Here is a 57,671-nt window from a genome sequence, read left to right as displayed (position 1 = left end):
CCGCCGGGGCCCGCGATGACGAGCTCGGCCTCCAGCGCGGCGAGCACCGGCAGGGCGTCACCGGTCGGGGCGGCGGTGGCGATGTTGCCGCCGAGTGTTCCGGCGTTACGGATCTGGGGCGGGCCCGCGGCGCGTGCGGACGCGGCGAGGGCGGGGATGAGGGCGGCGAAGTCGGGCCGCCCCATGCGTGCGTGGGTGAGTCCGGCGCCGAGCAGGGCGTGGCCGTCCTGGTAGTGCCAGCCGCGGAGCTCACTGATCCGGCCGAGGCCGACCAGCCCCGAGGGGCGCAGGAGCCCCTTGTTGACGGCCGACATCAGGTCTGTACCGCCTGCCACAGGAACGGCGGCGGGCATGGCGCCCAGCGCCGCCACGGCCTCGTCGAGCGAGGCCGGCAGTGTCACGGACTGCGTCGCCTGCGGTGCGTGCGTGGTCAACCCAGCTGCCCCTTCCCGGTGTCCCGGCTGTCCGGCTTGTTTCGCCGTACGGTACGTGCTCAAAGCCCGGACGTGGCAACTCTGGCACATCTTCCGACCGGCCCGACGCGAGGGTCCGCGAAGGGCGTATCCGTCCCCGACCAGGGGGATGGTCCTGATTCGCCCCGGTTCGACGCAGAGTGCGAATTGCCACTCTTCGGCGAGCCTTGTGCGGCTTGTTCCGTTCCGGCTTTTCCGGTCCGGCGGGGGTGCGTTCCGGTCCGGTGGGGCGCGCTCCGGCTGCTCCGTGCTGACGGAACGCGCTCCGGTGTTCCGTTCCGGCGAGGGTGCGTTACGGGGAACGAGCGCCGGCCGTCACGCTCCCGGAGAGGGTGACGGCCGGACCCGGAGCGAGACGGGTCACACGTTCGGGGGCAGTCCCTCAAGAGGGCGTCCGAGGACGCCCGGGCGCTGCTGCCGGGGCAACGGGCCGCCCGGCGGCCGGTAGTCGACGCCGAGCGCGTCAAGTCGGGCGTAGTGCGTGGTCATTCGGCGTTCGAAGTCGGCGAAGTCCCGTTCGGCGGAGGCGGGCAGGGGCGACCAGGCGACCTCCGCGAACGCCGCGAGGCGCGGGAAGACCTGGTAGTCGACGCGGGCCCGGTTCTGCATGACCTCGGTCCAGACATTGGCCTGGGTGCCGAGGATGTGACGGGCCGCCTCCTCGGAAAGGCCCGCAGGTACGGGTTCGAAGCGGTAGACGTCCTCCAGGGTGCGGATGAATCCGATGGGCATCGGCTCGTCGGCGCCGCCGTCCTGACGGTGGTCCAGGTACACGTACTGCTCCGGGCACATCACCACGTCGTGCCCGGCCTCGGCGGCGGCGATGCCTCCTCCGTAACCCCGCCAGGACGACACGGCGGCACCCGCCGGGAGGCCGCCTTCGAGGATCTCGTCCCAGCCGATGAGCCGGCGTCCGCGTGCGGTGAGCCAGGTGTCGAAGTGCCGGACGACCCAGGACTGCAGCTCGTCCTCGTCGGCCAGGCCGAATTCGTCGATCCGGGCCTGGGCGGCCGGGGACTCCTTCCACTGGTCCTTGCGGCACTCGTCGCCGCCGATGTGGATGAACGGCGAGGTGGCGGCGGGGAAGAGATCGAGGACCTCTTCGAGGACGCCCTCGAAGAAGCGCAGGGTGTTGTCAGTGGGGGCGAGTACGTTCGGGCTGATGCCCCAGGTGTCCCAGACGGAGAGGGTGGTGGTGTCGATGACGTCGGTGTTGCCCAGTTCGGGGTACGCGGCGATGGCGGCCTGCGAGTGGCCCGGGATGTCGATCTCGGGGACCACTCGGATATGCCGCTCGGCGGCGTACGCGACGATCTCGCGGATGTCGTCCTGCGTGTAGTAGCCGCCGTGCGGGGTCTCGTCCCACAGTTCGGAGGCCCGGTGGCCGTACTTGGTACGGGACCGCCAGGAGCCGACCTCGGTGAGGCGCGGGTAGCGCTTGATCTCGATGCGCCAGCCCTGGTCGTCGGTGAGGTGGAAGTGGAAGACGTTCAGCTTGTGCGCGGCGAGAAGATCGAGGTAGCGCAGGACGTCGTCCTTGGGCAGGAAGTGCCGGGCCACGTCGAGCATCATGCCGCGCCACGGGAAGCGGGGGCTGTCCTCGATGTCCGCGAAGGGGATGACCCACTTCTTGTCGGAGTGGACAGGTGCGCGGCGGAAAGCGTCGGGGCCAAGGAGCTGACGCAGGGTCTGGGCGCCCCAGAAAACCCCCGCCGCGCTGCCGCCGCGGATCTCAATGCCCCGGCTCCGGACCACACCAAGCCTGTACGCCTCGGGCTCCAGAGCGTCGTCGATGTGCAGCGCGACCGAATTCTTGGCCCCTTCATCTCCCGGCACCAGCTGCAGACCGAGGGCGGGACCAACCATGGAACGCAGCCAGCGCTCCGTGGTCTCTGTGCCGGGCGCCGCGTAGAGCGTGGTGCTCCGGTCCAGCAGGAATCCATCGGGGGCCAGGCCTTCGACGGCGACGGGCGCGGGGATCAGATCCATGGGTTCAGCGTCTCAGATGGACTTGTGCCATCCCGGTGAGGCTGGTTGTTCGGGCGAGTGCGCGCAGCAGTCCCCGATCAGCGCCGATACACGCGCCGGGGCCTTCGCCCGTCAACCGGCGAAGAGCGGCACCCGCTACCGATGATTCATGCGCAGTTCTCAGCCCTTCGGGTTGGAGGTGAAGCACTTCTGGCGCAGGCGGCGGGAGGAGCCGCCTTGAGCGAGCTGGCCAACTCGGAAAAGGCGGCCTGTCAGGCGGAAAGCACATGAGCGGGTGGACGTGGCTGTTCTCGCTCTGGGACTCCACCAGTCCGACCTCAAGGCCCCCAAGCACGTTCGGCATTGGGTGCGGGAGTCTGAAATATGTGCTCTGGCAGGGCAGTTACCTGCGCTGATGCGCACGGTCTGCGGTGTGAAATGGCGGCAGCTGGAATACAAATGCCGCCTGTACCGCTCCGAGCTGCGACCGGTGCCGCCGTTTCGCACCTCGCAGCCCTGCGCGGCCTGCGGCCGGACGGATCCGCAGTCCCGCAAGGGCTGCGGCCGACTGTTCGCGTGCGTGCACTGCGGGCACGAGGACGACGTCGACCACAACGCCTCGGTCGAGATCGAGGCCCGAGCCCGCCAGGGGGTACCTCCCATGCCCTTCGGGCCATGGGGGAGGGTGGCTCGGTCAACAACAGCACGCACAGGCGCCCATTGGTGCCGAGTCCCGCCCTCCGGCGGAGGCGGACGCGTGAAACCCAACCGGCCACTTTCGGGTGGCCAAAGGGAATCTCCCGGCTTCAGAGCCGGGAGAGGATCGTCAATTCTTGTCCTTGCCGCCCTTGCCCTTGTCCTTGTCGCCACCGGCACCCATGGACTCGTAGATCTCCTTGCACATGGGACAGACCGGATACTTCTTCGGGTCGCGACCCGGTACCCAGACCTTGCCGCACAGTGCGACCACGGGCGTGCCCTCCAGGGCACTCGCCATGATCTTGTCCTTCTGGACGTAATGGGCGTAGCGCTCGTGGTCGCCGTCGCCGTTCGACACCTGTGGCGTCGGCTCTACGAGGGTGCCCGTACCTGCCCCGCGCTCGGGCTCAAGAGTGCTCATAACCGCCAAGGGTACTGAAAGCCCGGAGCATCAGTTCAGCGAAGGGTCGTCCGGGTAGGTGGCGATCATCGCCAGTTCGCTGCGCTGGCGGCGCAGGACCGCCCGCCAGAGGTGTTCGGGGCGCGGGGAGGAGACGTCTCCGGGCTCGGACTCGACGACGTACCAGGCCCCCTCGCCGAGTTCCGTCTCCAGCTGTCCGGGGCCCCAGCCGGCGTACCCGGCGAAGATCCGCAGCGAGCCGAGCGCCGCGGCCAGCAGCTCCGGAGGGGCCTCCAGGTCCACCAGGCCGATCGCCCCGTACACCCGGCGCCAGCCGAGCGGGCCCTCGTCGCCGGGGATGACGGCCACACCGAGCGCCGAGTCGAGCGAGACCGGGCCGCCCTGGAAGACGACGTCGGGTTCGCCGGTCAGGCCGGCCCAGGACGTGAGGATGTCGCCGACGCCGACCGGGGTCGGGCGGTTCAGGACCACGCCGAGTGAGCCCTCCTCGTCGTGGTCGAGGAGCAGCACCACCGCGCGGTCGAAATTCGGGTCCGCGAGCGCGGGTGTGGCCACGAGCAGTCGCCCTGTGAGCGAGGACACCTCGGTCATGGCAGAAATGATCCCGCATCTTCGCTCTCCGCGGGGAGCAAGTGGGCCGCCCGGTCGCCGAGGGGGACCGGGCGCAGCTCAGGGCGCACGGGAGCACGAGGAGGGCGCCACCCGGAGGGCATTGCGGACGGTAACCCTCCGCAAGAGTCGGGAAGCAGAGCGTGTTGTGGCGAATTCATGACGTTCGCACACCCCCCGGTCTCTTACGGAAGGGGGGCTGTGGGCCATTACCCTTTCGTTTGGCCCCCTGCCCGACCACTCCGGAACGCGAGATTCATGACCGGCACAGACGATGTCCTGCTTGTCCACGGCGGAACCCCGCTGGAGGGCGAGATCCGCGTCAGAGGCGCCAAGAACCTGGTGCCGAAGGCAATGGTCGCCGCGCTGCTCGGCAGCGGCCCCAGCCGGCTGCGCAATGTGCCCGACATCCGCGACGTGCGGGTGGTGCGGGGGCTGCTGCAGTTGCACGGTGTGACGGTCCGGCCGGGTGACGAACCGGGCGAGCTGATCCTGGACCCGACCCATGTCGAGAGCGCCAACGTCGCCGACATCGATGCCCACGCGGGCTCGTCGCGCATCCCGATCCTCTTCTGCGGCCCGCTGCTGCACCGGCTGGGCCATGCGTTCATCCCGGGGCTCGGCGGCTGTGACATCGGCGGCCGGCCGATCGACTTCCACTTCGACGTGCTGCGGCAGTTCGGCGCGACCATCGAGAAGCGGGCGGACGGCCAGTATCTGGAGGCCCCGCAGCGGCTGCGCGGCACGAAGATCCGGCTGCCGTACCCGTCGGTGGGCTCCACCGAGCAGGTGCTGCTGACGGCCGTGCTCGCCGAGGGCGTCACCGAGCTGTCCAACGCGGCCGTGGAGCCGGAGATCGAGGACCTCATCTGCGTACTGCAGAAGATGGGCGCGATCATCTCGATGGACACCGACCGGACGATCCGGATCACCGGTGTCGACCGGCTGGACGGTTATACGCACCGGGCGATCCCGGACCGTCTGGAGGCGGCCTCCTGGGCGTCCGCGGCGCTGGCCACCGAGGGCAACATCTACGTACGGGGCGCACAGCAGCGCTCGATGATGACGTTCCTCAACACCTTCCGCCGGGTCGGCGGCGCCTTCGAGATCGACGACGAGGGCATCCGTTTCTGGCACCCGGGCGGCGCGCTGAACGCCATCGCCCTGGAGACGGACGTGCACCCCGGCTTCCAGACCGACTGGCAGCAGCCGCTGGTCGTGGCCCTGACGCAGGCCTCGGGCCTGTCCATCGTCCACGAGACGGTGTACGAGTCCCGGCTCGGCTTCACCTCCGCGCTCAACCAGATGGGCGCGCACATCCAGCTCTACCGCGAGTGCCTGGGCGGCTCCGACTGCCGCTTCGGGCAGCGCAACTTCCTGCACTCCGCGGTCGTGTCCGGGCCGACGAAGCTGCAGGGCGCGGATCTGGTCATCCCGGACCTGCGCGGCGGTTTCTCGTACCTGATCGCCGCGCTGGCCGCGCAGGGCACGTCGCGGGTGCACGGCATCGACCTGATCAACCGCGGCTACGAGAACTTCATGGAGAAGCTGGAGAAGCTCGGCGCGAAGGTGGAGCTGCCGGGCGGGGCGCTGGTCTGAGGCGTGGCGCCCGAGGGCTGCTGACGGGGGTTCGGGGCGCTGCCCCGGGCCCCCGTTCCTCGTTTGCGGGAGGGACCGGGTCCGTACCCTTGGTCCGCGATGGCGGCAGAAGCCCAGAACGGGCCCTCTCGGGCCGGTACACCGAAGGGCGGTCCCCTTTGCCGGGTGACCGCCCTTCGTCGCGCCTGTGGGGCTTACTTGCCCTTGGCGGCTTCCTTGAGCTTGGAGCCCGCGGAGACCTTCACGCTGTAGCCGGCCGGGATGTTGATCGGGTCGCCGGTCTGCGGGTTACGAGCGGTGCGAGCGGCACGGTGGGTGCGCTCGAAGGTCAGGAAGCCGGGGATGGTGACCTTCTCGTCGCCCTTGGCGACGATCTCACCGACGGTCTCGGCGAGCGCGGCCAGCACGGCGTCGGCGTCCTTGCGAGTCACCTCGGCGCGGTCGGCCAGGGCGGCCACCAGCTCACTGCGGTTCATGTTGTTACTCCCGTGTTCTTCTTGCCTGTGAGGCGTGAGATCGAAGCCGATGCTGCCAGGGCCCTCGGACAGTCCCCGGACCCGGGTCTGTCGTCAGACCCTCGCGCCCGATTACGCATCCTGCCCCCACCTGCGGCGGGAAAGCCAATCCGGCACCCTCCGGAGTCATACGAAAAGCACCACTGCCTCGTCGTGGTGACGTTCCGTCGACTCCCCGAAAGCGGTCCGCAGCGGATGCGGGGCTCTGCGGGACGCGCCGCCCGCCCACCCTAAAGGGGCGTTTGTGGCGCCGCGACCCGCGACGCGCCGTAGCTCAGGCCAACGTGGGGGGGCGCCACAAACGCGGGCGACGCCGGCAGAGGTCGTGGCGGGTTCTGTGAGTGGGGTGGTTCAGCCGAGGTCGGCCGAGCCCGTCACAGCGCCGCCCGCCGCCTTCGCGGCGTCCCGGACGGCACCGGCGACCGCTCCCGCGACCCTGTCGTTGAAGACCGACGGGATGATGTAGTTCGCGTTCACCTCGTCCTCGGCGACGACATCGGCGAGGGCGCCCGCCGCGGCGAGCATCATCTCCGTGTTGACGGTGCGGGACTGAGCGTCCAGCAGGCCGCGGAAGACACCCGGGAAGACCAGCACGTTGTTGATCTGGTTCGGGAAGTCGGAGCGGCCGGTGGCGACAACTGCCGCCGTCTGGCGGGCGATTGCCGGGTCGACCTCGGGGTCCGGGTTCGCGAGCGCGAACACGATCGCATCGTCGGCCATGGCGGCGACATCGGCGCCGTCCAGCACGTTCGGAGCGGAGACGCCGATGAAGACGTCGGCGTCCACGACGGCCTGCTTGAGGGTGCCGGTGATGGATTCGGGGTTGGTGTTGTCGGCGATCCAGCGCAGCGGCGAGTCGGCGTCGGCGGAGACCAGGTCCTCGCGGCCCGCGTGCACCACGCCGTGGATGTCGGCGACGACGGCGTGCTTGACGCCCGCGGCGATGAGGAGCTTCAGGATGGCCGTACCGGCCGCCCCGGCGCCGGACATGACGACCCGCACGTCCCCGATTCCCTTGCCCACCACGCGCAGTGCGTTGGTCAGCGCGGCCAGGACCACAATCGCGGTGCCGTGCTGGTCGTCGTGGAAGACGGGGATGTCCAGGGCCTCGCGCAGCCGTGCCTCGATCTCGAAGCAGCGGGGTGCGGAGATGTCCTCCAGGTTGATGCCCGCGAAGCCCGGGGCGATCGCCTTGACGATCTCGACGATGGCGTCGGTGTCCTGGGTGTCCAGGCAGATCGGCCAGGCGTCGATGCCGGCGAACCGCTTGAAGAGGGCCGCCTTGCCCTCCATCACCGGGAGGGCGGCCATCGGGCCGATGTTGCCGAGGCCGAGCACGGCGGAGCCGTCCGTCACAACTGCGACGGAGTTGCGCTTGATGGTGAGGCGGCGGGCGTCCTCGGGGTTCTCGGCGATCGCCATGCAGACCCGGGCCACACCCGGGGTGTAGATCATCGAGAGGTCGTCACGGTTGCGGATGGGGTGCTTGGACGCCATCTCGATCTTGCCGCCGAGGTGCATCAGGAACGTACGGTCGGAGACCTTGCCGAGCACGACACCCTCGATGCCGCGCAGGTTCTCGACGATCTCGTCGGCGTGCGAGGTGGAAGTGGCGGCGATGGTGACGTCGATCCGCAGCTTCTCGTGGCCGGAGGCGGTCACATCGAGGCCGGTGACCGAACCGCCGGAGGACTCCACGGCCGTGGTCAGCTGGGAGACTGCTGTGCCGCTCGCGGGCACCTCCAGCCTGACCGTCATCGAGTACGAGACGCTGGGCGCCGTTGCCATGGCCGAGTCCTTCGCTTTCCTTAGCTTCATTGCCGCGCGGCCGGGGCGCTCGCCTCGGACACGCTTCCCGATCGTCGCACCTACTGGCTGGTAGCCGGTAATGACTGCCGCGTTTCGAAAAGCATTTTCCACCATACGAGAGATGATTGCTTCAGTGGAACCCCCAGCCGCTCCCTGCCGGGGCCGGAAGCCGTCAAGCCCCGCAAGAAGCCGCCAGGTCCGCAAAGAACAACAGACCCGCGCCACCGGAAGGTGACGCGGGTCTGTCGTTTTGTTCCAGCGGCACCGACCCGCCATGCTCGCCTCGCGGCAAGTGGTCGCTCGAAGCGACGAAGGTTGGGCCCGGGGGCTTGGATCGAGCCGGTGCCGACACCAGGCTAACAAAGACCCCGCAGAAGTGATTCCCGCAGGACAGGCCGGTTCGAAAATCTGCCCCGACGGCGGTGCCTCCGCTCCCTGCCTCAGTCCCTCAGCAGGTCCGGGACGCCGTCCTCGTCGGGCAGATCCCGCTCCCCCGAGACCACCGTGAGCTGCTGCGTCGCACGCGTCAGCGCCACGTACAGCACCCGCAGACCGGCCGGGGACTCGTCCGCGATCTCCGCGGGCGAGACGACCACCGTGGCGTCGTACTCCAGGCCCTTCGCCTCCAGGCTGCCCAGCGCCACCACCCGCTCGCCGAGCTCGGCGAGCCAGTTGCGGGCCTGCGCCCGGCGGTGCATCGCGACGACCACACCCACCGTGCCGTCCACCTCGGCCAGCAGCCGCCGCGCCTCCTCGCGCACCGATGCGGCCAGATCGCCGTCCCGTACGGTCTCGAAGCGCGGCTTCACACCCGTGGAACGGACCGCGGCCGGTGACTCCATTCCGGGCATCGCGAGCGCCAGGACCTTCGAGGCCAGCTCGGCGATCTCCGCCGGGTTGCGGTAGTTGACCGTGAGGGTGAAGCGGCGGCGCGGCCGGTTGCCGAGTGCCTCGTCGCGCGTCCGGGCCGCCTCGTCCGGATCGGACCAGGAGGACTGCGCCGGGTCTCCGACGATCGTCCAGGTGGCGTGCCGCCCACGGCGGCCGACCATGCGCCACTGCATGGGCGTGAGGTCCTGCGCCTCGTCGACGATGACATGCGCGTACTCCGTACGCTCCGCGGCCAGCCGCTCGGCCCGCTCGCGCTGGGTCTCCTCGCGCTGCGGCATCAGCTCCTCCAGACCGGAGAGCTGGTCCAGCGGGTCGAATTCGCGCTTCTTCTTCGGCCGGTGCGGGGTGCCGAGCAGCGTCTGCAGCTCGTCGAGGATCGCCACGTCGTGTACGGAGAGCGGCCCGTTCCCTTCGCTGTCGAGCCTCTTCAGGGAGCGGGCGAAGCGGCGCACCTCGCCCTGGTTGAGGACCCGGCGCGCCCAGCGGCCGAGCCGCTTCTCGTCGGCCATCGCGGCGAGCACCCCGCGTGGGGTGAGCTCGGGCCACCAGGCGTTCAGGAAGTCGAGGAAGGGCGTCTCGGTGGAGACGTCCTCGTCGAAGGAGGAGCGCAGTTCGGCGGCCAGCTCGGGGTCGGTGTAGCGGCCCCGGCCCGAGGACTTGTTCCACAGGGCGTCCAGAAGCAGTCTGCGGGCGCGCGGGCGCAGCAGGTTGACCGGGGCGGTGCCGCCCAGGACGGACTGCCGGATGCGGTGCAGTTCGTCGGCGTTCAGCTCGACACGGGCGCCGAACGCGACGACCCGCAGCCGGGTCGGGGTGGCCGGGGCCTCGTCGGCTCCGTCGCCGAAGGACAGCTGGCCGTCCCGGTCCTCCGTCCTGCGGGGGGTGCCGGGCTGTTCCAGTGCGCCGCGTGCCGCCTTGCGCAGCACCTGGAGCATCCTGGAGGAGCCCTTGATCCGGGCGACGGCGGGTTCGTCGTACGTGGTGGCGCCCTCGACGCCGGCCGCCTCGTCGGAGAGCGAACCGACCGCGCGGATCGCGACCTGTCCTTCCTCGCCCAGCGAGGGCAGCACGCCTTCGGTGTACGCGACGAGGAGCGGGGTCGGCGAGACGACGAGGATGCCGCCCGCGTAACGCCGCCGGTCCTGGTAGAGGAGGTACGCGGCGCGGTGCAGGGCGACGGCGGTCTTGCCGGTGCCGGGGCCGCCGGACACCTCGGTGACGGAGGCGGCGGGAGCCCGGATCACCAGGTCCTGTTCGGCCTGGATGGAGGAGACGATGTCCCGCATGGTGTGGCTGCGGGCCTGGCCGAGCGCCGCCATCAGGGCGCCGTCGCCGATGACGGGGAGCTTGTCGCCGCCCAGGTACGCGGTCAGCTCGGGGCGCATCAGGTCGTCCTCGACCCCGAGGACCTTGCGGCCCTTGGAGCGGATGACCCGGCGGCGTACCACCCTGCCCGGTTCCTTCGGCGTCGACCGGTAGAACGGTGCGGCGGCCGGTGCGCGCCAGTCGATGACCAGCGGCGCGTAGTCGGAGTCGAGGACCCCGATCCGGCCGATGTGCAGCGTCTCCGCGATATCGGCGGAGTTGTCCTCGCGTACGGCGTCGTCGGCCGGTTCGACGGAGGTGTACGCGCCGTCCGGGCCCCGTTCGCCGTCCTTGCCGAGCAGCAGATCGATCCTTCCGAAGAGGAAGTCCTCGAACTCGCTGTTCAGCCGGTTGAGGTGGATTCCGGCCCGGAACACCTGGGCGTCGCGCTCGGCGAGCGCTCCGGGGGTACCGACCTGGCCGCGCTTGACGGCGTCACTCATGAGAAATTCCGCCTCGTGGATCTTCTCTTCGAGGCGGTGATAAACACGGTCGAGATGTTCCTGCTCGACACCGATTTCCCGGTCCCGCATCGAATCGACAGCGGCATCCTGCGCGGCCACCGAGGCCCCCTTCTGACGTGCATTGGGCAGCCGTCAACCCTATGCGAAGCGGCGGCCGCCGCGCACCCGCCGCGCGTATCGAATTGGCACGGCGGGGTCTCGATCAGGCGTCGACCTCCACCAGCCGCTCGCCGTCGAACGTACGCACCTCGAAATGGTCGATGTCGCCGCGGTCCATCGCCGCGCCGCCGTGGACATAGAGCGGGTACTTCGAGGCCGGGTGCGGGGAGTCCTTGATGCCGTATCCCCACCTCGGTACGGACCAGGAGGTGACGACCTCCTCCTCACCGGTCTTCGACACTGCGATCAGGCTGCATTTCTCCGGACCCGTGACGTTCTTGAGCTCCAGCACGGTGTGGGTGCCCCATGCCTTCTTCTCCATGCCGATGGTGGCGTCGACCTTGGTGGTGGGGTCGGTGCCCCGCACCTTCTCCGTCATGTGGTGGAAGAAGGTGTCCTCGGCGGGGCTGGTGGGGTGCGGGTCGGCCGCCCGCGCCGAGGTACCGTCGTTGCCGGTCGCCAGGACCGCGACCGCCGGACCGCCGATGATCAGCGCGACTGCCGCCGCGACCAGATACATGGAGCGGCGCCTGCGCCTGGCCCGTTTGACCGCGACCTCGTCGACCAGCCGGTCGAGCATGCGGGGCGCGGGCGGCTGCGGGACGTGCGGGACGGGGCGGGCGCCCGGTACGGCGGCCGGGGACTCGGAGAGCAGCGCGAGCATGGGTTCCAGGCCGGCGAACTCGTCGAGATGGGCGGCGCACAGGTCGCAGCCGGCCAGATGCGCCTCGAAGGCGGATGCCCCGGCATCGTCCAGAATGCCGAGGAGATACGCACCGGCGGCGTCGTGCCCGGGCCCTTCGGCGGCTCCGCGCGGGGCTGTGTGGCCACCGGGGCTGCGGGGGCCGCTGGGGCTGCCGGGGTTCCGGGGGCCGGAGGGACCGGTCGGCCGGGGCCCGAAAGGCTCCCACTCGTGGTCGCTCATGCCGTGATCCCCCTTTCTTCGAGAGCAAGCTTCATCGAACGCAGTGCGTAGAAGACCCGGGACCGCACCGTCCCACTGGGGATGCCCAGCACATCAGCCGCCTCATTGACCGTACGGCCCTTGAAATAGGTCTCGACCAACGCTTCCCGGTGAGCAGGGGTCAAATCGTCGAGCGCGTCCGAGAGCGTCATCAGCCACAGCGCCTTGTCTATCTCGTCCTCCGCGGGAATGACCTCCAGCGGCGACGGATCGACCTCGTACGGCCGGGCCTGCCGGCTGCGGTGGCCATCGATGACGATGCGCCGGGCGACCGTCACCAGCCAGGGGCGGACGGAGCCGGCGGCCCGGTTGAGCCGGCCGGCGTTCTTCCAGGCACGGATGAGCGTTTCCTGCACCACGTCCTCGGCGCGCTGTCGGTCGCCGGCGACGAGGCGGAGCACATACGCGAGCAGAGCTCCGGCGTGTTCGCGGTAGAGCGCCCGCATCAACTCCTCGTCGGGGACGTCGGAGGGGGACGGAGGCGGCTCACTGCGATGTCGAGCCCTGTGCGGACGGTCATCGGCCACGGCCGCATCCTTGCGCACCCGAACCTCCCGGTCGAGACCCTGTTGAGCTCCTTGACCATGAACACGAAGGGGGGCCGCGATCCATTCAATCCGGTTTCAAGATTCTTTACGGCGCTCCCGCGTCCGCGTCCGTGACCGCCACGGCCGCCGCCCGGCGCCGGTGCCGGGCCACCCGCTCCCGGTTCCCGCACACCTCGCTGGAGCACCAGCGGCGTCGGCGGCCGCGCGAGGTGTCCAGGTAGAGGCGGCGGCAGTTGCCGGCCTCGCAGCGGCGCAGGCCGGCTCGCGCCACGGGGTCGGTCAGGAGTTCCACGACGTCGCGAGCCACGGCGGCCAGCAGTGCTCCGCATTCGGGATCGGCGCTCAGTGTCCGTACCAGCGTGCCGCTTCCTCCGCGTACGGCCCGCAGTCCCGGTGGTGCGGTCGCGGCGAGCGCGTTGACCCGTTCCAGGGCGCTCTCGGCTCTGCGGCCGCCGAGTTCGGCGGTCAGCAGGCGGTCGACGCCGGTCCTCAACTGCCGGAAGCGCACCACCCAGGTGTCGTCCACTGCGCCGAGGTGGGTGCCGCTCGGTACGAGTCCGGTGGCCACCAGCCAGTCGGCGAGCCGCTCGGCGCCGTCGAGCAGTTCACATGCGCCAAAGGTGCCGATTCCCGTGGCCACCAGATCCAGGCAGGGGCGGCCGGAGTCGAACCGCCAGTCGTACGAGCTTTTGCCCGCCGTCATGGGCATGTCACCGCCTCGGGGTCTCCGGTGGAGGTCTCCCCCAGAGTGCCCCTCGGGCGGCAGACCCGGAACCCCTGCTGCCACGCGGGTCGGTGCACGCGTGCCCGTACGGTGTCCTGATGGACGACGATCTCCGTACCGCCACCCTTGCGGCCGGCCCGCTCCTGCTCCGGCCGTGGCTGCCCGACGACGGGCCGGCCCTGATCGAGGCGTACCGCGATCCTGCGATGCGCGCCATGCTGCGCATGCTGGTCACGGACGAGGCCGAGGCTCAGCACTGGCTGCGCGTGCGACAGGAGGGCCGGGAATCCGGCAGCTACTTCAGTTTCGCGGTGATCGATCGCGATCGCGCCGACGAACTGGTCGGCAATGTGGCGCTCAAGTACCCCGAACCGGGCTCCGGCAGCGCGGAGGTCGGCTACTGGACGGCGGCGCGGGCGCGCGGCCGTGGAATTGCGCCGCGGGCGCTCGGGGCGCTCACCGACTGGGCGTTCGAAGTATTCGCCGGGGACGGCCTCGTGCGACTGGACCTGCTGCATCAGGTGAACAACGAGGCCTCCTGCCGGGTTGCCGAGAAGAGCGGATACGGCTTCGCGGAGGTTCTTCCGGCACGGCCGCCGTGGCCGCTGGACGGACACCTGCATGTGCGGGGGCGTACCGGGGGCGTCCGGTAGACGTCTTTGTCCTCAATCGCCGGGCAGCTCGACTTTCACGCCCGCACGGCGAAAGCAAGCCCGTCCGGCGTTCGAGGACACTCCCACAGCCAACGGTCACCCCATCAACGGCCCATCGTGCAGGATCCGCTGGAACAGCCGGTGGTCGCGCCACTCACCGTTGATGTGCAGGTAGCGCGGAGCCATCCCGTACTGCTCGAAGCCGCACTTGGCGAGCACCCGCTGCGACGCCACGTTGTCCAGCACCGTCCCTGCCTCGACCCGGTGCAGGCGCAGCTCGTCCCTGGCCGACTCGCAGATCCGCTCGACGGCAGCCGTGGCCAGCCCGCGGCCCGCGTACTCGACGTCGACCCAGTAACCGAGAACCCCGCTGCGGAACGGCCCGAGCACAATGCCGTTGAGGTTGAACGCGCCCACCACGCGGTCCTGTTCATCGGCGAGCACCCACGGCATCACCCGCCCCGCGTCGCGGTCCGCGAGCATTCCGGCCAGGCGTTCTTGCTGCCCCTGCTCGGTGTAGAAGGTGTCGGGCCGTACCGGCTCCCAGGGCTGCATGTACGCGCGGCTGCGGGTCAGCGCCACGGCGAGGGAAGGGGCGTCGGCCGGGGTGACGGGACGGAGTCGCACCTCCGCGTCGAGCCGGTGGATGTCATTGATCACCCCAGCACGCTATCCCGGCCTCATTTCACCGCACGCTCCCCCGCCGGGCCCGTCGGCCGGCCGAAGGTCCGGACCGGCTCCGCCCAGGGCCTGTGCGCTCGTGCCGGCGTTTTGGGCTGCGGAGACGATGTCCCGTAGGTCTTCGCCGGGACGCCGAACGAGATCCAGGTGTCGGGCGGCACGTCCGGTCGGCCTGGTACGGGCCTGCGTTCCTCGGTCCAAGCGTCGCCGGCGATCTCGGTGGCGACCCGACGCCAGAATTGGACTGCGGCGACGTTGCCCTCTTGGAAGGCGACCTGCCACGGCCCCGGATGCTTGGCCACGACCTCTTGAACGGCGCGCAGCCCGATCCCGGTCCTCCGGACGGCACGCACCACGAAGAAGCTGCTCAGCACCCGGGTCGGAGCAGTCAGGCTGCGGACGAACGCGAGCCCGACAGGGCTCTCGCCACTCATCAAGAGATAGGGCGCCCAGTCAGCCTTCGTGAAGGCGGCATGGAGCCGATCGCTCCGGAAGGTTCCGTCCGGGTTGGGCAGCACACCGCCGAACTCCGACATGTCGTGGCGGAACATCAGCCAGAGGCGTTCCAGTGCGGGGCGGTCAGAAGTATCGGCGAGGCGCACGGATACGTCGGACATGCATCTCCTTCGTGTTCGGCGACCAGGTGGCGTCTCGGGCCCGCTTGCGGATGGCAGGATCGCGGTGGTCGCTCAGTGTGCCCAGGCCGCGAGCCGGGTCCAGGGCATGAAAAAAGCCTCCCTGGCGGAGGCGTTGCCCGGCCGGGAAGGCGTAATTGCTGACGGACAAGCTATCAGGCTCCTGGAGGATCCCCTTTCTCGAACTGGTCGGCGCTCGGCGTCGGCTGATCTCTGCGGCGTGCTCGGGGCCGAAGCCCCGCGACGCCGCCCCCCATTTGCCGGTCGGTCTCAGCAGGCAGGACTGGCATCGGGGCTGTCCCACGCCGGGTCCAGCGCCAGCCGGTAGCCGCGCTTGACGACTGTCTGGATGAGTCGGGGTGCGCCCAGCGACGTACGCAGCCTCGCCATGGCCGTCTCCACCGCGTGTTCGTCCGTTCCGCTGCCGGGCAGCGCGCGCAGCAGGTCGGCGCGGCCCACCACCCAGCCCGGACGGCGGGCCAGAGTGTGCAGCAGGGCCATTCCGGCGGGTGGCACCGGGCGCAGTTCTCCGTCGACGATCGCGGCGTGACTGCGGATCTCCACCCGGTGCCCGGCGATCGGCAACATACGGGCCCTGGACGGGAGTTCGTCGCACAGCAGCTGGACGAGAGGGACGAGCCGGAAGCGCTCCGGCTGGACGGTCTCGATGCCGCGGGCCTGCAGCGGCAGGGCGGTGACCGGTCCGACGCAGGCCACGAGGACATCGTCCCGCAGGGCGCTCAGGAGCTCCGGGATCAGCCCCCGCTTCTCGGCCCGGCCGAGCAGCGAGGCGGCGGCCGGGGCACTGGTGAAGGTGAGGGCGTCCAGGCCCCGGGCCAGGGCGCTGTCGAGCAGCCGGTCGAGCGGGGCGATGTCCTCTGGGTCCACCCAGCGGTAGACGGGTACGGCGACGACCTCGGCACCCGCGGCGCGGAGCGACTCGCTGAAGCCGGGGAGAGGTTCGCCGTGCAGTTGAAGGGCGATCCGGCGGCCCTCCACGCCCTCGTCCAGGAGCCGGTCCAGCACCTCGGCCATGGACTCGGAGGCGGGCGACCACGCCTCGGTCAGCCCGGCGGCCCGGATGGCGCCCTTGACCTTGGGGCCGCGGGCCAGCAGTTCGGTGCCGCGCAGGGCCTCCAGCAGCCGGCCGCCGAGCCCCCAGCCGTGCGCGGCCTCTGTCCAGCCCCGGAAGCCGACCGCGGTGGTCGCGACGACCACTTCGGGGGCGGAGTCGACGATTCGCCGGGTGGCGGCGAGGAGTTCGCTGTCATCGGCGAGCGGTACGATCCGCAGGGCGGGCGCGTGCAGGACGGCGGCACCCCGTCGCTCGAGCAGCGCGCCGAACTCCTCCGCGCGCCGTGCGGCGGTGACCCCGACGGTGAAGCCATCGAGGGGCCCGTGCTGTTCGTCCTCGTACATGTGGTCTACCCGGCTCTCGTCCCGCTGCTGCCCGATGATGCCGAGGGCCGAGCCTGCCAACAATGCGTGACAGACCTGGTTCACCCATATTTCCCGCCCGTTACGTCAGATGACATCGAGCGGTCACGATCAGGCCTCGGTGCGGCTGAGCTGCGGCTTCTCGGGCACGGGCTGGACGGGATCCGGTCCGGCGAAGGTATACCGTCCCCCGGTCACCTGGGCCGCTTCCGCGATCCGTTCGGCCAGAGCCTCGGTGCGCGCTTCGCCGCTACGTCCTCGACCCAGCCGATCGCCGGGATCGTCAGCGCCAGCAGCGGCCAGACGAGGAGCAGCATCAGCGCCGTGTACGAGGCGCCGATGTACGTACCGAAGCGGTCGCCGAAGTACGGGATGTTCCACAGCTGGTCGATGATCGGCTCGGTGGCCGTGATCAGCAGGTTGTGCCAGAGTTGAAGTGCTCTCCCGGCTGAAGCCGCTGCGTGGTCAGCTCGGAGAGCTGCCGACCCAGGCCGTCGAGCTGGACCGTGACTTCGTTCGGCTCGTGTGTGTGCCCCGAACGAGCACCTTCACGCCAGGTTTCCACAGGTGTACACACGGGTGCGCACGACTGTCCGAATATGTGCTTCCGGACCGGGCCCCCACCCTGTCCGCGCCCCCACCACATTGCACCCGGGCGATGAAAGTTGCGCACGACAACGGCACTTTCTTCCCCCGATCAGGTGGATTTCAACATGAGAGATGCATCGATCTCGGGCAGCCAGCTTCCGTCCGGCCGCTCCATCCAGCCCTCCTCGGAGCCCAGTTGAGCTGCGGCTTCACGCAATGCGTCCAGGCCGGGGTGGCGCAGCCCCTTGCGCCAGACCATCAGGAGCGGCGAGAGCGGTACGGGCCGGGCCAGCGGGCGCACCACGGTGCCCGGCACCGGAGAGAAGTCGACGACGCACAGAACCGGCTGCCGCGACTTCGCCATGACCCGTTGAAATTCGGCCACACCGATCGCGAGTGGGGCGGGTGGCGCCAGCTCGATGCCGCACTCGGCGAAGAGCAGCCGGGCGAGGTCCGTCCACTCCTCGGTGCGCGGATTCCCGGCGCCCGCGTAGACGGTCTCGCCGGCCAGGTCGTCCAGTGCGACGACCTCATGTGCGGCGAGGGGGTGATCGGCGGGGAGCAGAACGGCCATCGGCTCGTACCGCACCGGCTGTACGCCGAGCCGCGTCCGCACCGCGGGGTCGAGTCCGGCGGCGCGGCCGAAGGAGACGTCGAGCCGCCCGGCGAGTATCTCGTCGGCGGCCCAGGTGAGTCCGCTCTCGAAGCGCGCCATCAGCTCGCACGCCGGAGCCAGCTCCCGCGCGCGGGCGAGTACGCGGGCGGCCGTCATGCCGTCGGTGTTGAGGTCGACGAAGAGCGGCCGGGCCGCGGGGTCGGCGAAGGCTGCGGCAAGATCGGCGTGCGCCTCCAGCACCCGCCGGGCGTGCGGGAGGAGCCGTTCACCGTCGGCGGTGAGGGCGACCTGCCGGGTGGTGCGTACGAACAGTTCCGCACCCAGCTCGTGCTCCAGCCGGCGGATGTCCCGGCTCAGTGCCTGCTGGGCGATGTAGAGCCGGGCGGCGGCACGGGTGAAGTGCAGCTCCTCGGCGACGGCGACGAAGGCGCGGAGCAGCCGAGGGTCGGTATGGGTATGCGTCTGGGTGCCCGTATCGGCAGCGGAGGATGCCACACCCAGGAATTTACAACACAGATGCGTTAATCGGTACGGACAAGGTGTTGGACCCCATGGGCCGTGCGCCGTGAAGGTTGATCCATGCCGTACGAGAGAGCCCCGCACACCGACCCCATGCTCGCCGTCTCCGGGGACCTGCTGGTCATAGCCCCGCGCACCGTCGCCGCCAGGCCGGCGCCCACCAACCCGTACCGCCGGCTGCTCGCCACCCCGGGTGCCCGCGCCTTCACCGCGGGCAATCTCCTCGCCCGGCTTCCCATGGGCATGTTCAGCGTCAGCGCGGTGATCATGATCGCCGGTTCACGCGGCTCGTACGCCCTGGCCGGCGCCGTGACCGCGACCGGCCTCGCCGCGACGGCGGTGGTCGCGCCCTGGACGGCCCGGCTCGTCGACAGGTACGGACAGGCCAGGGTCGCCGTACCCGCCACCGCGATCGCCGCGCTCGGATCGCTGGCACTGCTGCTCTGCGTGCACTACGGGGCCCCGGCCTGGACGCTCTTCGCCTCCTACGCCGCGACCGCCACCACCCCCAACACCGGCGGGATGTCCCGGGCCCGCTGGGCGCATCTGCACCGGGGCGATCCGGCCGCCCTGCACACCGCGAACTCCTTCGAACAGGCCGCCGACGAGCTCTGTTTCATGCTCGGGCCGGCCCTCGCCGCCCTGCTGTGCGCGGCACTCTTCCCGGAGGCCGGAACACTCGTCGGTGTGATCCTGCTGATGACCGGCGTGCTGATCTTCGCCGCCCAGCGCGCCACCGAACCGCCGGTGGCGCCCCGCACCCACGCCGGCTCCCCGCTCCGCGCCCCGGGCATGCCGGCCCTGCTCGCCGCCTTCCTCGCCACCGGCGCGGTCTTCGGCGCGATGGAGGTCGTCACGATCGCCCATGCCGGGGGCGCGATCCTGGCCCTCCAGGCTGCCGGATCGTGTGTGGCGGGACTGCTGTACGGATCGCTGCGCCCGGCCGCGGACATCCGGCGCCGGCTGCTGGGCTGCCTGGCGGGAATGACGGCGCTGATGTCCCTGCCGCTGCTGGCCGCCTCCTCGACGGATTCGCTGCTCGTCCTCGCGGGCGCGCTGCTGCTGGCCGGTGCGGCGACGGCCCCGACCATGGTCACCGGCATGACGCTGGCGCAACGCCTCACCCCCGAGGGCCAGTTGAACGAAGGCATGACCCTGGCCGTGACCGCGCTGCTGGGCGGGATCGCCGCGGGTTCGGCGACCGGCGGCTGGATGGTGGAGCAGATGGGGCAGGTGACGGGCTATGTCATTCCGGTGTGCGCGGCCGGGCTGGCGCTGGTCGTCGCGACGGCCGGGGTCCGGGCCCCCCGGAACTGATGGCCGGCACAAAAACGAGGACCCCGTTGCCAGTGGGCAACGGGGTCCTCGTTCACATGGGAATTGTGGAGATGGCGGGAATCGAACCCGCGTCCAACGGTGCAGAATCAGGGCTTCTCCGAGTGCAGTCCGCTGCGCTTTTCTCGGCCCCGGCAGTCACGCGGACAAGCTGCCGACGGGCCCAGCCACTGTTTGATTTCCTTCTGGGCCCCGTGGCCGGGTCCAGAAGTTTAGATCCCTTGATGATGTCAGGATCCGGGTCGGGATCAACCCCGGGCTGACACTCCGCAGAGTCTTCGCTTAGCTGCTAATTAGGCAGCGAGGGCGAAGGCGGAGGAATCGCGCTTGGAATTGGCGATTATTGGTTGCGACATATGGTTTACGAGATCATTGCCGCTTCCTCGACTCGCTTCCCCTGCTTCGACATCCGCTGTCGAAACCGATCATCCCCATGTTGGCGTATTTAATTGTCAACAGCTCAAAACGCGCACCCGCCGTGGGGTGCAGTGCCATCGTACGTGACCAACGCACGACGATGCCAGCCTATTCCTGCCGGCCCGCCCGCACGCTTCCCGGCTATGCGCTGCGCTGGCGCCGGCGCGCTGCCGAGATCGCGCGGTTGGTCTCCCGCAGGTCCTGCTTCTCGCGCAGGGTCTGCCGCTTGTCGTACTCCTTCTTGCCCTTGGCGAGCGCGATCTCGACCTTGACCCGGCTGTCCTTGAAGTACAGCGCGAGCGGCACGATCGTGTGACCCGTCTCCCCCGACTTCGACTCCAGCTTGTCGATCTCCGCCCGGTGCAGCAGCAGCTTGCGCTTGCGCTTGGCCGAGTGGTTGGTCCAGGTCCCCTGCACGTACTCGGGGATGTGGATGTTGTGCAGCCAGGCCTCGCCCCCGTCGATCTGGACGAAGCCGTCCACCAGGGAGGCCCGGCCCAGCCGCAGCGACTTGACCTCGGTACCCATGAGTACGAGACCGCACTCGTAGGTGTCGAGGATGTGGTAGTCGTGCCGCGCCTTCTTGTTCTGCGCGATGAGCTTGCGCCCTGTGTCCTTTTCCTTAGCCATAGTGCAGCCATTTTCGCACTACGACCCACCCCCGAGGCCACTCAATACCGTCTCGGCCCGCTGCTCGGCCCCGGAGCTGACCACGAGGTCCGGTGTTATGCCGCGGCCGTCGACGCCTCGGCCCGCCGGGGTGCGGTAGTGGCCGACGGTCAGCTCGGCCACCGAGCCGCCCGGGAGCTTGCTGGGCATCTGGACCGACCCCTTGCCGAAGGTGCGCGATCCGACGGTGACGGCGCGGCCCCGGTCCTGGAGCGCGCCGGTGAGGAGCTCGGCGGCGCTCATCGTGCCGCCGTCGACGAGGACGACGAGGGGGCGGACTGTGTCGCCGCCCGGCTGCGCGTAGAGGGCACGCTGCTTGCCGTGCACGTCGTACGTGGCGACCAGGCCGCCGTCCAGGAAGGCGGAGGCGGCGGTCACGGCCTCGGTGACCAGGCCGCCCGAGTTGCCGCGGAGATCGAGGAGCACCCCGGCGCCCGCCGGTACGTCCCGGACCGCGTCGCGGACCTTGGCGCCCGAGCCCCTGGTGAACGAGTCGACCTCGATCAGTACAGCTGCGAAGGAATCGGAACGGTCCGGTCCGATTCGCCGCACGGTGACGGCCTCGGTCGTAAGTCTGGCCCGGTGCAGCGTCTCGGTCCGAAGGGCGGCGCCCCGCTGGACCCCCAGCACGACGGTGGTGCCCGCGTCCGCCTCCGTACGGTCTCCGCGCAGCAGGGCCACGGCCTCGGCAACGGGGCGCTTGTCGATCCGGTGACCGTCGATCGTACGGAGCAGATCGCCCGGCTCGATGCCGGCCAGGTCGGCGGGGCCGCCCGGCTGGACCCGGGCCACCTCGACCAGCCCGTCCGCGGAGCGCCTCGCGGCGATCCCGACACCGGTGTACGAGCCGTCGAGGGCCTGCTCGAACTCCTCGTACTGCCGCTCGTCGTACACCGCGCCCCAGCGGTCGCCGCTGCGACTGACGGCCTCCTCGGCCGCCTCCTTACCGGACTTGCCGTCGGCGACGGCGCGGGCGGCGGCGTCGGCCACCTCGTCGCCGTCGACGGTGGAGGCGACGGAACGAGCCGCTATGTCCGAGGACTTCGCACCGTCGTGCGGCAGCGATCCGGTGGCCGCCGCGGTGGCCAGCACGGTCGCGAAGACCAATGTCAGGGCCGCCCCGCGGCGCACGCCGCGGGGCCCGAAACATTGCGCGGGGCCCGACATGGCGTCGAGTCTAGGACAACGCCCCTGTGGCGCACGGCCGGTTGGCCGCGCGCCACAGGGGCGCTTGTCACACCTTCAGGTACTTGCGGAGCGCGAAGAGAGCGGCAACGGCGGGCATCAGCAGACCGATTGCCAGGACCAGAGGCAGCTTGGTGAAGACCGCGTCCCAGCCGATGAAGTCGATCAGATTCAGCTTGCTCTGCAGTGCCAGACCGCCGTCGATCAGGAAGTACCGGCCGGCCAGCAGCATCACGCAGGCGAGCACACCACCGATGAGACCGGCGAACGCGGCCTCCATGATGAACGGCATCTGGATGTAGAAGCCCGAGGCGCCGACGAGCCGCATGATGCCGGTTTCGCGCCGCCTGCTGAACGCGGACACCCGGACGGTGTTCACGATCAGCATCAGCGCGATGACCAGCATCAGCGCCATCACGAAGATCGCGGCCACGTTCATGCCGTTCATCAGCCCGAAGAGGTTGTCCAGGATGGATCTCTGGTCCTGGACGGACTGCACCCCGTCACGGCCGGCGAAGGCGGTGGCGACGACCTTGTACTTCTTCGGGTCGTGGAGCTTGACCCGGAACGACTCCTGCATCTGGTCCGGCGTGATGTTGCTCGCCATGGGCGAGTCGCCGAACTGCTGCTGGTAGTGCTTGTACGCCTCGTCGGCCGACTCGTACGTGACGGTCTGGACGGCGTCCATCTTCTTGAGATCGCCCTCGATCTCCTTCTTCTGCTCGGCGGTGACAGCACCCTTGGCGCACTTGGGCGTCGAGGTCACATCACTCTTGCTGCACAGGAAGATCGAGACGTTGACCTTGTCGTACCAGTAGTCCTTCATCGTGCTGACCTGCTCGCGCATGAGCAGCGCGCCGCCGAACAGGGCGAGCGAGAGGGCGACGGAGACGACGACGGCGAAGGTCATCGTGAGGTTGCGACGGAGGCCGACGCCGATCTCCGACAGGACGAACTGGGCGCGCATGGCGTCCTTTCAGTGCTCAGTGCTGGTAGCCGTAGACGCCGCGGGCCTGGTCGCGTACGAGACGGCCCTGGTCCAGCTCGATGACGCGCTTGCGCATCTGGTCGACGATGTTCTGGTCGTGAGTCGCCATGATCACAGTGGTGCCGGTCCGGTTGATCCGGTCCAGCAGCTTCATGATGCCGACGGAGGTCTGCGGGTCGAGGTTGCCGGTCGGCTCGTCCGCGATCAGCAGCATCGGACGGTTCACGAACGCCCGCGCGATCGCCACGCGCTGCTGCTCACCACCGGAGAGTTCACCGGGCATCCGGTCCTCCTTGCCGCCGAGGCCGACCAGGTCGAGAACCTGGGGCACCGCCTTGCGGATCTCACCGCGCGGCTTGCCGATGACCTCCTGCGCGAACGCCACGTTCTCCGCAACGGTCTTGTTGGGGAGGAGGCGGAAGTCCTGGAACACCGTGCCCAACTGGCGGCGCATGTGCGGCACCTTCCAGTTGGACATGCGCGCGAGGTCCTTGCCCAGGACGTGAACCATGCCCTGACTGGCGCGCTCTTCGCGGAGGATGAGTCGCATGAAGGTGGACTTGCCGGAGCCGGAGGAGCCCACCAGGAAGACGAACTCGCCCTTCTCGATATCGAGAGACACATCCCGTAGAGCGGGACGGCTCTGCTTCGGGTAGGTCTTGGAGACGTTGTCGAATCGGATCACGGATGCACCACGGTCGGCCGGGAGTAGGTGTGCGTGACCATACGCGAACCGGGCTGACGCGTGCAGGCGCGCGTCCGACGATGGGTGATTTATGGCGGAACGGGACTGGTCGGAAGCGGGGCCGAAGCGCTACGGAACGGGTGATGTCCGGCGGGCCGCGCCGAAATCCGCGCGAGCTGGCACAGTGGTACGGGGAACAGTTGCGTTTCCATGAGCGTTGTGCGGAGTGAAGGCGTATGCGGCTCCGCCGCGCGGGAGGAGGAAAGCGCATGACCTATGACCGACTGGTGTGCGCAAACTGCGCGGCGCCGGTGAACGAGGGCCGTTGCCCTGTGTGCCGGGCCAGCCGCGCACGGCTACAGCAGGAACAGGAGCAGGGAATGTTCGCGGGGCTGAGCCCTGTGACGCTGGTGGCCCTGCTGGTGGTGCTGCTGGGCGCGCTGGCGCTGCTGGCGCACCAGACCGTGTAGTCGAGGCCGTCCGTCCGCCTGCAAGAGCGTGTACGTGTACGCAGAGGGGCCCGGGATGCCGACAGGCGTCCCGGGCCCCTCTGTGCGTACCTGTACCGCAGAGGGGCCCTTAGGCGACCGTACGGCCGTTCATCAGGCGCGGCAGGATCCGGAAGCCGATGCCTCCGGCAATCATCGTCGCGGCGCCGACCAGCAGGAACGTGGTCTCGGCGGCACCGGTCTCGGCGAGCTCGTCCTTGCCCTTGCCCTGCTCGACCGGCTGGTTGCCGGCCGAGTCGGGAGTGGTGTTGTCCGCGCAGTTCGCACCGTCGAGGTCGACGGTGCAGGTGCTGGTGTCGCCACCGGTGGTACCGGAGGAGGCGTTACCGGTGGTACCGGACGAACCCGAGGTGCCGGACGTACCCGACGTACCCGAGGTGCCGGACGTGCCGGACGTGCCGGACGTGCCCGAGGTGCCGGACGTACCCGAGGTGCCCTCGGTGCCCGAGTTACCGGACGTACCCTCGGTACCCGAGTTACCGGACGTACCCGAGGTGCCCGAGTTACCCGAGGTGCCGGACGTACCCGACGTGCCCTCCGTGCCCGAGTTACCGGACGTGCCCTCGGTGCCGGAGTTACCCGACGTGCCCTCGGTGCCGGAGTTACCCGACGTGCCCTCGGTGCCGGAGTTACCCGACGTGCCCTCGGTACCCGAGTTACCGGACGTACCCGAGGTGCCCGAGTTACCCGAGGTGCCGGACGTACCCGACGTGCCCTCCGTGCCCGAGTTACCGGACGTGCCCTCGGTGCCGGAGTTACCGGACGTACCCTCGGTGCCGGAGTTACCCGACGTGCCCTCGGTGCCGGACGTGCCGGTCTGCCCCTCGTCGACACCGCCGGGGCCACCGCCCTCGGTGCCGCCCTCGGACTCGCCCGCCGGACCGTCGAGGCCGGCGTCGATCCCCAGACCGCTGTCGTCGACGTGAGCCTTGGCGGAGAGGCCGCCGACGTTGACGTCGACGCCGACGGCCGATGCCACACCGGCAGCGGTGAGCGAGGCGCCCGCGGCGATCACCGCACCCGCGGCTATGCGCGCGACGCGTACTCGCGTCTTCTTGGTCATCTGCTGCTACCCCCAGTAGCTGTTCTCGTCAGTGGAGCAGCCATATGCGGGCCCCGGCTCTGCGGGGTTTGCTCCGAACAGCGCCACATGGAGCCGTGGTCATGCCGCCCGCCCCCGTTCACACCCGTCCCAGACATACGCATGCTGCCCTAGCACCCTGTCCACAGTTAAGGTCTGCGTCAAGGCCGTTCCGTGCAATGTGCACCGGTTTGGTGGCAGTTGACCGTCATTCAGAATCACGACTGTGACGCACTCACCACGGCACCTGCGTAACTCGGAACCGTTCCTGGGCAGTGAGCAGGAGTGAGTCCTGCTCTCACCGGCACGCCCCGAACGGTGTTGGGCGCACTGGTCCTCCGCTTTCACGTCCTGGGCGGCGACGCATATCCCGTATGCGGTCCGTCCCAGGTGGGCGGAATCCCTACGACCTGGCCATGTGGGGGTGGCCAGAGGCGACGGGGAGGCCCCGAACCATCACTCCGGTGATACGGGGGCCCCGACTGCTGACACCACACCCGGCGTCCCAGAGCGCGTTGCACACGTTACGCACACCCAGTCAGGCACACCCACAGACCGGAACACCGTTCACTCAATCGTGCCCGAGTTCGCCAAAACAAGGTACTGGACCAGCAGTTGTGAACCCCAACTCCCTTTCGGGTGCCGCCCCGCACCCCTTCCCGACGAAAACGGCGGTGCCGGAAACCCGTGGGAATTCCGGCACCGCCGTAAGAACAGGAAGCAGCAACAGGCGGCTGGGGCCCGCCTACTTCTCCCGCTGCTTGCGCCAGCGGATGCCCGCCTCCAGGAAGCCGTCGATCTCGCCGTTGAAGACCGCTTCCGGGTTGCCCATCTCGAACTCCGTACGCAGGTCCTTGACCATCTGGTACGGGTGCAGGACGTACGACCGCATCTGGTTGCCCCAGGAGTTGCCGCCGTCGCCCTTGAGGGCGTCCATCTTGGCCTGCTCCTCCTGGCGGCGGCGCTCAAGGAGCTTGGCCTGGAGGACGTTCATCGCGGACGCCTTGTTCTGGATCTGCGAGCGCTCGTTCTGACAGGAGACGACGATGCCGGTCGAGAGGTGGGTCAGGCGCACCGCGGAGTCCGTGGTGTTGACGCCCTGGCCGCCGGGGCCAGACGAGCGGTACACGTCGACGCGCAGCTCCGACTCGTCGATCTCGATGTGGTCGGTCTGCTCGACCACGGGCAGCACCTCGACACCCGCGAAGGACGTCTGGCGGCGGCCCTGGTTGTCGAAGGGCGAGATCCGGACGAGCCGGTGGGTGCCCTGCTCGACGGAGAGGGTGCCGTAGGCGTACGGGATCTGGACGGCGAAGGTGGTCGACTTGATGCCGGCCTCTTCCGCGTACGACGTCTCGTAGACCTCGGTCTTGTAGCCGTGCCGCTCGGCCCAGCGGATGTACATGCGCTGGAGCTTCTCGGCGAAGTCGGCGGCGTCCACGCCACCGGCCTCGGCCCGGATGTTGACCAGGGCCTCGCGGGAGTCGTACTCGCCGGAGAGGAGCGTACGGACCTCCATCTCGTCCAGCGCCTTCTTGACGGACTCCAGCTCGGACTCGGCCTCGGCCAGGGCGTCGGCGTCGCCCTCGTCCTGGGCGAGCTCGAAGAGGACCTCGAGATCATCGATCCGGCCGCGAAGGGCCTCGGTCTTGCGGACCTCGGCCTGGAGGTGCGAAAGCTTACTGGTGATCTTCTGCGCCGCCTCCGGGTCGTCCCAGAGGGATGGCGCGGCCGCCTGCTCCTCGAGCGCGGCGATGTCCGCCCTCAGCGCATCCAGGTCCAGGACGGCCTCGATCGACCCCATGGTCGAGGAGAGGGACTTCAGCTCTTCGGAAATATCGACGACTGCCACGGGTCCAGCGTAACGGCTGTCGGCGCGGGCATTCCTCGGGCCGCATGATCACGACTCCGCGGCCGTGCGGGCGCCGCGTCCCCGGGCCGTACGGCGAAGGGGCGCCCACGGGGCTCTGCGGCCCCGGAGCCATCAGGAACCGCCTCGCGGGGCCCCGCGGGGTCAGGGTGTTCCCGGCGCCGAGTTCTTCGTGTCCTGCGCAGGCGCGTCCGCGGCGTCGTCGCCCAGCGCCAGCCAGCCGCCCACGCCCAGCGCCACCACCAGCACCAGCGCCGCGGCGCCCAGCGTCAGGCGGCGCTTGCGGACGGCCGCGGACTTGTTGCGGGCCGAGCCCGGGCGGGGCCGGCCAGGGGAGCGCGGGGCCCTGGCCGTGCCCCTGGGGCCGCCGGAGAGTTCGTCGGGGGCCGGGACTCGCATGCTCGTGTGGGTGTCCCGATTGGAGTCGGCGGACGAGCCGGGGACCAGGGGGACCGCGCCGCGGCGGCGGGGTTTCTCGGGTGCGGGGGTGTACTGCTGCTCGTCGTACGTCTGGGGTTCCGGTTCGACGTCCGGCTCGTCCACTTCCAGCGGCGGGATGCCGGCCAGCTGCGGGAGCTGCTCGCGCAGCCGGGCCGCGAGCTCGGAGGCACGCAGCCGGGAGGCCGGGGCCTTGGCCAGACACTGGACCAGGAGCTGCCAGAGCTCGTCGGGGATGCCCGGGAGCGGGACGACCGTCTCCGTGACGTGGCGGCGCAGGACCGCGCCGGGGTGTCCGCCGCCAAAAGGTGTGAAGCCGGCGAGGAGTTCGTACAGGACCGTGGCGAGGGCGTAGATGTCGACGGCGGCGCGGGGCGGGAGGCCTTCGACTATCTCGGGGGCCAGATAGTCCGGCGTACCGATGATCTTGCTGGCCTTGGTGCGGCGAGGGGTGTCGATCAGCTTGGCCACACCGAAGTCGGTGAGCAGCGCCGGGTGCGAGCCGCCGGGACCGAGCGGGCCCTCCATGTCGAGCAGGATGTTCTCCGGCTTGACGTCACGGTGGACCACCCCGGCGGCGTGCGCGGCGGCCAGGCCGTCGGCGACATCCGCGATGATCGCGACGGCGGCCTCGGGCGCGAGACGGCGTTCGCGGTCGAGGCGGGTACGCAGGTCCGTGCCGCGCACCAGGTTCATGACCAGCGCCAGGTCGTTGCCGTCCACCACGAGGTCGCGGACGGCGACGACATGCGGATGGTCCAGGCCGAGCAGGGCGGTGCGCTCCTGGACGAAGCGGCCCACGAGCTCCTGGTCGGACGCGAGGTCCTCGCGGAGCAGCTTGATGGCCACCGGGCCCTCGGGCCCGTCGCCGAGCCACACCGTGCCGGCGCTGCCGCGCCCCAGGATCTGGTGGGCGGTGTACCGGCTGCCGATATTCCGTGCCAAAACTGCTCCCTCAGCGGCTGGCGATGGACCGTCGCTCATGACCCCCGGTCGACAAAGTTACGCGTCGATCAGGGTGTTGAGTGCCCGGGACGGCGCCAACCCTCACTTCTGCGGGCGAAATGCGGTGGAAACTGGCCCGCAGAAGTCGATATAGCTACAGAGTTGATGGTGTACCGGCGGCTCAGGAGCCGCTGCCGCCGCTGCCACCGCCACCCAGTTTCGAGACCCAGTCGGTCACGCTGGAGACGGTGTCACTGATCGCCTGCCAGTAGCTCTTGCCCTGGCCGATCCAGTCCTGCAGCGGGGTCAGTTCCCAGATCAGCCAGCTCGCGACAAACAGCAGCACCAGGGTGAACAGACAGCCCTTGAGGCAGCCGAGGCCGGGAATCCTCATCGGGTTGGCGCTGCGCTGCCTCGGCTCGCGGGGCTGTCGCGGGGCCGGCTGCTGGGGCGGCGGCTGCTGCGGGGGCGCGTACTGCTGCCGCTGGTACTGCTGTTGGGGCTGGTGCTGGGGTTGCGGCTGGTACTGCTGCTGCCGGGGCTGGGGGTACTGCTGCGACTGCTGCTGGTACTGCTGATGCTGCGGCGGCTGCTGCCGTCGCTGAGGCTGCTGCTGGGGCTGGGACCGCTGGGGGCGGCGGCGCAGCGGGTCCTGACTCGGGTCGAGGTACTGGACCTGCGTCTGCTCGTTGCGATCGCGGGCCGCCTGGAGCTGGGACTGCCAGGGATGCGGCCCGTCGGGCTGCGGAGGGCCGTCCGGGTGCGGCGGTACGGGCGGCATGACCGAGGTCGGGTCGGCGTGCCCGCCCGGGCCGGGGGCGTGCTGCATGACGCTGGTCGCGGCGTTCGGATCGTACGAGCCCGCGTTGCTGGGCAGCACCTGCGTCGGGTCGGCCGCACCGGGGGTCTGGGGAACGGCCGCGGGCGCCGGGTCGGGTGCGAGCAGGGCGCCCACGCCGTCGGCCGCCGCGATCTGGGCCGAGCTGGCGTGCACGCCGATGCCGGCCGCGACGGTACGCAGTCCACGGGCCAGGTTCTCGGCGCTGGGCCGCTGGTCGGGGTCCTTGCTCAGGCAGCGCTCTATGACCGTCCACAGCGGTGCCGGGACGGTGGTGGGGCGGCGGGGCTCCTCACTGAGGTGCCGGTGCAGGACTTCGAGGGCGGTGCCTCCGGAGAACGGCGGGCGCCCGGTGACCAGCTCGTACAGCAGGATGCCTGCGCCGTAGATGTCGACCGCGGACGTCTGCGGCCGGCCCTCGGCGGACTCCGGCGCCACATAGGCGGGCGTGCCGACGAACTCATGGGTCCGGGTCAGCCCCGGGGAGTCGGCCAGGCGCGCGATGCCGAAGTCGGTGAGCATCGGGTGCATCTGGCCGTCGCGCTCGTCGAGCAGGACGTTGGCGGGCTTCAGGTCGCGGTGGACGACGCCGTCGGCGTGGCTGGCGGCGAGCGCGTCCGCGATCTGCGCGGTGAGGAGCGCGGCGGCGACCGGGGTGAGCGGGCCGTTCTCGCGGAGGTAGCGGTGCAGGTCGGGGCCGTCGACCAGGTCCATGACGAGGGCGAGAAGGTCTCCCTCGACGACCAGGTCGCGGGTGCGCACGATGTTCTCGTGGGTGAGCCGCAGCAGCACGGAGCGCTCGCGCAGGAACCGCATCACGACGTCCGCGTCGTTGGCGAGCTCCTCCTTCAGGACCTTGATCGCCACGGTCTCGCCGGGCTGGCCGGCGACGGCGGCCTCGGCGCCTGCGGTCTCCCGCTGGCGGGCACGCCAGACGGTGCCCGTGGCGCCGCGTCCCAGCGGCTCCTCGAGCAGGTACTTGCTGCCTACCGGCCGCACGTCATGCGCTCCCTGCTGATCGTGGTGCTTGCGGTGCTCCCGGATCCCCCGGGAGTTCCGGCCCACTCTAGTGGGGTGACCGGCGAGGTCGGGCGGGTCCGCCCGGTTGCCGTCGCCGTCCTTGTCCGCCGGGACCGATTGCCTCCTGAAGGAGGTACCGGCCGGTTGCGGAACAAGACGCTCACACCGGGCGGATGGTTGCCGTACACACGTGCGATGAACCGGTTCCGGGCGCCCTCCCGGATCGGTTGCGCTGTCGCGGAGAACATTCCAAGCAGGCACTTATGGGCGCACAGCCGACCTTTCAAGATCACTTAGCGGTGGCCCCCGGGCGTGTTGTCAGTGGCAGGTGCGAGGATGCCTTCAGCACGCACTGTGGGGTAGGGAGCCCTGTGGCACGTGACGAACCTGTACCGGACGACGCGTCCGGGTCGGGTGGGGGGAATCACAGGGCGTTTCCCCTGCCCGGCGCCCCGCGCAGAAGGGACCGCTGACGGCGATGCAGATCCGGCTGACCGTCCTCGCGCCGCGCAGCGGCCAGACCCCGGCGCGCGCCTGCGACGTGCTGGTCACCGCCCCACCGGGGACGGCACTCGCCACGGTGGCGTCCAATCTGGCCGCGGCCGTCTCCGGGCCCGACGGCTCGCTCGGCAGCGGTGCGGTGGTGCTGTTCGCCGGGCGTGAGCGCCTCGACGCGCAGCGGTGCGCACTGGGTGAGCCCCCGCTGGTCGACGGAGCGGTGCTCTCGCTCCAGGTCCCGGGCGAGGACGAGGCGGCGGACGACGCCGTTCCGGCGCAGCTGCACGTGGTCGCGGGGCCCGACGCGGGCGGGGTCCATCTGCTGCACGGCGGCCGGATCCGGATCGGCCGCTCAACCGACGCGGACGTGCCGCTCGACGACCCCGATGTGTCCCGGCTGCACTGCACGGTGACGGTCTCCGCGGACGGCCTGGTCTCGGTGGCCGACCTGGGCTCCACCAACGGCACCCTGCTCGACGGCACGGAGGTCCGCGACCGCCCGGTCCGTCTGAAGCCCGGCGCGCTGCTGCGGCTCGGCGAATCGACGCTCCGGCTGACCTCGGGCGCGCGTACGCCGACGCTGGCGACGGCCCCGGACGGCGAGGGGCATCTGCGGGTGTCCGGTACGGCAGGCGCGGCCGCCGCCGATGGCGGCTTCGCCGAGGAGTACGGCTCCGGCCACGGGTACGCCCCGGCCGCCGCCGGCCCCGGGCCCGCCCCGCACGAAGGGCCCGGCGACCGTCACACGTACGAGAGCGGCGAAGGCGGGTGGGCCGGCACCCGCCGCCAGTCCCCCTCCGAGCGTTCCCCCCGCTTCCCGGACGACGGGACACCCCGGCGGGGCGGGATAGGCGCCTGGGCGCGCAGGCTCGCGGGCAACAAGGGCGAGCCGGTGGACGAGGCGACGCCCGACGAGACGGGCGCGGCCGAGCTGCCGTTCCCGGCCGCCTCCCCGGCGACACCATGGGGATCCGCCGCGATGAGCGTCTGGCCCGACCCCGCGGCCGTGCTGCTGACCGCGCTCGGACCCGGCCCCCGGCTGTGGGAGCGCGGCACCGCGCACCCGGAGTCGCTCGTGGTGCGCCTGGGGACGACGGACCGGGCCGAGCTGCCCGCCGTGCCGGTGACCGTGGGGCTGCGGGAGGCCGGTTCCCTCGGGCTCGCCGGGCCGCGGACCCGGCTGGCCGGACTCGCCCGGTCAGTGGTGGCGCAGCTCGCCGCGCTGCACTCCCCCGCCGATCTGGAGATCGTGCTGATCAGCACGGACCGCGCCCGCAGCGCGGACGAGCGCAGGCGCGAGTGGGCCTGGCTCGGCTGGCTGCCCCATCTTCGCCCCATGCACGGCCAGGACTGCCGGCTGCTCCTCGCGTACGACCGGGAGCAGGCTGTCGCCCGTACGACGGAGCTGGTGCGCCGGCTGGACGACGGGCCGCTGGGGCCCGGCTGGGCCAGCCTGGACCGGAGCACGGTCGCGGAGGCCGCCGGGCAGTACGCGGGCCCGTACACCGTGGTGATCGTCGACGGCGACCCCGGCTCGGCGGTGCTGCGCGAGAACACCGCCCGGCTGGCCGCCGCGGGTGCCGCTGCCGGAATCCATCTGATCTGTCTGGCCGAGACCCCGGCCGCCACGCCCACCTCACCGGTCGCGGCGACGTACGAGGCCGCCTGCCACGCCTCGATCGCGTTCCGTGAGTGCGGGGCGGTGGCGATGCTGAGCGGCGATGTGGCCACGGCACTGCGGCTGCTGCGCACGGCGGACGGCCGGGCCGCGGGCCGCGGCACGGTCGCCGCGGTGGACGCGGTGTCGGCGCACTGGGCCGAGCGGTTCGGCCGGGCGCTGGCCCCGCTGCGGACGGAGGGTTCGGCGTCGGCCCACGGCCGGCCCGCGTCGGCCGCGCTCCCGCCGACCGCCCGGCTGCTGGACGAACTGGGCCTGGCGCGTGCCACCCCGGCATCCCTGATGGCCCGCTGGGCCTCCACTGCGGACGACCAGCCCGGCGCCACGGTCCGGGGTTCGGGCCGCTGGACGGGCGGGCCGGCGGGCGCCGGTGGCGGTACGGATGCGGCCGACGCGGATGCCCGCGGTTCGGGACGCACGGAGTACCCGCGCAGTGCGGGCCCCCGTGTGGGCGCCCAGCGCACAGGCGGCGCACCGGGGCCGGACCGCGCGGGCGGGTACGCCCCCGGCTCGGGGCGCACCCCGTACCCCGGCAGCGAGACCACCACCCACATCGGCACGGCGGGCCACGGTCTCGTGCGCGACGGCTCCCACGACACCGGTGGCTCCGGACGCACCCCGTACCCCGGCACCTCCCGTGCCGGCGGCGGGCGCTACGGCAGTTCGCCCGGGGACAACCCGAGCTCCCGCACCGTTCCCGGGTCCGGTACCTGGAGCGGAGGTGACGTCCAGGGGGCCGACAGTCTCCGTTCTGCCGGATCCGGGCGGACCTCGAACCGGGTCAGCGGACCGCGCGGCGACACACCCCCGGTCGCGGCGCGAGGCGCCGGGAGCGGAGCGGCAGCCGCACGTACCGCCGTGGAAGCGAACACGGGCACCGGCATGCCCGCAGCCGACCGGGCCGAAGGCACCGCTGCCGTGGCCGCCGGGCGGCCCGTCGTGGTGCTCGGGGCGGGGCCCCGGGGTGCGGTCAGTGTGGATCTGGCGGAGGAGGGCCCCCACCTTCTCATCGAGGGGCCGGCAGTGGACGTACGGAGCTGCTGCGGGCCGTCGCCGCCTCGCTGGCCGCGGCAGCCCGGCCCGACCGGCTGGGCATACTCCTGGTCGACGGCGCCGGTGGCGAGCGCGGCGAGAGCCTGCGCCCCTGTACCGAACTCCCGCACGCGTTCACGCACCTGGTGGCCTCGGATCCGGTACGGATGCGCGAGTTCGCGCAGGCGCTGGGCGGCGAGCTGAAGCGGCGCGCCGAACTGCTCGGCCAGTACGACTTCACCGAGTGGCACCACCGGCACGAGGTGGCGCAGCGGATGGTCGGCCAGCGCCCGCCGAGCGCCGCGGAGCAGCGCAGAGACCTGGACTCCCCGATGAGCGGGACGCTCCGGCTGCGGCCCGCCGCGGCACGGTCCACGGACCCCGGTCCCTCCCCGCTGCCCCGGCTCGTCGTCCTGGTCGACGACTTCGACGCGCTGGTCGCCCCGGCGCTCGGCAGCCCCGGCCGCCCCGCCGCGGGGTCGGTCGTAAGGGCTCTGGAGGCCGTGGCCAGGGACGGCGGCCGGCTCGGCGTCCACCTGGTCGCGACGTCCGCCCGCCCGGACCGTACGGAGGACACGGACCTGGCCCATGGGGCCCGGCTGCGCATCGTGCTCGACGCGCCGGTCGTCCCGCAGTCGCCGGAGGATCCGGCGCCCGGACGTGGCCGGCTGGGGCATCCGGACGGGCGGGTGACACCGTTCCAGGGCGGCAGGGTGACGGGACGCATTCCGCGTACGGCGACCCTGCGCCCCACCGTCGTCCCGCTGGAGTGGGAGCGGATGGGCGATCCGCCGGCCCGGCGCCCGGTCCGCGAGCTGGGCAACGGTCCGACGGACCTGGCCCTGCTGGCCAGTGCGCTGGAGCGGGCGGCCAGGTCGGTGAACGCCGAGCCGATAGCCCCGTTCGGGCCCGTTCATTCCTGAGGGGCACCGGGTCCGGACATCCACTGACATCGCGTCACGAGCCCATCACGATCAAGGAGTTGACACGAGAAGCGGTATTGCGGCACCCGTACACCGGGCGTAGGACTGTGCGCACACAACGATGTGAGAGACGGGGAAGCAATGCGCACAACCCTTCGGATCAGCAGGGCCGCCGCGGTGTTCACCGCCATCGGCGCACTGGCCCTCACCGGTTGCAGTGACGACGGCGGCGGAAAAGACAAGTCGGACAAGAGTTCCGAGGGCGGCAAGGGGAACTCGCCGAGCGTCGTACTGCCGAAGCTGGACGGCGAGAAGCTCTCGGTCGCGGCGGTCTGGACCGGTGTCGAGCAGGCCAACTTCGTCAAGGTCCTCAAGGAGTTCGAGAACCGCACGGGGGCGACGGTCACCTTCGTCCCGGCGCAGGACCCGATCGTCAACTTCCTCGGTACGAAGATCGCGGGAGGTCAACCGCCGGACGTCGCAATGATCCCGCAGGTCGGCGCGATCCAGCAGGCCGCCCAGAAGAAGTGGGCCAAGCCGGTCGGCGCCGAGGCCAAGGCCCAGCTGGCCAAGAACTACTCGAAGGTCTGGCAGGACCTCGGTGCGGTGGACGGCACCCAGTACGGCGTCTACTTCAAGGCCGCCAACAAGTCCCTGATCTGGTACAACGCCAAGGCCTTCGAGAACGCGGGCGCGAGCGAACCGAAGACCTGGAAGGACTTCCTGACGACGGCCGAGACGGTCTCCGCCTCGGGTGTCACCCCGGTCTCGGTCGGTGGCGCGGACGGCTGGACCCTCACCGACTGGTTCGAGAACATCTATCTCTCCCAGGCGGGCCCGGAGAAGTACGACCAACTGGCCCAGCACAAGATCAAGTGGACGGACCCGTCCGTCAAGGACGCGCTGACCACGCTCGCGCAGCTCTTCGGCAAGCCGTCGCTGATCGCGGGCGGCGCCGACGGTGCGCTGCAGACGGAGTTCCCGGCCTCGGTCACCCAGACCTTCACCGGCGGCGACCAGCCCAAGGCCGCGATGGTCTTCGAGGGCGACTTCGTGGGCGTCAACATCGCGCAGACGAAAGCGAAGATCGGGACCGACGCCAAGGTGTTCCCGTTCCCGGCGGTCGGCGCCGAGTCCCCCGTCGTGACGGGTGGCGACGCGGCGGTGGCGCTGAAGGACGGCAAGGGCGCCCAGGCCCTGCTGACCTGGCTGGCCTCGACCGACGCGGCGAAGATCATGGCCGAGCAGGGCGGGTTCATCTCGCCGAACAAGGCCCTGGACGCCGCCGCGTACCCGAACGAGGTGCAGCGCACGATGGCGAAGGCGCTGGTCGCGGCTGGTGACGCCGTCCGGTTCGACATGTCCGACCAGGCCCCGCAGTCGTTCGGCGGGACGCCCGGGAAGGGCGAGTGGAAGACCCTCCAGGACTTCCTGAAGAACCCGAAGGACATCGCGGGGACTCAAGCCGAGCTGGAGTCCGACGCGGCCAAGGCGTACAAGAGCTGACGAGATGACGACAGCCGCAGCGGGGGGCGCCGACGCGGTGCCCCCCGCCGACAAGCATCCGTCCGGACAGTCGTCGGTACCCGCGCCCAGGAAGCCGTCCGATGCCTCGGCCGGCGGCCCGGGACGCAGCCGCAGAAGTGTGACCGGCACCCGCCGGGTCATCGCGGCGCTGTTCCTGGCGCCCGCGCTGGTGCTGCTGGGCGCGCTCGTGGTCTATCCGATCGTGTACTCCGTCTACCGGTCGTTCTTCGACCAGGCGGGTACGGGCTTCGCCGGACTCGACAACTACAAGGCGCTGTTCACGGACGACACCATCCGTACAGCGGTCAAGAACAATGCGATCTGGGTCGTGTTCGCGCCGACGGTGTCCACCGTCCTCGGGTTGATCTTCGCGGTACTGACGGAGCGGATCCGCTGGGGTACGGCGTTCAAGCTGATCGTCTTCATGCCGATGGCGATCTCCATGCTCGCGGCGGGCATCATCTTCCGGCTGGTGTACGACGCGGCCCCGGAGCGCGGGGTCGCCAACGCCGTATGGGTGGGTGTGCACGACACATTCGCCGAGTCGGCGGGCTATCCGAAGGCGCATCCGCTGCCCGTCCACCCGCTCAAGGCGGGCGCGGGCGGTTCGTTCGTCACCAAGGCGCCGGTACGGGCCGGGCAGCCGGTGCAGCTGCCGCTGGTCGGTGTGGCGCCGGCGAAGATGCCGACGGATGCGAAGCCCGCGAGGGCCGCGGCGGCGGGGGCCGGGAAGATCACCGGTACCGCGTGGCTGGACTTCACCAGGGGCGGCGGCGGCAGACCCAATGTCATCGACGCCAAGGAGCTGGGGCTCAAGGGCATCGAGGTGGAGGCGGTCAAGGACGGCAAGGTGGTCGCCTCGGCGACGGCGGCCGCGGACGGTACGTTCACCCTGCCAGCTTCGGCGGACGGCGCCGAACTCCGACTCCCCGCCGCCAACTTCAAGGAGCCGTACAACGGGGTCGAGTGGCTCGGCCCGACCCTGGTCACACCGGGGATCATCGGCTCCTACGTGTGGATGTGGGCCGGGTTCGCGATGGTGCTGATCGCTGCGGGGCTGGCGGGCCTGCCGCGTGAACTCCTGGAAGCGGCCCGGGTGGACGGCGCGAACGAGTGGCAGGTGTTCCGCCGGATCACGGTGCCGATGCTCGCACCCGTTCTCGCGGTGGTGCTGGTCACGTTGATGATCAACGTTCTGAAGATCTTCGACCTGGTCTTCATCATCGCGCCGGGCTCCTCGCAGGACGATGCGAATGTGCTGGCGCTCCAGCTCTACCGCTCCTCGTTCGGCACGGACGCGGACCTCGGGATCGGCAGCGCCATCGCCGTGCTCCTGCTGCTGCTGGTACTCCCGGTGATGTATTTCAACGTCCGCCGGATCCGGAAGGAGGGGCGCCGATGACGAGAGCGACGACCACGACCGCCACCCCCTGCCGGGGGTCCGGGGGTTGTCCCCCGGGACGGCACAGCAACGTCCGCCGGATCCGGAAGGAGGGGCGCCGATGACGACAACGTCGAACACGGCCACGAGCACGACAGCCGCAACCGAACCAATGAAGGCCGAGCAGTCCCTCGGCGCACGCATCGCCGCCCGCGCCGGCGGCGGTGTGATGCGGGTCTTCCTCATCCTGGTGGGCCTGTTCTGGCTGATGCCGACCATCGGGCTGCTGCTGTCCTCGCTGCGCGGTGCGGACGACATCGCGTCGACCGGCTGGTGGAAGGTCTTCACGGCCCCGTCCCAGCTCACCTTCGACAACTACTCCCGGCTGCTGGACAATTCGACCATCACCCACTCCCTCCTCAGCACGGTCATGATCACCGTCCCGGCGACCGTCCTGGTCGTCGTGATCGGTTCACTGGCCGGATACGCCTTCGCCTGGATGGAGTTCCCCGGCCGCGACTGGTGGTTCCTCGTGGTCGTCGGGCTGTTGGTGGTGCCGGTGCAGGTCGCCCTGGTCCCCGTCTCCAAGCTCTTCGGTGCGGTCGGGATCTTCGAGACGACCTTCGGCGTGGTCATCTTCCACACGGCCTTCGGTCTGCCCTTCGCGATCTTCCTGCTGCGGAACTTCTTCGCGGAGATCCCGAGGGAGCTGCTGGAGGCGGCCCGGCTCGACGGGGCGGGCGAGATCCGGCTCTTCACCCGGGTCGTGATGCCGCTGGGCGGTCCGGCAATCGCGTCGCTCGGGATCTTCCAGTTCCTCTGGGTGTGGAACGACATGCTGGTCGCCCTGATCTTCGCGGACTCCGACTCCCCGCCGATCACAGTGGCCCTGCAGCAGCAGGTACGGCAGTTCGGTAACAACATCGATGTGCTGGCGCCCGGCGCCTTCGTGTCGATGGTCATTCCGCTTGCGGTCTTCTTCGCCTTCCAGCGTCAGTTCGTCTCCGGCGTGATGGCGGGCGCGGTGAAGTAGTCGCACAGCTGTACGTCAACACGGGGTGGTCCTGTTCACCGCAACAGGACCACCCCACCTGCAATTTCGCGGGTTTGCCACGTTTTGGCGTAACCCTGTCACTCCATCGGAAGTTTGCGGACCGCCCGCCCGCGCTGCGAACGACCCATGGATGTGTTGTGCCCCGGTTCAGTGTCATCGTGCCCGCGTACCGGGTTCAGGCGTATCTGCACGAGAGCCTGGACTCGGTGCTGACCCAGTCCTTCGAGGACTTCGAGCTCATCGCGGTGGACGACTGCTCACCCGATGCCTGCGGCGCCGTCATCGACGAGTTCGCCGCCCGGGACCACCGGGTGCGGGCCCTGCATCTGCCGGAGAACGTGGGCCTGGGCCGGGCCCGTAACGCCGGGATCGCACAGGCCACCGGCGACTATCTGATCTTCCTGGACAGCGACGACACCCTCGCCCCCGGCGCCCTGCGGGCCGTCGCCGACCGGATCGAGGAGACCGGGGAACCGGACGTCCTGGTCTACGACTACGCCCGTACGTACTGGACGGGCGAAAGCGTACGCAACACCTTCGCCGAACACCTCGCCGAGACCGGCCCCGCCACCTTCACGCTCGCCGGCCGGCCCGGGCTGCTGAAGGTCCTGATGGTCGTCTGGAACAAGGCGTACCGCCGGGCGTTCGTCGAGGCCGAGGGATTCGCCTTCCCGCCCGGCTACTACGAGGACACGCCCTGGACGTACCCGGTGCTGCTGGCCGCCCGCTCGATCGCGGTCCTCGACCGGGTGTGCGTCGGCTACCGGCAGCGGCGCCAGGGCAACATCCTGGCCACCACCAGCCGCAAGCACTTCGACATCTTCGAACAGTACGACCGGGTCTTCGCGTTCATCGACGCCCGCCCCGAACTCGCGCCCTGGCGGCCGGTGATCTTCCGCAGGATGCTCGACCACTTCTGCACCCTGTTCACCACCCCCGGTCGGCTACCGCGCGGCAGCCGCGCCGAGTTCTTCGGCCGCGCCCGCGCCCATTGCGGCCGCTACCGTGCCCCGGGCGCCCCCGCCCCGCGCCGCGCCCGGCTGCGCCACGGCCTGATCCGGCTGGGCGCGCACCGCACGTACCGTGCGCTGTGGACCGCGCAGTTGCTGCACGGCCGGCTGCGGAAGGTCACCACGGCCGTCCGCCGAGTGCTGCGGGCCGCCGCGCTCCAGGCGTACTACCGCATCCAGCTGCGGCTGCCCGTCCAGGCGGACCGGGCGGTGTTCGCGGCGTACTGGCACCGCGGCTACGCCTGCAATCCGGCCGCGATCGAGGCGAAGGCCCGCGAACTGGTCCCCGGCCTGCGCACCGCCTGGATCTGTCACCCCGAGGACGCGCACACCGTGCCCACCGCAACACAGCGGCTCACCCCCGGAACGTACGGCTACTGGCGGGCGCTGGCCCGCTCCAGGTATCTGGTGAACAACGTCAACTTCGACCGGCGGCTGGTCAAGCGGCGCGGCCAGGTGCTGCTCCAGACACACCACGGCACACCGCTCAAGACCATGGGCCTCGACCTCCAGGACCGGCCGGCGGCGGCCCGCGGGACGGACTTCGGCCGGCTGCTCGCCAATGTCGACAAGTGGGACTACTCCCTCTCCGCGAACCAGCACTCCACCCTCGTCTGGGAGAAGGCCTACCCGTCGGCCTCCGCGAGCTGCGCGACGCTGGAGTACGGCTATCCGCGCAATGACATCTACCAGCGGGCCACCGCCGGCGACGTGGCGCGGCTGCGCGAGTCGATCGGCATCCCCGAAGGCACCCTGGCCCTGCTGTACGCGCCCACGCACCGCGACTACCGGCACGACCAGCACATCGCGCTCGACCTGGCACGCGTACTGCGGGCCCTCGGTCCCGGCTTTGTGATCCTGAGCCGCGCCCACTACTCGTACGGGGCTCCGCCGGTCCGCGAACCGCACCCGCGGATCATCGACGTCAGCGGCCACCCCTGCGTCGAGGCGCTCGCGCTCGCCTCGGACGCGCTGATCACGGACTACTCGTCGTTGATGTTCGACTACGCCAATCTGGACCGGCCCGTCGTCATCCACTGCGACGACCGCGAGGCGTACGAAGCGGCCCGCGGCACCTACTTCGACCTGCACTCCTGCCCGCCCGGCGCGATCGCGCACAGCGAGGACGAACTGCTCGACGTCTTCGCGACCGGCCACTGGCGCGGCGCCCGCTCCGCCCGGCTGCGCGCGGCGTTCCGGGAGCGCTTCTGTCCGTACGACGACGGGCACGCGGCGGAGCGGGTGGTGCGCCGGTTCTTCCTGGGCGACACGTCCGCGCAGCCGCCCGCGATTCCTCCGGCACTGCGGCGGCCCGCACCGGCGGCGGGCAACCCGGCGCAGGTCCCGGTCTCCGCACCGGCCACGGCCACGGTCCCGGCGGACCGGCAGGCATCCGCGGGCCTCGGCCTCGCCGGGGCGCAGCCCACCAACCAGCCCTGAGCGCCTCCCTCTCCCGTAGACCCGAGTCCGAGAAAGAGCCTGTATGCCCCGGCTGAGTGTCATCATCCCCGTCCGCCGCGCCCGAGGGCAGTTGCGCGAGTGCCTGGAGTCGGTGCTCACGCAGTCGTTCACGGACATCGAGGTGATCGGGGTCGTCGACGGTTCACCGGACGGTTCGGGGCTGCTGTTCGACGAGTTCGCCGCACGGGACGACCGGGTGCAGGCCATCCATCTGCCACCGGGGGCCGGGCCGGACGGGCGGCGCAACGCCGGGGCCGAGCGGGCGGTCGGGGACTATCTCCTCTTCCTGGAGGGCAACTTCGTCCACCTGCCGGGCGCCCTGCAGGCCGTCGCCGACCGGCTGGACGCCGCCGGTGACCCGGAACTGCTGCTGTTCGGCCATCACAGGCGCCCGTTCCGGGGCCGCCCCCGCCCGACCCGGTCGCTGGAGCTGCTCGGCGAACTGCCCGAGGGGCGGCTCACCCTGCTCGAACACCCCGTACTCCTGGACATCGCACCGGTCTTCTGGAACCGCGCCGTGCGCCGCACCCTCCACGAGGGCGAGAAGCTGTCCTTCGGACCGGGGCAGCACGGGGAGCGGATGTACGCACTGCAGACCCTCGCCGCGGCCGAGTCCGTCGTCGTACTCCCCACCGCCTGCGTCGAGCACCGCAGCCGGCGCCACCTGCCCGTCGCGGCCGACGGGACAAAACCGGCGGACGGCTCGACACCGCACCAGCTCGTCGACGCGTACGCCGGTCTGATGGAGTTCGTACGGGACCGGCCGCTCCTGCGTCCCGTGCGGACCCTGCTCTTCGAGCGGGCGGCCTGGGAACTCCTTTCCGGATACCCGTCGGTGACCCGGCGACGCAGGCGCTACGTACGGTCCGTGGCGGCGTTCCACCGTGCGCACCGGCCGGAGGAGCACCGCTTCCCGGGCGGTGCCCAGGGGCTGCGGCCGAAGCTGATGGGCGGTGGCCGGTACGTCCTGCTCGGCGCCCTCGACACGGTCCTGGCCCTGCGCCGAAGTCTGCGGGCGGCTCCCGGCGCGGTCCGGGCGCGGGCCAGGCACACCCTGTCCGCGCGCTACTACTGGTGGCAGCGCAGGCTTCCGCTGGACCCCGGGCTCGCCGTCTACGCCGCGTACTGGAACCGTGGGGTGAGCTGCAATCCGGAGGCCGTCTTCCGCAAGGCCCAGGAGCTGGCCCCGCAGGTGCGCGGTGTGTGGGTGGTGTCGAAGAACCAGGTGGACGCGGTGCCCGAGGGCATCGACCACGTGATGCCGGGAACCCGCCGCTACTGGCAGTTACTGGCCCGGGCCACGTACTTCTTCAACAACGTCAACTTCCCCGACCACCTGGTCAAGCGCCCCGGCCAGATCCATGTGATGACCCATCACGGCACACCGCTGAAGATCATGGGGCTCGACCAGCAGGACTATCCGGCGGCGGCCCAGGGGCTGAACTTCGACCGGCTGCTCCAGCGCGTCGACCGGTGGGACTGGAGCGTCTCCGCCAACCCGCACTCCACCGAGGTGTGGGCACGCGCCTATCCGGGCGCCGCACGGTCCCTCGAAACGGGCTATCCGCGCAATGACGTCTTCGCGACGGCGACGGCCGAGCGGATCGCGAAGATCCGCGAGGGTCTCGGCATCCGGCCCGGCCGGCGCTCCATCCTGTACGCGCCGACGCATCGCGACTACGAGGCGGGGTTCACCAGCCGGCTCGATCTGGTCCGCCTCTGCGAGGCGCTCGGCCCGGACACCGTGGTGATGGTCCGCGCCCACTACTTCTACGAGGGTGCCGGGCTGCCGGAGCACCCTTCGCTCGTCGATGTCTGCGATCACCCGCGGATCGAGGAGCTGTGCCTGGCGGCGGACGCGCTGGTGACGGACTACTCGTCGGTGATGTTCGACTACGCCCATCTGGACCGCCCGATCGTGGTGCACGCTCCCGACTGGGAGACGTACCGCACGGTCCGGGGAGTCTGCTTCGATCTGCTGTCCGGGAAGCCCGGCGACACCCCCGGGGCGGTCTCCACCGATACCGACGAGCTGGCCCGGATCTTCCTCGACGGCAGCTGGCGGAGCCCGGCGAACGAGGCGCTGCGGGCCGCGTTCCGGGCCCGGTTCTGTCCGTACGGCGACGGGCGCGCCGCGGAGCGGGTGGTGCGGAGGGTGTTGCTGGGGGAGCGTGCGGTGCCGGGCCCGTCCGGCGGCGTGTCCTCGAACGCCGGACGGGCTTGAATCCGCTCAGCGTTGCTGGCCCGCCATCACCGTGAAGAGGCCGATGACCACGAGCAGCGAGCCTCCCCAGGTCCACATCGAGGTCCGCTCGTGCAGCACGGTCGCCCCGGCCAGCACGATCAGCAGATACCCGAGGGCGTTGAACGGATAGGCGGTGGACAGCGGCACCTTGGCCAGGGTGGTCATCCAGGCGATGGCGGACACCGCGAAGACCACCAGGCCGAGGACGACCCAGGGGCTGGTCGCGGCCCGCACGGCGAGGGACCCTCCGCCCTGCGCGGCGGCGGCCGCGGCGCCCTTCATCCCGTGCTTGAGCATGATCTGGCCACCCGCCGACGAGAAGACGGCGAACAGCAGCAGCATCAGACTGGGGAGGGTCAAGGCCTTGCTCCTGACTGCGGCGACCGGGGTTCCGGGCGTCGGGGCGGGGGTGGGACGGGGGACGGCGGCCTCAGACGCCGACCCGGTCGGCAGGGGCGTACTGTCGGTCGAGGATGTCCTGTACATCGACGTGCTCTCCAGCGATGATCGTCTCGGCCGCATGCGGGGTGAGCAGTGCGACGTGCTGATAGCCGAACAGCGTCGGCCGGATCCGGGTGAGCAGCTTCGACACCCCGCCGAGGACCGCGGGGAGCGGTCCGCCTCCGAGCAGCGCCCAGAACGGGGCTCCGGTGGAGGCGATGTGGAGGACGTCGTAGCCCGCGTTCCTGACCGTGCGGCGCAGGCTGGCCCGGGTGAAGAAGCGCAGATGCGTTTCGTCGAGGATGCCGCGCCGGTCGTAGTCGAAGACGCCGAGCGCGACCCGCAGCCGTGAGTACCAGTGGCTGAAGTTCGGTACGGAGAGCAGCACATGGCCGCCGGGCCGCAGCACGGTGGCGACCTCGGCGAGCACACGCTCGGGGCGGGAGAGATGCTCGATGACGTCGCCGGCGACGACATAGTCGTAGTCGGCGCCGATCTCCGCGGGCAGCCCCTCCTCCAGGTCGGCGAGGTGGAAGTGGGTGCATTTCTCGCGTACGCCGGGGACCTCGACGTAGTCCACGCCCGTCACTTCGTGGCCAAGGGCTTCGAGTCGCTGCGCGAACAGGCCGCCGGAGCAGCCGAGATCGAGGACCCGGCCGGGCGGGAGGCTGCGCATCTTCTCCAGGATGACGGCGTGCGAGGAACCGTCTCCCTCCTTGAAGGCGTACTCGACGGGCTTGGGGATCCAGGCGCAGGTGCCGAATCCCTTGACGGCGAGCCGGTATTCGAGGACGTCCTTGACGACGTCCTTCGCGTACTTCATGCCGTTCACGTAGCAGATCTCGTCGCCGTAGTAGGTGGGGACGGGGATCTCCTTGATCCGCATCCCTTCATTGAGGAGCTGGACGATGATCTGGGTGTCGAAGTCGAACGCGTCGGTGTTCCGGTGGATCGGCAGCCTCTTGAGTGCCGCGACGCTGTAGGCGCGGTACCCGGAGTGGAATTCGGTGAGCTGCGAGCCGAGAAGGGTGTTCTCCAGACGGGTGAGAATGCGGTTGCCGAGCCATTTGTACATCGGCATGCCACCCTTGAGAGCGGATCCGGATTTCATCATCCGCGAGCCGAACACGGCATCGCATTCGCCGCGTTCGATCGGTGCGACCATGTCGGGCAGGAATTCGGGGGCGTACTGTCCGTCGCCGTGCAGCAGCACGATGATGTCGAGTCCGTGTTCGGCGGCCAGCGCGTATCCGGCCTTCTGGTTTCCGCCGTATCCGAGATTCTTGGTGTGCCGCATCACCACGGTCCGCGGCAACCCCTCCGTCTGCGACCAGCGGCAGCCTGCGGTGAAGGTCGCGTCATGGCTCGCGTCGTCGAGAATCAGGACCTCGGCGACCTTGGACCGGAAGTCTTCCGGAATGCGGTCGAGGGTCCTCTCCAGCGTCGTCTCGGCGTTGTACGCGACCACCAGGATGCCGATCCTGGGGCTCGGGCTTTCCTTCACGGGGCGTTCTCCAGTTGTGCTCGGTACTCGGGAGGGGCGGTCAGTTGACGGGGGAACCGGTGGGCCGCGGGGTGCAGGGCGCCGGGACCGAGGTCCGCTCGGCGGGGGATTTCGGGGGTGCGGCCGGCTGCGCGGCGAGGATCTTGCGGACTCCGCTGACGAGGCCGGCGGCGAGGACGAACCAGCCGGCCTCGCCCAGATGCAGCACCGTTTCGCTCCAGTGCACGGCGGAGCGTCCCTGGTAGCCAAGGACCGCCGTCAGGCCGAGCAGACAGCTGTACGCGGCGCCTTCCCAGAACCCGATGACGAACAGCCCGGCCGCCGCCCAGGTCAGGTACTGCAGGGCGGACGCGGTGGAGAGCAGCAGCAGGAAGCCCATCGTGACGGCGACGACACCGGGCAGCTGCGCGGGGCGCAGCCAGGCGAGCCAGATCCCGACCGCCACGCAGGCCAGCACGAAGAGGAAGTGGCCCTCGCCCTGGATGAAGGTGATGAAGGACTGCGGCAGGCCGAGCACGTCGGCGAACCGGACGAGGCCCCAGAGCCGGTAGCTGCCGCCCGCGTACTCCAGGACGTTCTCCTTGAGGCTCTGCGGCACGGTCACCAGGACCGGTCCCCAGACGAGGGCGACGAGGACGGTGAACCCGGCGGTGAAACGGATGAGTGCCGGCCGGCCGGCCCGCAGCGCGACGACGAACAGCGCCGGGATCACCACCACCGGGACGAACTTGACACTGATCGAGAGCGCGGCACACACCCCGGCGGCCAGCGGCGACTTCCGGTCCGCGAGCAGATGGGCGGCGGCCAGGGCGAACGTGATGGCGACCGCATCGGTGTTGCCGTGATAGCCGGAGGTGGCGATCAGTACGGGGCTGACGGCCACGCCCACACCGCAGGCGACCGCCGTACCGGCCGAGTTGCGCCGGCGCACGATTTCGAACACGAGGAGAGCGCAGAAGAAGTCGGCGATCGAGGCGGGTGACCTGATCAGCGTTCCGAAGGGAATTCCGAGTTCGGAGAGTTCATGGAGACCGAGGAGTATCCAGCCGGCCAGTGGCGGATGGTTGTAGACGGGCAGTCCCGGAAGCGGCTGTTCGTAAATCCGAATGGGGCCGTACCGCACGATGGCCTCTGCGAAACCTTGGAAGATCCGCACGTCGGCCGGTCCGGGCATATTCGCCGCGATCAGCATTCGGGTGAGGAGACCGGCAGACGCAGCAATGAGCACCACCGCTCTTGCCCGTCGTACGTCCCAGGTTTCGCATCGCATTCGGATACCCATGAAAACAGAACGTAGCAACCCGACGACGCTGAGCAACGCACCGATGACCACACTTACATGGCTCGCGACTTCGATGCCCTGCGTGTCTGCGCAAACGTCCGAATCCCTGAATCACTCGATCGGTTCAGGCGGGGTGCGGTGGCCCCGGCGCCCCTGCCCGGCCGGCACCGGGACCGGCCGGGCTGCACGGACCACGGTCCGGCGGATCAGGGCCGGTCAAGGCCCTGGAGCATCCGGTCGACCACCCCCGCCGCCGCGTGTCCGTCGTCCAGGTCGCAGAAGTCCCGGAGGAATGCCTCGTACGCCTGCGCGTGGCCCCTGGTGGCCCGCTCCGGGTCGCGCAGCGCCTCGATGAGTCCGGCGGAGCCGGGGATCAGGGGGCCGGGGGCGCGGGCCTCGAAGTCGAAGCAGAAGCCGCGCAGGGTATCGCGGTAGTGCGCCAGATCGTAGGTGTGGAAGAGCATCGGGCGGCCGGTCTGGGCGAAGTCGAACATCAGCGAGGAGTAGTCGGTGACCAGCGCGTCGCTGATCAGCATCAGCTCCCCGACGCCCCCGTAGCGCGAGACGTCACGGACGAAGCCGCTGCCGCTGTCCGGGAGGCGGTCGGTGACCAGATAGTGGCGGCGGACCAACAGGACGGTGTCCGCGGCGAGTTCGCGTTCGGCGGCGGCCAGGTCGAGCTGCAGGTCGAGGGCGTAGCGGCCGCCGCCCTGCGGCCGGTCCTCGCGCCAGGTCGGCGCGTACAGCACGACCCGCTTGCCTTCGGGGATGCCGAGCCGCTCCCGTACTGCTGCGGCGACCTTGGTCCGGTCCGGGGCGTGGAACAGGTCGTTGCGGGGATAGCCGCACTCCAGGACCTCGCCCCGGTAGCCGAACGAGCGCCGCAGGACGGGGGTGGAGAAGCGGTTCGGGGAGACCAGGACGCTCCACTGGCGGGCGCGCCGCTCGATGGTGGCGATATAGGCGCTGTTGGCCTGAGCGGTGCCCGCGAGGTCGAGACCGATGCGCTTGAGGGGCGTGCCGTGCCAGGTCTGGACGACGCACTGGCCCTCGCGCCGCTCGAACCACTCCGGCAGCTGGGTGTTGGTGACGATGTGACGGCTGCGGGCCAGCGCCTCGTGCCAGGCGGCGGAGCCGTGCTCGACGGCCGTGGCTCCCGCCGGGATACGGGCCTGCTGGTCGCGCACCACCCACAGATGCTCCAACTCGGCGCCCCGCCGTGCCACTTCCTCATGGATCGCGCGCGGCGAGTCGGAGTACTGGCGGCCGTCGAAGCTGCTGTACAGCACGGTGTCGCGCAGGGGTGCCATGCGCAGGCCCCGGTACGCCTCGCGCAGCAGCCGCTTGCCGCGCGCACCGCGTTCCGCGGCGGTGAGCACCGATGCGCAGTTGATCAGCAGCTGGTCGTGGAAGCGCCGTTCGATGAGGTACTTCCGGCCCGCGAGGGTGCGGGCGGCGGGCAGGGTGCGGTGGGCGGCGGCCGGGATGCGCAGCGGGGCGTCGTACGCGTCGTCCCTCGCGCCCTTCTCGCGGAGGAAGAGGTACCAATGGCCCTGGCCCAGCGGCAGTTTCCCACCGGGTTCCTCGACGGCGTCCGGCCGGAGCGCGGCCCTGAACCGCCGCGCCCCGACGGCCCCGGAGGAGGTGAGGGGGAAGACGGCCTCCTCGCCGTGCCCGCTGTGCCGGGCCACCAGCGCTACGGGCCGTTCCGGGTCGTCGGGGAAGGTGCCCTCCAGAAGGAGCTGTCCGTCCTCCGTCCAGGTCGCCAGGTCGACGGCGGGTTGTACGGTGCGGTCGCTGATCAGCAGATTGCCGCGGGAGCTTGCGGTCAGACCGAGTTCGCGCCGCCGGTCGCCGTCCGTGCCCAGCGGGTAGCGGCCCGGCAGTACGGGCCCCGGCACATCGATCGGTGTCCTGCGCCCGTCCGGGCCGACGAGTTGCAGGCTGTACGGCAGCTGTGCGGGCGCTGCCCCCTCCCCCGCTCCCTGCCGGGCGTCGGCGAAGGCGCCGAGCGGGACATCGGCTGTGAAGCGCCGCCACCCCGCCGCCGAGGGCACGGCCCCCTCGTACACGGTCACCGGACAGTCGAAGGAGGTACCGGAGGCCCGGTGGGTGAGTGCGAGGCGCAGCGGTCCCTTGCCGAGACGGTCGCGGATCATCCCGTGGATCACCACGGTGCCTGCGCCGTCGCCCGTGCCGCCCGCGCGGTGCGTCTCGAAGCGGGCATCGATCCGCTCGGCGTGCAGCACGAGCCTGCCGCTCTCGAAGGAGGGCACGATCCGGTGGTCGCCGTCGGGCCGGTGCACGGGCGGCGGTGCGGCCGCCTCGCTCGTCGAGAGGTCGGAGCGGCGCAGCATGCCGTGCCCGGCGATGCCGACCTCCAGGTGCCAGGTGAGCCGTTCGAGGCTGCCGGCCGCATCGATGCGGAGCCTGGCCGGGTCGATGACGGTCTCGAAGCCGGAGCGGTCGTAGTCGTGCAGGCTCTGCCGGGACCGGGCGGTGGCCTCGGGTCCGGCGACCGTGCGCAGCCGGAGCGGCAGCACATGCCGTCGCCCCGCCCGCAGCCAGCCGGCCCGGAACTCGGTGCCGCGCGCGGTGGCGGGCAGATTCCGGATGTACGCGTACCCCTTGAGGTGCAGCTTGCCGCCCCGCCAGTGGGCGTCCTGCAGCCGGGCGGTGAGCGGCAGATCCCGGTCGGTGACCCGCAGCACCGAGCACGGCACCGGCCGGACGAGGACGGGGAAGGAGGCACTGCGGCGACGCACACCCCGTACCGCGAACGCTCCCGGCTCGGCCTTGTCGAAGGCGAGCAGGGCCAGCAGTTCATCGGTCCGCCGTTCGCGCACGAGGTGCCACATCAGGCGCAGTCGCAGCGGGAGCGCGTCGAGGACGGCCGGGTCGACCTGGTCGGTGAACTCGTTCGCGTAGGTGAGGAAAGCGCGCCGGTACTCCTCGTCGCCGTCGGGCAGCGCCTCCATGAAGTACCAGAGGTCGTTGGCGAGGACGTGCGCCTCGTACTGCCGTTTGTCGGCGGCGCCGCGGTGCTCGTCGAGGAACGTGGAGACGCCCAGCACGTGCGAGGCCCGGTCCTGGATACCGCGGACGACGGCGCGGCGGGTGGTGATCGAGCCCGCCCGGTCGCGCCAGTGGTAGACGGCGTCCTTCAGCACATCGACGGAGCGGGCCAGGAAGTGGGCGGGCAGGACGACCGGGATGTCCTCGTAGAGGGCGCCGACCGGGAAGGCGAAGGCGTGCTCGTCCCAGAAGGACCGGCGGAAGACCTTGTTGCAGGCGATCCGGTCGGCGGCGAGGTCCCAGTCGCGGGAGATGTGGGTGCGCAGCCGGGTCGTCGCCATGGGCTTGCGGAAGTTGGGCGACTGCTGGAGCTTTCCGGAGGCCCGCAGCCGCAGCACATTGCCGGACGCGATGTCCGAGCCGGTCTCGTCCAGGGCACCGACGAGGAGTTCGTACGCGCGGGGCGGGAGCACGTCGTCGCTGTCGACGAAGGCGAGATGGCGGGCGCCCGGGTCGCAGTGGCGGACCCCGGTGTTGCGGGCGTGCCCGAGTCCGCCGTTCTCCTGGCTCACCAGCCGGAACCGGCCGTCCTGTTCGGCGAACCCGGCGGCCAGGGCCGCGCTGTTGTCGGTGGACCCGTCGTCGACCATCACCACCTCCAGGTCGGCCATGGTCTGCTCCGCGAGGGACTTCAGGCAGTCCGTCAGATAGAGCTCGACGTTGTGGACGGGTACGACGACACTGAGCCGTGGCGGCATGTTGAGCACGTCCGTTCATCGGGGGCCTGGTTGTCCGTATGGCTCAACCCCGTGCGGGGCCGGGGGTCACCGGTTGCGGTCTTTCCCGAACGGGTGACATCGGCTGCGCCGCGCTTACTCGCTGTCGCTCAGGAACAGCCGCCGCACCACGCGCTCGGCCGCATGTCCGTCGTCGTACGGGCAGAAGCGCTCCCGGAACGCCGCCCGCAGCTCCGCCGTCCGCGCCGAGCACCATTCGCCCGTCCTGAACACTTCCAGCAGCTCGTCCTCACTGGTGGCGACGGCGCCCGGGGTGTCGCCGGGGCGTCCGGACAGCAGATCGAAGTAGGTGCCGCGCGAGGCCCGGTAGGCGGCCCAGTCCGGGGCGTGGCTGATGATCGGGCGGTCCAGGCAGGCGTAGTCGAACATCAGCGACGAGTAGTCGGTGATCAACGCGTCGGAGACCAGGCAGAGTTCCTCGACGGACGGATATGCCGTCACATCCACCACCCGGGCGCCGTCCAGCTGCGCCGAGCGGCCGTAGAAGTAGTGCGCCCGGACCAACACGACGTAGCCCCTTCCGAGTTCGCGGGCGAGTCGTTCCAGGTCGAGGTGGGGGACGAAGCCCTTGCGGTAGTCGCGGTGGGTGGGCGCGTACAGCAGCACCGTCCGGTCCGGGGCGAGGGAGAGGCGCTGCCGGATCGCGGCGGTCTGCTCGGGGGTGGCGGTGAAGAAGATGTCGTTGCGCGGGTAGCCGAGGTTCAGATGCTCGTAGCCGGACGGGTAGACCCGGTCCCAGATCTCGGTGGTGTGCGGGTTGGCGGAGAGGGAGAAGTCCCACTGGTCGGCGTGGGCGACGATCTTCTCGAAGCTGATGCCGTTGGTGAGGGCCGGGTAGGCGCGCTGGTCCAGACCCATGGTCTTCAGCGGGGTGCCGTGGTGGGTCTGGAGATAGCGCTGGCCGGGGCGTTTGGTGAAGCCGCCGGGGAAGCTGGAGTTGTTGATCAGGTACGTGGCGGTGGCCATCGCCCGCCAGTAGGCGCGGGAGCCCTCGATGACGTACGGGATGCCGGGCGGCATGCGGTCGCGGTGACGGGAGGAGACGGCCCAGACGCCCCGGATGTGCGGGGCGAGTTCGAGGGCCTTGGCGTGGATCGCGGCCGGGTTGCACGCGACGCCCCGGTTCCAATAGGCCCCGTACACCGCGAGGTCGGGGTCCAGGGGGCGGAGCAGATCCGTGCGGTAGGCGGCGCGCATGACGCGGGCCCGGAGCGTCTTCTTGCGGTGACGCAGGGCGGCCCGGGTGCGGGTGCGGCCGGTGCGGGCGGCTTCCCGGGCGCGGTGGACGGCGTAGTTGCCGGGGAGGGCTGCGGCGCGGTGGAGGGCGGCGCGGTCCTCTGGGGCGGTCCGGCCGGGGTCCGCGAGGACGGCGCGCAGGTGGTGGGTGCGCGCCGCCCGGATCCGTGGGTCGTGGCCCGTCTCGGCGAGCAGCCGTTCGTATGCGTCGAGGATCGCGAAGTGGTGGCGTCCCGGGGTGGTGGCGAAGGTGCCGGAACGGCGGATGCGGTGGCGGACACAGATCCGGTCGAGGGTGTCGAGAGTGCCGGCGTCGGAGGCGAGGAGGGTGGCACGGTGGACGGGGAGGACGTCCTCATAGGCGCCGTCGGTGAAGTGGAGACCGTGCGCGGTCCAGAAGGCGCGGCGGAAGAGGCGCGGGACGGCGGTGGAGAAGCCCTCGGCAACGGACGCCGGGGACGGGATGACGGGTGCCGGGGACGAGACGTCCCCCCACCAGTCGATGCGGTCGTGTCCGAGGAGGAGTACGTCCGGTTCGCTCGCGGCCAGCCGGCCGTTGATCGCTTCCAGGGCGCCCGGTCGCAGCAGGTCGTCGCCGTCGAGGAAGAGGAGAAACCGCCCCCGTGCCTCTGCCGCCCCGGCGTTGCGGGCCGGACCCGCCCCGCGGTGCTCGGCGAGGGTGATCACCCTGACCCTCGGGTCGCGCGCCGCGAACTCGGCGGCGATCTCGGCGCTGCCGTCCCTCGACCCGTCGTCGACGACGAGAAGCTCCAATTCACCGGGGCCCTGGCCCAGCACGGACTCCAGGCCCGCCCTGAGATATCCCTGAACGCGGTGGACGGGCACGACAACACTGAGGAGCATGGCAGCCGAGGGTAATCGCGCACCCACCGCGCGCCGAATCGCGTGTTCACCCGTTCGGGGCAGTGCCGGTGACCAGGCGCGTCCGCCCCGGTTGACCTGGCATGAAGCCGCGCCTCAGTGTCGTCGTCCCGGTCCACAACGTCGAGGACTACCTGGAGGACTGCCTGCGGTCGGTGGCCGAACAGTCGGTCGCCGACATCGAGGTGGTCCTCGTCGACGACGGCTCGACGGACGGCAGCGCGGCCCTCGCCAGGGCGTTCGCCGCCCGCGACCGCCGCTTCCACTACGTCCGTCAGCCCAACGCGGGGCTGAGCGCGGCCCGCAACACCGGCGTGCGGCACACCACGGCGGACGTGCCGTATCTGGCGTTCGTCGACAGCGACGACATCGTCGTCCACGACGCCTACGAACGAATGCTGGCGTCACTGGAGTCGACCGGCTCCGACCTCGCGACCGGCAATGTGTGGCGGCTGAAGGAGCAGGGGCGGCAGCAGGCCTGGCAGTACCGCTGGCTGACCGCCACCCGGGCCCGCACCCACATCAGCCGCGATCCGCGACTGCTCGCCGACCGGGTCGCCTGGAACAAGGTGTTCCGGCGCTCCTTCTGGGACCGGCACGCCTTCGCCTTCCCGGAGGGGAAGCTCTACGAGGACACCCCGGTGATGATCCCGGCGCACTTCCTCGCGGGCTCGGTCGATGTGCTGCACAAGCATGTCTACTACTGGCGGGTCCGGGAGGGGTCGATCACCCGACGGCGTACGGATGTGCAGGGCGTACGGGACCGGATCTCGGCGTGCGAGCAGGTCAGCGCGTTCCTGGCGGGCCGGGGCGGGGTGGCGAACGGCGGTGCGCGGCGCCGCTACGACCTCTCGTGCCTGCGCGACGACTTCGTGTACTTCCTGGAGGGGCTCGCGATGGGCGGGCCCGAGTACCGGGATGCGTTCATGGCGGACGCGGGGGCGTTCCTGGACCGGATGGAGCGGATGGACGGGGCGGCCAGGTCGGGCCGGGCAGTGGCCCATGAACTGCCGGTGGAGCTGCGGATCAAGTGGCAACTGGTGAAGGAACGCAGACTTGCGGAGCTGCTGGCCGTGCTCGCCTTCGAACGGGCCAACGGCGCCGGGACGTTCATGGTCGGCGGCGTGCCGGGGCGGCGGCAGGCCGGTTTCCCCGGCGTCCCGGACAGCACCCGCCTCGCCCGTACCGATCTCCCGGCCGTGGCACGGCTGTTGGAGGCCCAGTGGGGCGACGACGGGAAGCTGCTGCTGCGCGGTTACGCGTACATCCGCAATCTGCCAGCCGCGGCTCCGCGCCACTCGCTGAAGGTGGGCATGGTGCGCGCGACCCGCGGCCAGCATCTGCGGACAGTGCCGGTACGGAACGTTCCCGCACCCGAGGCGACCATCAACTCCGGTCAGCAGTTGCACAGTTACGACCACGCGGGTTTCGAGCTGGCTCTCGACCCGCGTCGGCTGCGGCCCGGCGGTTGGCTGGTTGGCATGATGGTGGCCGCTCATGGCACGGTCCGCCGGGTGGCCGTGCGGGCCGTGGAGGCGGGGTCCGTACAGCCGCTCGTCCATGACCTGGGCGAGGGACGGCGGGCGGTGCTCGACTACCTGGACGGGCGGCTGAGGCTGACCCTGGCGCAGCTGCCGGCCCGGTGCGAGGACCGTCGCATCGGCGAGGAGCTGGAGTTGACCGGCCGGCTGTACGGGGGCGCCCGGCCGAAGGCCCTGGTGCTGACCTGCGAAGGGGTGGCGGACCAGGAGTTCGGCCACCCGGTCGAGTGCCTGGCGGGCGACCGTTTCACGGTACGGATTCCGCTCACCGACCTCGCCGGGATGGCGGCCGCACCACAGGCACCGCACCGGGCGCCCCGCGAGGTCGAGCCGGAGCCCGGCGGGCGGTGGCGGGCGCGGCTGGTGCTGGCGGACGGGTCGAGGGTGCCGCTGGCCGCGGCCCCGGAGGCGGCGCCGCCGGTCGTGGCCGATGCGGCGGGCGAGCTGGTGCTGGACCTGAGCGGGCAGCCGTTCGTGGACGGGGCGGCGTGGACGTCGGACGGTGCGCTGCGGGTGGAGGGGGTGACCGGCGCCGGAACGGGCGTACGGGAGGACGAAGGCCCGGCCCACCTCGTACTGCGGCACGACGCACTGCGCGAGACGGTGACGGTGCCCGTCACACATGAGGAGCCGCGCGCGGCAACGTACGGGGAAGCACGCGCGGGGGCGCCCGAAGAGGCTTGCGAGGGGGCTTACGAGGGGCGCCGCTTCACCGCGTTCCTCGCGCCCTCGGTGGCCGCGGGGCTGCACGAGGGCCGCTGGGACGCGTATCTGGGCGGCCGGCCGGTCCGTGTACTGACCGCACTCACCGCCCGTCTGCCGCTCCGCCGCACGGGGGCGGACTCCACGGCCCCCGCACCCGGCCGGGAGTTCGCCCTGGACCGCAGGTTCGGCGACCGGCTGACCGTGCACGCCGGACCGGTACTCGCGGTCGCCGAGCGGGGCGCGTACCGCCGGGCCGAACTGCGCGGCACGCACTATCCGGCCCGGCGCGCGCTGCCGCTGCGGGACGCCGTCCTCTACACGGGCGGCGCCTCACCGCGCGCCGTCCACGCCGAACTCCTGCGCCGGGGCGTGGAGTCGGAGCACCTCTGGGTCACCGACGGGCTCCACGGACACATCCCGTCCGCCGCCGCCCCGGTCATCGAGCACAGCGCCGCCTGGTACGAGGCGCTGGCGCGGTCCCGCCGGATCGTCACCGCCGACCAGCTGCCCGAGTGGTTCGAGCGGCGGCCCGGCCAGACCGTCGTACAGACCTGGCACGGCACCCCGCTCGGCCGCTTCGGCACGGATCTGGGCGGCACCCTGTACGCCGACCACCACCAGCTCGCCTCGCTGCCGCGCCGGGCGGCCCAGTGGTCCGTCCTGGTCTCTCCCAGCCGCCACTCCACCCCGCTACTGCGTCGCGCTCTCGGCTACGGGGGCGAGGTCCTGGAGGCGGGTTCCCCCGCCAACGATCTGCTCTTCTCGGCCGACCGGGCCAAGACCGCCGAGCGGGTACGGCGCAGGCTCGGCATCCCGGACGGCCGCCGGGTCGTGCTGTACGCGCCGACCTACCGTGACCAGCTGGCCCACCCGTCCGGCACCGGGGGCGAGCGGCCCCGCTACCGCTGGGATCCGGCGCTCGACCTGGCAGCGCTGGCGCGCTCCCTCGGCGACGGCCACACCGTGCTGGTGCGGCGCCATCCACAGGTGACCGGGAGCGTGCCCGAGGGACACGGCGTACGCGATGTATCGGCGCACCCGGACACCGCGGAGCTGCTGCTGATCGCCGATGTACTGGTCACGGACTATTCGGGGCTGATGTTCGACTACGCGCACACGGGCCGTCCGATGCTCTTCCACACCTACGACCTGGAGCACTACCGCGACACGGTGCGCGGTTTCTGTCTGGACTTCGAGACCCGGGCGCCGGGGCCGCTGCTCGTCGGCACGGACGAGATCGCCGGGATCCTGCGCGATGCCGGCACCCTGACCGCGTCGGCGGCCCGGCACGCGGAGGCGTACGAGAGTTTCCGCCGGGATTTCTGCGACCTGGACGACGGCGGGGCGGCGGCGCGGGTCGCGGACCGGCTGCTCGCCGAGGGGTTGTGAGCTGCTGTCGGTTTACTGAGCCGGGGTGAGTGGTGGCGTGTGGGAGTGAGTCCTGGCGGTGGGTTCGCGGCGGTGGGCACGGGGGTTCTGGAGTCGAATGGGTGACCTTGGTGACTGTTGCTCGTTGGGCTGGGTGGCGGGTGTCCGGCCTGGGAGTGATGTGGGGTGCCCAGCACTGGCAGAAACCGCTGGCCACCCCCAAGCGAAAGATGTCCCGTCACGATGTCGCCGGTATCGCGATCGGACGACGCGCCCTCGGACACCCGATCCGGGATGGGGCATCCCCTGCTCGAACGGAGTTGAGAGCTTGGGGAAGGACGGCACCGCCCCCACACGACCGGAGCTTTCGTGCGGGGCATCGGACCGCCCAGGCCAGGCCAGGCACCCGAGGGCGTGAGGGAACCCGCCCGTCCACAACGGACCGGCCCCCTGGAGGGCCGTCGCCGAGCGGGAAGCGAACGCGGGGGGACCAGTGCATCCAAAACCGTTCGGGATGTGCCCAGTACGCAGCAGTGAGTTGAAGACTCGCTTACGCACACTGGTTAGGAACGGTAGTACCTACCCGGCTCTGAGTGCGGCGACGGCGGATGCCGCCAGGTCGTCGAGGTAGCCCTTGGGCAGCGGGGTGCGGACGACTGCGAGCCGCCAGTAGAGCGGGCCGACGATCAGGTCCAGCGCACGGTCCGGGTCGCTGTCCTCGGGCAGCTCGCCGCGCGCCACGGCGTCGCGTACGACCACGGCGGCGATGCCCTGATGCGGGTCCAGCAGGGCGGCCTTGATCGTCTCGGAGATCTCCGGACTGCGGGCCGCCTCGACCAGCAGGTCCGGGATGACCTGCGAGGCGACGGGGTGGCGCAGGGCGTAGGAGGCGAGTTCCAGTACGGCGCGGACATCCCCGTACAGCGAACCGGTCGCCGGAGCCGGCATGCCCTGGACGGCGACGGCGGAGACCAGGTCGAGGACCAGGGCCAGCTTGGACTTCCAGCGGCGGTAGACGGCGGTCTTGCCGACGCCCGCGCGCCGGGCGATGCCCTCGATCGACATCCGGGCGAAGCCCACCGCGGCCAGCTCCTCGAAGACGGCGCTGCGAATCGCATCGGTGACGTCCTCGCGCAGCACAGCGGCTCCGGCGGGGACACGGCGGCGGGTTCCCGGGTCGGTGGTCATGGCCAAATCATAGTCCGTAACGACGAAACGGTTGCGTTGCGACGTGGATGCGCCCTACCCTCGACGTTGCGACGATACGGTTCCGTCCCGTCGGTCTTCTCGTGTTCCTGCCCTCCCGTCGAAAGCGATCGTGGTGAGCCAGACAACAACACCAGCGGCCCCGGCCGACACCCCCGCCGGTACCCGCCTCCCGGTGTACGCACCGGGTGAGCTCGCCGCGCTCGCCGCCCGGCACGGACTGACCATGAGCGGGGCCCGGCCCACGCTGGGCGCGTACATCCGGCAGCTGTGGGGGCGGCGGCACTTCATCACGGCGTTCGCCACCGCCAAGCTGACCGCCCAGTACAGCCAGGCGAAGCTCGGCCAGATCTGGCAGATCATGACCCCGCTCCTGAACGCGACGGTCTACTACTTCATCTTCGGCGTCCTGATGAACACGAAGCGCAACGTCGAGGACTTCGTTCCGTTCCTCGTCACCGGCGTGTTCATCTGGACCTTCACCAGCAGCTCGATCACCGCCGGCACCCGTGCGATCAGCGGCAACCTCGGCCTCGTCCGGGCCCTGCACTTCCCGCGCGCCTCGCTG

General features: G+C 70.7%; 39 protein-coding genes, 1 other RNA gene and 3 pseudogenes (2 of these 43 cut by a window edge). 13 read left to right on the top strand and 30 right to left on the bottom strand.

Translation table 11 applies throughout. From position 1 onward, the window contains the following. Together NRF20_RS28215 and NRF20_RS28210 are read right to left on the bottom strand one after the other, a co-directional pair. Window positions 1–434: the 5' portion of an FAD binding domain-containing protein gene (locus NRF20_RS28215; RefSeq protein WP_266361170.1), read on the bottom strand. The gene continues 463 nt to the left of window position 1, outside the view; 434 of the gene's 897 nt are visible here — the first part of the coding sequence; it begins with the start codon at window positions 432–434; its stop codon lies off the left edge, out of view. Between the two features lie 399 nt (window positions 435–833). Next, the gene (locus tag NRF20_RS28210; RefSeq protein WP_413753502.1) at window positions 834–2,462 is read right to left on the bottom strand and encodes a beta-N-acetylhexosaminidase; all 1,629 of its coding nucleotides are present in this window, start codon (window positions 2,460–2,462) and stop codon (window positions 834–836) included. 394 nt (window positions 2,463–2,856) lie between these two features. On the opposite strand from NRF20_RS28210, the pseudogene NRF20_RS28205 reads away from it, so the two are divergent. Then, window positions 2,857–3,012: pseudogene (locus NRF20_RS28205) on the top strand (zinc ribbon domain-containing protein); the annotation flags it as partial. Between the two features lie 255 nt (window positions 3,013–3,267). On the opposite strand, the gene NRF20_RS28200 reads toward NRF20_RS28205, so the two are convergent. Together NRF20_RS28200 and NRF20_RS28195 are read right to left on the bottom strand one after the other, a co-directional pair. After that, entirely contained in the window at window positions 3,268–3,561 is a 294-nt protein-coding gene (locus tag NRF20_RS28200) for a DUF3039 domain-containing protein (RefSeq protein ID WP_093900254.1), read from the bottom strand. A gap of 30 nt (window positions 3,562–3,591) precedes the next feature. After that, complete coding sequence (locus NRF20_RS28195; protein WP_093900253.1) at window positions 3,592–4,152, bottom strand: YqgE/AlgH family protein; 561 nt, start codon at window positions 4,150–4,152, stop codon at window positions 3,592–3,594. Window positions 4,153–4,428: 276 nt separating this feature from the next. Here NRF20_RS28195 and murA point away from each other — a divergent pair, with 276 nt between their 5' ends. Beyond that, on the top strand, window positions 4,429–5,769 hold the full coding sequence (murA, locus tag NRF20_RS28190) for a UDP-N-acetylglucosamine 1-carboxyvinyltransferase (RefSeq protein ID WP_093900252.1): 1,341 nt from the start codon (window positions 4,429–4,431) through the stop codon (window positions 5,767–5,769). A 194-nt stretch (window positions 5,770–5,963) separates the two neighbouring features. On the opposite strand, the gene NRF20_RS28185 is transcribed toward murA, so the two are convergent. From NRF20_RS28185 to NRF20_RS28160, 6 genes are all read right to left on the bottom strand, one after another. After that, entirely contained in the window at window positions 5,964–6,245 is a 282-nt protein-coding gene (locus NRF20_RS28185; RefSeq protein WP_003968811.1) for an HU family DNA-binding protein, read from the bottom strand. Window positions 6,246–6,635: 390 nt separating this feature from the next. Next, window positions 6,636–8,072, bottom strand: coding sequence for an NAD-dependent malic enzyme (locus NRF20_RS28180; RefSeq protein ID WP_413753501.1), 1,437 nt, complete (start codon window positions 8,070–8,072; stop codon window positions 6,636–6,638). Window positions 8,073–8,533: 461 nt separating this feature from the next. After that, window positions 8,534–10,912 (bottom strand): HelD family protein, encoded by a 2,379-nt coding sequence (locus NRF20_RS28175; RefSeq protein WP_398631888.1) that lies wholly within the window; start codon window positions 10,910–10,912, stop codon window positions 8,534–8,536. A 103-nt stretch (window positions 10,913–11,015) separates the two neighbouring features. After that, on the bottom strand, window positions 11,016–11,897 hold the full coding sequence (locus NRF20_RS28170) for an anti-sigma factor family protein (protein WP_413753500.1): 882 nt from the start codon (window positions 11,895–11,897) through the stop codon (window positions 11,016–11,018). Then, window positions 11,894–12,481 carry a sigma-70 family RNA polymerase sigma factor gene (locus NRF20_RS28165; RefSeq protein WP_413753499.1) on the bottom strand — a complete coding sequence of 196 codons (588 nt, stop codon included), beginning with the start codon at window positions 12,479–12,481 and terminating at the stop codon, window positions 11,894–11,896. Before NRF20_RS28165 ends, NRF20_RS28170 begins: the two co-directional genes overlap by 4 nt. 88 nt (window positions 12,482–12,569) lie before the next feature. Then, on the bottom strand, window positions 12,570–13,187 hold the full coding sequence (locus NRF20_RS28160; RefSeq protein WP_398631891.1) for a CGNR zinc finger domain-containing protein: 618 nt from the start codon (window positions 13,185–13,187) through the stop codon (window positions 12,570–12,572). A gap of 119 nt (window positions 13,188–13,306) precedes the next feature. On the opposite strand from NRF20_RS28160, the gene NRF20_RS28155 reads away from it, so the two are divergent. Beyond that, window positions 13,307–13,861 carry a GNAT family N-acetyltransferase gene (locus NRF20_RS28155; protein WP_413753498.1) on the top strand — a complete coding sequence of 185 codons (555 nt, stop codon included), beginning with the start codon at window positions 13,307–13,309 and terminating at the stop codon, window positions 13,859–13,861. A 96-nt stretch (window positions 13,862–13,957) separates the two neighbouring features. Here the strand turns inward: NRF20_RS28155 and NRF20_RS28150 are convergent, their stop codons facing one another. From NRF20_RS28150 to NRF20_RS28130, 5 genes and pseudogenes are all read right to left on the bottom strand, one after another. Continuing rightward, window positions 13,958–14,521, bottom strand: a complete 564-nt coding sequence (locus NRF20_RS28150) for a GNAT family N-acetyltransferase (RefSeq protein WP_413753497.1) — start codon at window positions 14,519–14,521, stop codon at window positions 13,958–13,960. A 143-nt stretch (window positions 14,522–14,664) separates the two neighbouring features. Beyond that, window positions 14,665–15,159: pseudogene (locus NRF20_RS28145) on the bottom strand (GNAT family N-acetyltransferase); the annotation flags it as partial. 288 nt (window positions 15,160–15,447) lie between these two features. Further along, window positions 15,448–16,596 carry a uroporphyrinogen-III synthase gene (locus NRF20_RS28140; RefSeq protein WP_413754615.1) on the bottom strand — a complete coding sequence of 383 codons (1,149 nt, stop codon included), beginning with the start codon at window positions 16,594–16,596 and terminating at the stop codon, window positions 15,448–15,450. Between the two features lie 212 nt (window positions 16,597–16,808). Beyond that, window positions 16,809–16,931 carry a hypothetical protein gene (locus NRF20_RS28135; RefSeq protein WP_413753496.1) on the bottom strand — a complete coding sequence of 41 codons (123 nt, stop codon included), beginning with the start codon at window positions 16,929–16,931 and terminating at the stop codon, window positions 16,809–16,811. Window positions 16,932–17,311: 380 nt separating this feature from the next. Next, window positions 17,312–18,313: a LysR family transcriptional regulator gene (locus NRF20_RS28130; RefSeq protein ID WP_413753495.1), complete on the bottom strand. Its 1,002-nt coding sequence runs from the start codon at window positions 18,311–18,313 to the stop codon at window positions 17,312–17,314. Window positions 18,314–18,397: 84 nt separating this feature from the next. On the opposite strand from NRF20_RS28130, the gene NRF20_RS28125 reads away from it, so the two are divergent. Next, window positions 18,398–19,654, top strand: a complete 1,257-nt coding sequence (locus NRF20_RS28125; RefSeq protein WP_413753494.1) for an MFS transporter — start codon at window positions 18,398–18,400, stop codon at window positions 19,652–19,654. Window positions 19,655–19,717: 63 nt separating this feature from the next. Here NRF20_RS28125 and ssrA read toward each other — a convergent pair. From ssrA to ftsE, 5 genes are all read right to left on the bottom strand, one after another. Further along, window positions 19,718–20,105, bottom strand: a transfer-messenger RNA (tmRNA) gene (gene ssrA / locus NRF20_RS28120). Between the two features lie 125 nt (window positions 20,106–20,230). Next, complete coding sequence (gene smpB, locus NRF20_RS28115; protein WP_398631898.1) at window positions 20,231–20,719, bottom strand: SsrA-binding protein SmpB; 489 nt, start codon at window positions 20,717–20,719, stop codon at window positions 20,231–20,233. An 18-nt stretch (window positions 20,720–20,737) separates the two neighbouring features. Further along, entirely contained in the window at window positions 20,738–21,925 is a 1,188-nt protein-coding gene (locus tag NRF20_RS28110; protein ID WP_398631899.1) for a S41 family peptidase, read from the bottom strand. 67 nt (window positions 21,926–21,992) lie between these two features. Then, window positions 21,993–22,910 carry a permease-like cell division protein FtsX gene (gene ftsX / locus NRF20_RS28105; protein WP_266361155.1) on the bottom strand — a complete coding sequence of 306 codons (918 nt, stop codon included), beginning with the start codon at window positions 22,908–22,910 and terminating at the stop codon, window positions 21,993–21,995. Between the two features lie 16 nt (window positions 22,911–22,926). Continuing rightward, on the bottom strand, window positions 22,927–23,616 hold the full coding sequence (gene ftsE, locus NRF20_RS28100) for a cell division ATP-binding protein FtsE (protein ID WP_398631900.1): 690 nt from the start codon (window positions 23,614–23,616) through the stop codon (window positions 22,927–22,929). Between the two features lie 269 nt (window positions 23,617–23,885). Between ftsE and NRF20_RS28095 the strand changes: the two genes are divergently transcribed. Continuing rightward, on the top strand, window positions 23,886–24,086 hold the full coding sequence (locus NRF20_RS28095) for a hypothetical protein (protein WP_266361154.1): 201 nt from the start codon (window positions 23,886–23,888) through the stop codon (window positions 24,084–24,086). Between the two features lie 109 nt (window positions 24,087–24,195). Here the strand turns inward: NRF20_RS28095 and NRF20_RS28090 are convergent, their stop codons facing one another. From NRF20_RS28090 to NRF20_RS28075, 4 genes are all read right to left on the bottom strand, one after another. Continuing rightward, on the bottom strand, window positions 24,196–25,188 hold the full coding sequence (locus NRF20_RS28090; RefSeq protein WP_413753493.1) for a hypothetical protein: 993 nt from the start codon (window positions 25,186–25,188) through the stop codon (window positions 24,196–24,198). 763 nt (window positions 25,189–25,951) lie between these two features. Continuing rightward, the gene (gene prfB, locus NRF20_RS28085; RefSeq protein WP_398631902.1) at window positions 25,952–27,058 is read right to left on the bottom strand and encodes a peptide chain release factor 2; all 1,107 of its coding nucleotides are present in this window, start codon (window positions 27,056–27,058) and stop codon (window positions 25,952–25,954) included. A 162-nt stretch (window positions 27,059–27,220) separates the two neighbouring features. After that, complete coding sequence (locus NRF20_RS28080) at window positions 27,221–28,459, bottom strand: serine/threonine-protein kinase (protein ID WP_398631903.1); 1,239 nt, start codon at window positions 28,457–28,459, stop codon at window positions 27,221–27,223. A gap of 181 nt (window positions 28,460–28,640) precedes the next feature. Beyond that, window positions 28,641–30,296, bottom strand: coding sequence for a serine/threonine-protein kinase (locus NRF20_RS28075; RefSeq protein WP_398631904.1), 1,656 nt, complete (start codon window positions 30,294–30,296; stop codon window positions 28,641–28,643). A 499-nt stretch (window positions 30,297–30,795) separates the two neighbouring features. Between NRF20_RS28075 and NRF20_RS28070 the strand changes: the two are divergent. The 6 genes and pseudogenes from NRF20_RS28070 (at window position 30,796) to NRF20_RS28045 (ending at window position 43,105) form a co-directional block, all read left to right on the top strand. Next, window positions 30,796–34,448 (top strand): annotated as a pseudogene (locus NRF20_RS28070) (FHA domain-containing protein). 141 nt (window positions 34,449–34,589) lie between these two features. Next, window positions 34,590–35,954, top strand: coding sequence for an ABC transporter substrate-binding protein (locus NRF20_RS28065; protein ID WP_398631906.1), 1,365 nt, complete (start codon window positions 34,590–34,592; stop codon window positions 35,952–35,954). 4 nt (window positions 35,955–35,958) lie between these two features. Further along, the gene (locus NRF20_RS28060; RefSeq protein ID WP_413753492.1) at window positions 35,959–37,377 is read left to right on the top strand and encodes a carbohydrate ABC transporter permease; all 1,419 of its coding nucleotides are present in this window, start codon (window positions 35,959–35,961) and stop codon (window positions 37,375–37,377) included. A 100-nt stretch (window positions 37,378–37,477) separates the two neighbouring features. After that, window positions 37,478–38,389: a carbohydrate ABC transporter permease gene (locus tag NRF20_RS28055; RefSeq protein ID WP_413753491.1), complete on the top strand. Its 912-nt coding sequence runs from the start codon at window positions 37,478–37,480 to the stop codon at window positions 38,387–38,389. Between the two features lie 158 nt (window positions 38,390–38,547). Then, entirely contained in the window at window positions 38,548–40,860 is a 2,313-nt protein-coding gene (locus NRF20_RS28050; protein ID WP_413753490.1) for a CDP-glycerol glycerophosphotransferase family protein, read from the top strand. Between the two features lie 43 nt (window positions 40,861–40,903). Then, entirely contained in the window at window positions 40,904–43,105 is a 2,202-nt protein-coding gene (locus tag NRF20_RS28045) for a CDP-glycerol glycerophosphotransferase family protein (RefSeq protein WP_413753489.1), read from the top strand. 6 nt (window positions 43,106–43,111) lie between these two features. Here NRF20_RS28045 and NRF20_RS28040 read toward each other — a convergent pair whose 3' ends face one another. The 5 genes from NRF20_RS28040 to NRF20_RS28020 all read right to left on the bottom strand — a co-directional run bounded on the left by NRF20_RS28040 (window position 43,112) and on the right by NRF20_RS28020 (window position 52,265). After that, window positions 43,112–43,486 (bottom strand): hypothetical protein, encoded by a 375-nt coding sequence (locus tag NRF20_RS28040; protein ID WP_398631911.1) that lies wholly within the window; start codon window positions 43,484–43,486, stop codon window positions 43,112–43,114. Between the two features lie 70 nt (window positions 43,487–43,556). Beyond that, window positions 43,557–45,071, bottom strand: a complete 1,515-nt coding sequence (locus tag NRF20_RS28035; protein WP_266361142.1) for a bifunctional glycosyltransferase/class I SAM-dependent methyltransferase — start codon at window positions 45,069–45,071, stop codon at window positions 43,557–43,559. A 40-nt stretch (window positions 45,072–45,111) separates the two neighbouring features. Beyond that, complete coding sequence (locus NRF20_RS28030) at window positions 45,112–46,263, bottom strand: glycosyltransferase family 39 protein (protein WP_413753488.1); 1,152 nt, start codon at window positions 46,261–46,263, stop codon at window positions 45,112–45,114. 296 nt (window positions 46,264–46,559) lie between these two features. Further along, window positions 46,560–50,126 (bottom strand): CDP-glycerol glycerophosphotransferase family protein, encoded by a 3,567-nt coding sequence (locus tag NRF20_RS28025; protein WP_413754614.1) that lies wholly within the window; start codon window positions 50,124–50,126, stop codon window positions 46,560–46,562. 114 nt (window positions 50,127–50,240) lie between these two features. Beyond that, on the bottom strand, window positions 50,241–52,265 hold the full coding sequence (locus NRF20_RS28020) for a CDP-glycerol glycerophosphotransferase family protein (protein ID WP_413753487.1): 2,025 nt from the start codon (window positions 52,263–52,265) through the stop codon (window positions 50,241–50,243). Between the two features lie 101 nt (window positions 52,266–52,366). Here NRF20_RS28020 and NRF20_RS28015 point away from each other — a divergent pair, with 101 nt between their 5' ends. Further along, window positions 52,367–55,918 carry a CDP-glycerol glycerophosphotransferase family protein gene (locus NRF20_RS28015; RefSeq protein WP_413753486.1) on the top strand — a complete coding sequence of 1,184 codons (3,552 nt, stop codon included), beginning with the start codon at window positions 52,367–52,369 and terminating at the stop codon, window positions 55,916–55,918. A gap of 558 nt (window positions 55,919–56,476) precedes the next feature. Here the strand turns inward: NRF20_RS28015 and NRF20_RS28010 are convergent. Continuing rightward, the gene (locus tag NRF20_RS28010) at window positions 56,477–57,085 is read right to left on the bottom strand and encodes a TetR/AcrR family transcriptional regulator (protein ID WP_398631915.1); all 609 of its coding nucleotides are present in this window, start codon (window positions 57,083–57,085) and stop codon (window positions 56,477–56,479) included. Window positions 57,086–57,215: 130 nt separating this feature from the next. On the opposite strand from NRF20_RS28010, the gene NRF20_RS28005 reads away from it, so the two are divergent. Further along, window positions 57,216–57,671, top strand: the 5' portion of a protein-coding gene (locus tag NRF20_RS28005; protein WP_266361137.1) for an ABC transporter permease. It continues 486 nt past the right edge of the window; the window shows 456 of its 942 coding nt (coding positions 1–456); it begins with the start codon at window positions 57,216–57,218; the stop codon falls past the right edge of the window.

This window comes from Streptomyces sp. R-74717 (assembly GCF_047305335.1).
GTDB lineage: Bacteria > Actinomycetota > Actinomycetes > Streptomycetales > Streptomycetaceae > Streptomyces > Streptomyces atratus.
The sequence above is the reverse complement of the archived record's forward strand: the minus strand, read 5'-3'. Positions and strand labels throughout refer to the sequence as shown.

What these genes read in the sequence shown, in the direction of transcription:
- murA (WP_093900252.1), top strand. Translation starts at nt 4,429, where the DNA reads ATGACCGGCACAGACGATGTCCTGCTTGTCCACGGCGGAACCCCGCTG.
- NRF20_RS28155 (WP_413753498.1), top strand. Translation starts at nt 13,307, where the DNA reads ATGGACGACGATCTCCGTACCGCCACCCTTGCGGCCGGCCCGCTCCTG.
- NRF20_RS28095 (WP_266361154.1), top strand. Translation starts at nt 23,886, where the DNA reads ATGACCTATGACCGACTGGTGTGCGCAAACTGCGCGGCGCCGGTGAAC.
- NRF20_RS28060 (WP_413753492.1), top strand. Translation starts at nt 35,959, where the DNA reads ATGACGACAGCCGCAGCGGGGGGCGCCGACGCGGTGCCCCCCGCCGAC.
- NRF20_RS28195 (WP_093900253.1), bottom strand. Translation starts at nt 4,152, where the DNA reads ATGACCGAGGTGTCCTCGCTCACAGGGCGACTGCTCGTGGCCACACCC.
- NRF20_RS28185 (WP_003968811.1), bottom strand. Translation starts at nt 6,245, where the DNA reads ATGAACCGCAGTGAGCTGGTGGCCGCCCTGGCCGACCGCGCCGAGGTG.
- NRF20_RS28065 (WP_398631906.1), top strand. Translation starts at nt 34,590, where the DNA reads ATGCGCACAACCCTTCGGATCAGCAGGGCCGCCGCGGTGTTCACCGCC.
- NRF20_RS28110 (WP_398631899.1), bottom strand. Translation starts at nt 21,925, where the DNA reads ATGTCGGGCCCCGCGCAATGTTTCGGGCCCCGCGGCGTGCGCCGCGGG.
- NRF20_RS28180 (WP_413753501.1), bottom strand. Translation starts at nt 8,072, where the DNA reads ATGGCAACGGCGCCCAGCGTCTCGTACTCGATGACGGTCAGGCTGGAG.
- NRF20_RS28160 (WP_398631891.1), bottom strand. Translation starts at nt 13,187, where the DNA reads ATGACGGCGGGCAAAAGCTCGTACGACTGGCGGTTCGACTCCGGCCGC.
- NRF20_RS28010 (WP_398631915.1), bottom strand. Translation starts at nt 57,085, where the DNA reads ATGACCACCGACCCGGGAACCCGCCGCCGTGTCCCCGCCGGAGCCGCT.
- NRF20_RS28200 (WP_093900254.1), bottom strand. Translation starts at nt 3,561, where the DNA reads ATGAGCACTCTTGAGCCCGAGCGCGGGGCAGGTACGGGCACCCTCGTA.
- NRF20_RS28020 (WP_413753487.1), bottom strand. Translation starts at nt 52,265, where the DNA reads ATGCTCCTCAGTGTTGTCGTGCCCGTCCACCGCGTTCAGGGATATCTC.
- NRF20_RS28055 (WP_413753491.1), top strand. Translation starts at nt 37,478, where the DNA reads ATGACGACAACGTCGAACACGGCCACGAGCACGACAGCCGCAACCGAA.
- NRF20_RS28090 (WP_413753493.1), bottom strand. Translation starts at nt 25,188, where the DNA reads ATGACCAAGAAGACGCGAGTACGCGTCGCGCGCATAGCCGCGGGTGCG.
- NRF20_RS28045 (WP_413753489.1), top strand. Translation starts at nt 40,904, where the DNA reads ATGCCCCGGCTGAGTGTCATCATCCCCGTCCGCCGCGCCCGAGGGCAG.
- NRF20_RS28125 (WP_413753494.1), top strand. Translation starts at nt 18,398, where the DNA reads ATGCCGTACGAGAGAGCCCCGCACACCGACCCCATGCTCGCCGTCTCC.
- NRF20_RS28030 (WP_413753488.1), bottom strand. Translation starts at nt 46,263, where the DNA reads ATGCTGATCGCGGCGAATATGCCCGGACCGGCCGACGTGCGGATCTTC.
- NRF20_RS28015 (WP_413753486.1), top strand. Translation starts at nt 52,367, where the DNA reads ATGAAGCCGCGCCTCAGTGTCGTCGTCCCGGTCCACAACGTCGAGGAC.
- NRF20_RS28170 (WP_413753500.1), bottom strand. Translation starts at nt 11,897, where the DNA reads ATGAGCGACCACGAGTGGGAGCCTTTCGGGCCCCGGCCGACCGGTCCC.
- ftsX (WP_266361155.1), bottom strand. Translation starts at nt 22,910, where the DNA reads ATGCGCGCCCAGTTCGTCCTGTCGGAGATCGGCGTCGGCCTCCGTCGC.
- NRF20_RS28210 (WP_413753502.1), bottom strand. Translation starts at nt 2,462, where the DNA reads ATGGATCTGATCCCCGCGCCCGTCGCCGTCGAAGGCCTGGCCCCCGAT.
- NRF20_RS28025 (WP_413754614.1), bottom strand. Translation starts at nt 50,126, where the DNA reads ATGCCGCCACGGCTCAGTGTCGTCGTACCCGTCCACAACGTCGAGCTC.
- NRF20_RS28135 (WP_413753496.1), bottom strand. Translation starts at nt 16,931, where the DNA reads ATGCTGCTCCTCGTCTGGCCGCTGCTGGCGCTGACGATCCCGGCGATC.
- NRF20_RS28140 (WP_413754615.1), bottom strand. Translation starts at nt 16,596, where the DNA reads ATGTACGAGGACGAACAGCACGGGCCCCTCGATGGCTTCACCGTCGGG.
- smpB (WP_398631898.1), bottom strand. Translation starts at nt 20,719, where the DNA reads ATGGCTAAGGAAAAGGACACAGGGCGCAAGCTCATCGCGCAGAACAAG.